This is a genomic window from uncultured Roseobacter sp., assembly GCF_947496515.1.
Classification (GTDB): Bacteria; Pseudomonadota; Alphaproteobacteria; order Rhodobacterales; family Rhodobacteraceae; genus Roseobacter.
Genome location: NZ_CANMDB010000012.1, coordinates 1 through 56,687 on the forward strand (window position 1 = coordinate 1; position 56,687 = coordinate 56,687).

The window sequence follows — 56,687 nt, forward strand, 5'->3', positions numbered from 1 at the left end:
TTTGGGACCTTCTTCGCACCGCTGCATGTGCCAAAACTCGTCCGCTCGACACGACGGCGGGTTTTTCACCAGTATCGACCGTTTTCGCCCGTGGCAGAAACGTATGGGTTTTGACCACTGAACGCCTTACATCAGACCTTCATCGGCGAGCGGATCTCTGGCCGTACTGCAGACTAAGCCGGATTGCTCCGTTGCAAACGGTGCGCCGGGTCGCGTGTTGCCGTGGTTTGAAGCGCGCCATCAACTATATGGGCTTCGCGCGTATTGTGGTAAAGTGCCGAAAACATCAGGGATGTCGGAGGCACTCATGAGAAAAACACTCTTAGTAACAGTAGCTGTATGTGTATCGATTGTTCCCTTCGAAGTGATGTCTCAAGCTGAGCCAGCGCCCGAAACTGAAGGCCCAGGTGATGGGGTTGTCGAAGCTATCTTAATAAACGAGGCTTTGCAAATAATGCTTCGAAACATAGAAGCTTCCGAGCGAGAAAGTGGCGAGATCGACAAGTTGATTCGGGCGCTTTCTGGCGTCAGCATAAAAGACATCAACGAGTATGGCATATGCGGCGGTCAAAACTCGGAAGTTCGAAAGCTATTTGGATCTCTTTGTGATGATATTTGAAAATACTGGAGGCGAAAATGAAATTACGATTTCTATATTCCGCTGCTATTCTTGTGGCCCTAGCTTTTCAAGTCGATGCCCAAGAAGGTGAGCTAGACTTCCTCGATCCCTGCAAGAAACAAGAAGCGAAGTTCGCGAACACAAGAGATGCGGTGAAGGAGCGGCAGGACTCGGCGAGCACGAGGCTTGCGGGGTGGCGGTCGGACCCCAGTACACTTCCCGCTGAAATAGAGGAGCAATATCGAGCCGCAGTTCGAGCTTATATCTTCTCGGTTTGGTCCAATAGCCCTACAGGAACCGGTGTTTTGGCGTCTTGGGGGGAGATAAGTGGCGAAGAAGCATACACAAAATTCTTTGATAACATATACCCGACATTGATAACCGACGACGATGAGCGCAAGACAGCACATGCTCTGTTCCAAAGAGACTACGATGAAAGAATCCGTCCCGATTTTGACAAAGAGATAGCGGAGCAAAATGTCAGGCTAGAAGAGGCTGGAGAAAAGGTGGGCGAAGCGTGCTCTCCGGATGTTTTTAGTACCATTGTTCGTTCTACCATTGGTCGAGCTGTTATGATCGTGGGCAACAATTTTGAAGCCGCCAAAGACGAGAAGGGTGATCTTGCCGCCGTTGTTCGCGCTGTGTCCGGTATTAGCGTAACGGACATATTAAAATACGGGATTGCTGGTGGCGAGAATAGTGAGTTCAACAAAATCAAGGAAACGTGGTCAGCTACGCTGGATTTTGCAGGGATCGGGGAAAATCACGCTGTTCGGGTGTTGCTCCGTGAACTGGATGTTACAAACGTGGACTTGCCCGATGAAGTGGAGGTGACCGTGGACGATGAAAGTGCGGAAAACCTAACTACAAACCTAACGGGCGGCCTTATCAAGGATGGCAAGCTCCAGATTCCCAAGGTCGAAGTTCCGGATATTCCGACTCCGAAGCTTCCGGACATTCAAACCCCGAAACTTCCGAAAATAAAGTGGTAGGTTGAGAGTCATAAACGGTCCGTTCTGTCCCCCTGCCCTACACCACACAAGATCAATGATTTACTTGGGTCAAAACTCACGGACAAAACCTCGTAGGTTTTGGCAGGTTTCTGCCCCGCGACCCTCACTCATCAACGCTGGTGATCACGCGACAATACTCGAAGAAAAAGTCTCGAACAGGCATCGTGATGACTGGTGCTAGCCCATGTTCAAGGTTGTCCCGAGCAAGTTCTTCAACGGCTGCTCTTGCACTATGAAGAAATTCATCGATTTCACCGTTTTGGATGCCTGCGGCATTTGCCCAATCTGATTGAGTTCGCTTGGAGTTGACGTGAGCGACCACGTTGTTCCGATACTTGGCGATCTTTTTTCTCAGAGAAAAGCAGACGGCACAATGGTTCCGAACACTGGAAGAAATCTGTAAGTCCTTGTCAGAGATTGCATGATGAAACGAATAGGCTTTCTGGTTGGTATCGATCAGTGCGTGACAGGCCGTCATAAGGCTTACGCTGAGCAGATTTCGCATGTTGCAATAACCTAGGTAGGCAGGGTGCTGACGATGCTCCTCTGGGAAAGCTGAGAAGCGCTCATGGCCTATAAGGTGTATCTGCCACGACGAGCGTGCCGTGGAGGCGACTTCATCCAACAGTAGTATTTTTTCTTCGACAGATAACATGATCAACCCCACCTGAGTGGTCCAGTTTGAGTGTTAGTGCGCCCTGTGCTAGTCCCGCTGATGTGGTCGAGACGGGGTGATGGCATGACACACGAACGAGAGCCGAACCTTGTGACATCAGGAATGTCGCAGAAGGTCGTTGAAGACGGTATCCTCTTCGATATCCAGATTTACAAGATCGAAGGGACGGAAGGCTGGTCCCTTGAGGTCGTTACAACAGATGGAACGTCGATTGTGTGGGACGACCTGTTCACGGACGACGCGGCGGCTTTTGATGAAGCGGTGAACACCATCCGATCTGAAGGTGCTTTGGCGTTCCAAAACGGCGGCGACAATGTGGTGCCATTCAAACACTGATCGTTTCAGCTTTTTTAGGCTATTCGTAGCCGCGCTTTGCCTTCTGCATATGCAGGTCGAACCGCGCATCTTTGGCGTCGGCCTCGCTATCAAACCAGTCCGTCCGCACCCGCCCTGAAGAGCCGATACGTCCCCACTCGCGGATCAAACCCCAGTCGCCAAAGAGACCTCGTACGATCTCCATGCGGTAGAACCGGAACATGTTTCCTTGTGGCTCTGTCTTGGTCAGATGCATGTCCCTCACCCCCACATTCTCGATGCGATATCCTGTTCTTCCTTGCCCATGGCATCCGCATAAATCTGCGTCGTGCTGAGCTGCGCATGACCCATCCATTTTTGCAGCATGTGCAGCGGTACGCCTGAGACCACGGCGTTGATCCCAAACCCGTGCCGCAAGCCCTTTGGGCTGCGATGCGGGGCGTCTGGAACGCCCGCCTCGGTCATGACGTCTTTGACGATCTGCCAAACCCGAACCCGCGACACGTCCCAGATCGGCGCATCGGCCCGTTTTTTCGATTTTTGGGCCTCTCTGATGCCATGGGCAGTGTTGAGGGTATCGAGATAGAGCGGCGGCACCGGAACCGCCCTGTAGACGATCTTGGCGCTGCCCTTGGCGTCTTTGCGCTTCTTCAAAGATCGGATCGTCACAGTCCCGCCAGAGAGATCAATCCGTGCAGGCGTGATCTCGATCAGCTCAGAGGGACGGCATCCGGTGAAATGCAGCGTCTCGATGAGCGTGCGATCCCGGGCAGACCGCTTGCGGGCTTCCCCCAAGACGGCATCGCGTTCTTCCGCGTTCAAATAGAGGCGGTGTCCACGCGTGTCATAAAGGGCCATATCGCTCATATTTAACAGTTTACCCGAAAACTGTTAAGCCACGAAGCGGAAATCACGCCCAAATGCACCTTATCCCCGTTGACGGAGGGCGGATCGCTTAACAGTATGGCGCAAAGTGTTAACTCGTAGAGCGCGTATTTCCGAGTAAAACGCCGATCATGCCGAGAGAAAGCTTTTTAATCATGTTCGGCCAGTGTTATTGCGGTGCATGGCAGACTAATTCAAGGCAGGACTTCAGAAATGGATCTAAAAATCAAAATTGTCTTCCTGACGCTAGCCTGCGCTCTAGCGGCATGTGCCTCAACATCGGTGACTCCTGTCTCGCGAAACGAAGTCCTGATATCGACTAGCGCCGCTCCGGCATGCGGACGTTCCGGCGCTACTCGGGTAGCCTCGCAGATGGCAGCTGTTGAAACTATACGAAGAGGATTTGAACGGTACGTCGTATTGGGCGCGCAAGCAGAGAACAACGTTCAAGCAATCACAACTGGTCCGACCTACGCAAACACAAGCGGAACCTTAAACACATTTGGAAATAGCACCTTTGGCAGCACAACAACGACCTTCGGGGGTTCTCAAACAGTTCTGACAGGCTCTAACGATGCCGATCTGCGCGTACTGATGTTGAACCGGGGCGACCAAGGTTATCAACAGGGTATTGATGCGCGACTTGTGCTAGGAGCAGATTGGGACCGGCTTGTGGCCGAAGGTGTCAATACGTGCTCATAGACCAATCTGGCTGAGTAAGATGATCCGCTTTGCGGAGCCTAGACCCGCAACGGACAAGCGATCCACATCTGTTACTTTGCTTGCAAGGGTCTGATCTGCGGTGCACAAATCATGCAGACCGTGTGAAAACTCGACGGCTCGGACGTCACCAACAAAAGTAGATGCTGCGCGACGCGAATTCTGCGGAATCCCGGAAAAATGAGCTCGGACACTGACCTGGTGGACGTGTGAAGCGTTTTGCGGAAAATTCGCTAAGGCGGAGGATGAAACGGCTTGTTTTCAGCCGCGCAAGGCGGCGATCAGGCCTGGAATGCCGATCAGTGTGATTGCGCGGCGCAGGTTATAGGCCAGAGCGGTAAGGCTGAATTCGGCGCGGACGTTTTCAAGGCGGCGCATGAGGAAAGCGCCTTGGTTCATCCATTGTTTGATGGTGCCGAATGGGTGTTCGACGGTTTGGCGGCGAATGTCTTGCAACTCGGGCCGTGCGGCGACACGCTTTGCCATGCGCTCAAGCTCGGCTTCATCGCCATAGCGTGTGAGCTGGCGAAATTTGGACTTCGTGCATTGAGGGCGCAATGCGCATCCGGGGCATACATTGTATCCGGTATAGGTGCGCCGTTTGACCCCCTCGCGCAGCTCGCCCGTTCCGCGCAACCGAAGAAACTTTCCGCCGGGACATTTGTATCGGTCGTTCTCCGCGTCAAACGTGAACGCCTCTTTTGGGAAAAGACCGTCGCGTTTGGCGGGACCTCGGTCCGGTTTGGGAACGTATGGCGTCATGCCCGCCTTCACACAGGCCTCGATGTCTTCGACCTGAAAGTACCCACGATCCGCCACAATATCTGGTGTTTCGGCTTTCAAAATTTCTTTGGCCGCCTTGGCGGTCTCCGTGAGATGGCCGTAATCCAAAACCTGATTGGTGACGTGTTGCTCGGCGATCAGACTGTGCTTGGCATCAACGGCAATCTGGATGTTGTAGCCCACGCCGACCTTGGTCATGCGCGCCATGGCGCGGGCATCTGGATCGGTCAAGGAGATTTGATCTTCGCCTGATGCCTTTAGCTCGGCCTGATAGCCGCGCAACTGATCCCGGCGCGCGCGGATATTGGCGATCTTTTCTTCCAGGTTGTCCGTTTGACTGGCCCCCGGCGCGCCCTGTTCATCGCCGTCCCCGGTATCGAGCTGACTGAGATATTTCTCCAGGCGCTCGTCGCTCTGGGCAATCAGCTTGTCGAGGGATGCTTTGGTGAAGTTCCGATCCTTGCTGTTCACAGCCTTGATCCGGGTGCCGTCGACCGCAATCAGTTCGCGCCCATAAAGATCGAGGTCCCGGCACAGAACGACAAACTCACGGAAGACCTGTTTGAACGCTTTGCGGTTCTGTCGCCGGAAGTCGGCAATAGTTTTGAAGTCGGGCCGGAGCTGACGCAGGAGCCAGATCACTTCGAGGTTCCGGTGCGTCTCAGCCTCCAACCGGCGGCTGGATCGGATGCGATTGAGATAGCCGTAGATGTAGAGTTTGAGCAGGTCGCCGGGGTGATATCCAGGTCGACCCGTCCATTCCGGACGGGCGCGGCCAAAGCCAAGCTCTGCAAGATCGAGATGATCTACGAAGGCGTCAATGAACCGGACCGTATTGTCTGGCCCGACATAGTCCTCGATGGCAGCGGGCAAAAGCAGGGTTTGGGAGCGGTCGGTGCCGGTAATTGTGCGCATGGCCGATCATAGCATCATGACTTTGGTCCGGGAATCCAGAAACGTATCTTGGGGGATACCCAAATCGTTCCACAGCGCGGACATTGGAAAGCCGATTTTCCTGTCCATTTTGGGTTATTCGTGAGAAACTGGACATAAATGAGTGCAGGCACACCCAAAATGAACATCCCCACCCGGATCGGCTATGCACGCACCTCGACGGTAGAGCAAAATCTCAACGCGCAGATCGCTACGCTTGAGGCGGCGGCCTGCACTATGGTCCGTACCGAACAGAAATCCGGCGAACGTCTCGATGATCGGCGTGAGCTGTCTACGATCCTGGATTTCATTCACGACGGCGAAACACTTGTAGTCACCCGCATCGACCGGCTCGCCCGCTCCATGCGTGATCTCCAGATCATTGTGGACCGGCTCAAGCAGAAAGGCGCACACCTCGTAGCCACTGAGCAGCCGGTGGACACCTCGACCGCAGCGGGCAAGGCTTTCTTTGATATGTTGGGTGTGTTCGCCGAGTTCGAAACCAACCTGCGCCGCGAGCGGCAGGCCGAAGGTATTGCCGCTGCGAATACGAAAGGCATCTACAAAGGCCGAACACCCAAGATCGACATGGACGATATCAAACGCCGCCTGTCAAAAGGCGAACGCCCCATCGATATCACCCGTGACATGGGCGTCGCCCGAAGCACCGTCTACAAAGCGAAATCGCAGATCACAGCGTAGCCTTGCCAAACTACTTTGGGGATGCACGGCACTTCGCTTTGATGGCGTGGAAACCATAAATCGAGGAGCGTGTTAGTAGTGCCAATTGCGAAGAGGAGCGCGTGAGATGCAGTGGATTTTGCAGCAGTTCGAAGACACCGAGAAGCTGGCACAGGCCTTGGATCGCCTTGATATCCCGTACACATGGCACAAGGTCGTTCCCTTCGTCGGTGACCTTCAGCCCGAACCGGTGATCGAAAACAAGGACGCCGTGGTCTTGTTCGGGTCTTACACCCTCTGGCGATACGCGCAGCGAGAAGCCCTAAGTCCCGGCGTGTTCAAGATCAGGCCGTTCGTCCACGAAGAACCATGGCATCCCTACCTCTTGAATGGCGCTGATGCCCTGTTTCTTTCGCTACGGGACATCCCTGACCGTCTCCCGAAAGAGGATCGTCAGTGGTTCATGCGTCCTGTTGATGACAGCAAAGAGGAACCTGGCAAGGTGCGCGGGACTGCCGAAATTGTCGCGTTGGCTGAACGCGTCTTGGCTCTTGAGGAGGATGAAATCCCAAGAGGGTCATTGCGGCATGACACCGAACTCATGCTGACCCAGCCCGCATATATTCTGAAGGAATGGCGGATTTGGATCGTGGGCGACGTCATCCGTACCTTCTCGCTGTACAAAGAAGAGTCGCGGGTTGTCTACCGGCCCGAGATCGACCAAGACGCCGCCGACTTTGCTGAGCACATGGTGCGATTGAACCCAGGATACGCCCGCGCTTACGTCATGGACATTTGCCGCACGGACTCTGGTCTATACATGCTCGAAACAAACTGCATCAATGCAGCAGGATTCTACGCCGCTGACCTCCTCAAACTCGCTGACTCGATTCACCACATCAACGGGTACAAGCCCTAAAGCGGGTTCGGCCCCTATCCACAACTGAACCGATAGTAACCTTTTTAGCCAAGCCCGGCGTTTTCACACAGTCTGCATGACTTACGCACCATTTTGCCGCGCTCAGAGCAAGCGCCAGTTGAGACAGCAATATAAGATGCGTGGACTGTTGATATGCTCACCTCCAAAAAGCCGTGAAGATACCTATGAGGCCGCCGAGTAATCCGATCATGGCAGAAGGCCATAGGAACGTTAGTTCAAGCCGCTCCCGCCGCTCTTGGCGCACTTCACGCCCTAACCGGGTCAATACATCAGGAGACAACGTCCATCTGCCACTATATTCAGAGTATATCCAATCAGATGACTTGGTATCAAATTTCGGGATGGGTAGCAGCAATCTGTCAGCCTGTTTGGTAATGTACCGATGCTGCAAGCTGAGTATTTCGCTTCGCACGCTATCCCGTTCAGAGAACATCATCGACGCAATCCCTTGCTCCTCATCCCAGTTCTTATCTGCGCGGGCCTTTTGAATGTCAGGATCATAAGCATCCATGACCGCCTGCTCTGCTGTCTGTAGTTTTTTGAGACGTTGGCGGAACTTCATATCCTCGAAAATCATGACTTCTGTTAAGAGTTTCATTTCATATCCTGCTGTCGGTATATGTACCGCTCACACCTCAAAGTAACTTTACCATCGCGCAAGTCGGGATCGGTCTGGGTGCACTCATCGGCGGCCGAGCTATCGACACCGCTGGCCTCCAGGCCCTTGGGTCCGCCAACGCGATCATTGGCGTCGTCGGGTTGGTTGTCGCGGCACTGATCCTAATCTCGATGCAAAAGCGACAGGCGATCAGTGTACCAGCCGAGTAAAATACCTAAACCAACACGCGGCTGCCATTGGGTGGCCGCGTCTCACTAAAGAGACCCGATATTGGCGCAGCCGCAGCGATAGCTCGCGACTGCCCGCAAAACGGCAATCCGCTTCTCTTCAAATCTGCAGTACGGTACGGAGGCTGCAAGCCCGCCCTGCCCTATCGAAGATATTCACATGGTAGTGCATTCTAACCTTGCGCGTCACCAAGTACTGACACAGCGCATTACTATGTTCGCTCCTTTCCGAAGTCACTCCGCTCTTCACACTGGCTGGTGCTCGTCGTTGCGACGGCCATTGGTCCCAATCCAAAAGTCGAAATTTCCGACTGGGTAAGTCACGCAAGATACTCATTCGCGGATACAGACTGGCTAATACTACTGTATTCGCCCACTCACCGAACCCACCGTCAGGACGGTGTCTGAATGACTCCAAATAGCTCGCTTATGGACTCTGGATCGGTGCGCGTGCACTACATGGTGGTTAAGGAGAGCTCTTGGCTACACATGCGATAGGTGAAATTTGCACGCGTGCAAATTTCCATAGGCAGGAGCTGTCATTCGCGTGGTGGCCTGCATTGTGCGTCAAAAATGGGTAGGCGTACAGTATATGTACAAATTCACGAAAACCGTGCTAGTTTGTCGCAATAGCGATTCCTGCAGAGAATCGATTGAGAGCGGTGAACATGAGCGGCAGTATAGAACAGTTTCTCCAGGAACTTGAACGGGGTCTTGATCGGACGCTCGTGTCGGTCAATAAAGAGCTCACTCTGCGAGAGCGTATCAAGCGCTCTTGGTCTATGCGGCAGTGCGCTCGATTTCTGAACATCAGTCATCAGCACCTGACCAAGTTTGCTAAGGATAGCGACGATTTTCCGGCAGGAAGGCATGTCGGACGCGAACGGGTCTTCACGCTCGGTGAGCTCATGCATATCCGAGCCCTGATGGCGGCGTCTGCGAAGCGGCCAGATCACTTCCTAGCTTGGCGGAAAGCAGATGATCCGCTCCCAGTGATCTCTTTCGCGAGCCAAAAAGGTGGCACGGCGAAGTCGCTGAGCGCGGCGCACTTCGCTCAGTACCTAAGTCTGCACTATGGGATGCGTGTAGGGGTGATGGACGCGGATCCCCAGAGCACGATCACACTCTACTTTGTTGGCGGCCATGAGATGCCTGCCCTCCCGGCCGATGACACGCCAACGATGGTGGACTTCGCAGGCCTCTTCCAGACCGATGAAAGCGTCCCCTACACCGAATATGATGCAAAAGCTCTCGATGGGTTCTTCAAGAAAACCTCTTGGCCCGGCATCAGACTGGTACCGGCACATGGCGAAACATCGGAAGGCGAAATTCAGATCGCTCGCCTGCTGCGTAATGAGACACCTGGTAAACGCTTTTATCGGTTTCTTCGGGATTCCATCGAACGTTGGAAAGACGGAAACGTGCCAACGACACGGCCCTACGAGCTCGTTAGGGACGGTAAGGTCGACAAAGAGAAGCTGGACGCGGCTCTCCACGAAACGCTCGACTGCATCATCATCGACTATCAGCCTGCCCTGACTTTGTTTCAGCTCAACAACGTTATGGCTTCTACGTCTTTGATTATTCCGCAGACAATGAAGGGATTTGATATCGCGACGTTGTCGACCTTTGTGACTGGTTTGTTGACGATGCTGCGCCACATATTCGCGACCGACCGGATCGATATGGGCGGTGCAGCACACATGCTTCTTCCGACAATCGTACAGCGGACCAATGAACAGGATCTCACGCAGGTGGGAAATCTATTGGAGAACTGCCCAGATGAAGTTTTGCCGGTCTTCTATCTCCGCTCGGATTCGATCGCCAATGCATCGGATGTCTACCAATCGGTATATGAGTACGAGCCCGACACCCCCGGTAAGAAGAAGGGGATAAACCGCTTCATCGAAAACGCTGATGCCGTCAACGATGCGATCGTAGAACGGCTTTGGCCTGGCCGTGAGCGCGGTTATGCGAAGGCGTGGGTGGAGGATTTCTACAGCTTTGAGGAGGAAGACGCATGAAGCGAACACTCAGTGGCTCTATCCTCAAAAAGAAGTCGAAAACCGAAGACGCCGTGGCATCAGATGATGTAGCTGCGGACGTGCCTTCGGAGCAGCAAGAGCCGCCGGTGGCATCTGGGCTCAAGCCGAGGCTGGGTGGATCAGGCAGCGCATGGAAGGCAGGCGCGCTAACAGACGCAGAGAAGCTTCTCAAAGAGGAGCGAGCGCTGTCTGTGGAAATGGTTTTGGCGGGCCAGCAAGAGCTGCGTCTCTCTCCAGACCAGATCGTAGACGTGATCGGCACCGACAGACGCGACGATTGGCAAGATCAGGAGGCCTACGCGAAACTAAAGGCCAGCATAGCAGCTAATGGTCAGGATACGCCCATCGCTGTCTGGCCTGTCGATCCGAACTGGCGCCCTGACGAGCGTGAGCCAAGCAATGCTGAAGGTATCCAGTTTCATCTTATCGTTGGCAGGCGACGTCATGCCATCTTAAAGGAGCTAGGACGGCCGATCCGGGCCCTTCTAGTTTCTCAGGATCGGCGCGGGACGGACGAAGAAGAGTTCGAAGCGTTGTTCATGCGGTTCAGGGAGAATGAAGAGCGCGAGAACCTGAGCGCCTTTGAGCAACTCGCTGCCATTGGAGAAATGTTTAAGAGGCTTCAGGAGGCCAACCCTGAGCAAAAAATCAAGGCGATCGACTTTGCTCAAAGAGTAGGGATCCACAACAGTGCAGTCTCTCGCGGTAGAACTGTGTATGCCGCTCGAGAGCAGATTTTGCACGCGTGCAAAAATGCATACGCGCTAAGCCACCGAGAGTTGGAAAACCTGCTCAAAGAGCTCTCAGTTAAACCGAAACAGAATCCTCTGAAGAAACCCGAGAAGCCGAAGGCAATCAGGGTAGAGCGCAGGGTCGGAGACAAGAAGCTATCTGTATCAGGGCAGGGGGGGCGCTTGTCTGTGTCCGCCTCTGGCCTGGCGCTGAACAAAGAGGTGCTAACCGGTCTGAGTGACTTGATCGCAGAGTACTTAAAGAAACACGGGTCGAATTAAGAGGCAGGAGGTCGCCGACAAGAGTGACCGTGACCCGAACAGGAACCGCAACGAGCAGAAGGGAACATCAAGTGATCTAGCGGCAAAAGAAAAGCCCTCCACCTCGCGGTAGGAGAGCTCATCTACGATGTTTTGCAACTCTATAGATAGCTCCTCCGCGAATCGTTGTCAAACTAGAACACCGATTTGGTGAACGGATTTCTTTTGCCTTCATTCAACTGATGGAGGTGGAAAAACTCTCATGAAACATAACGGTTGGCGCAAGCCAACACCGGGCCTTGTGGTCGCTGAAAAGCACGCACAAGCCGGTGAACGGCTATCTGTACCCAAATCACAGGCAACGAGTGCTGCAAAGCGTGTGGCCGCAGCCATCGGCCTGCAAGCGCAGGACCTGCTCCTGCTCGACACGTTTGCCGCGTTCACGCAGCCCCAGGACTGGGAGGCGGGCAGGCGGCCGATCGTGTGGGCCTCCAACAACTTCTTGATGGAGCAAACGGGGTTCTCCCTGTCCACGCTCAGGCGGCATGTGCGCCGGCTGGCGGAACTGGGGCTTATCTGGATCAATGACAGCCCCAATGGCAAACGCTTCGGCCGCAGAGACGAGGATGGGGTGATCATAGAGGCCTATGGCTTCGATCTGGCGCCGCTTGCAGCGCGCGCGGAGGAGTTCGAGGCGCTCTATGCCCAGCTTAAGGAAGAGCGCGCGCTCTGTGCGTCGCTCAGGAACGTCGTGACGATCACGCGGCGTGTTATCCGCGCCAAGATCGAAAAGGCGCTCGAGAGCGGCCTCAGGGGCCCGTGGCGGCAGTTAGAGGAAGAGTTCGCCGTCCTGCTTCAGCACCTTCCCAAGCGCACCACGACGGCCGAGAAGCTCCTGGACATCGTTGACTGGCTCAAAGCCTTCAAGAAGCGTGTAGAGGAAGCATTCGAATCTGCCTTTGATTGGCCCGCAGAGTCCGACGAAAAAGCACCCAATCCGGAGGCTCGTGCGACAGACAATGTCGTTTCAATAAGTACTAATATGACACCCACAGGTGTCTCTGATGGCACCCATATACTAACTACAAACCAACCTGATCCTGTATCCAGTAATCGCTTTGAAACAAAGCACGCGGCGGGCGTTGAGCTACAAAAGCCAAAACCTGGGCGGGTTGAAAGACCAGAAGAACTGGATACTGAGATCGAGTGGAGTACCCATACGGGCAAGCGCACGTCAGAGGTGGATATCCCGATGCTGATGGCCACCTGTCCACATTTTGCGGAGATCGCAAGGGATCTGGGGGGCGGATATATCCGGAATTGGAACGAAATGCACCGCGCCGCCGGTCAAATCAGGGGCATGGCGGGGATTTCAGAGGATGCCTGGAACCTATCGCAGAAAGCACTTGGACCAGCCGTGGCGGCCGCGGCGATCGCGCTCATTTTCGACAAACTCACGACCGGAGAGGTCAAATCGCCCGGCGGATACCTCCGCGGCATGGTCGAGAAGGCGAGGGCAGGGGAGTTGCACCTTGATCGCAGCTTCTACGGCCGTTTGAGCGAGCGCCAACGTGCCTAGACACCGCAAAGCTTGAAAATCCCAGCCATAAGTAATACCTTCTGAAAATAGTTCCTTACCGAGGTGAGCCATGCCAGCAACAGTAACGACAAAGGGCCAAGTGACTATTCCTAAGCCGGTGCGCGACCTTCTGGGGCTCAAACCGGGCAGCAAGGTCGACTTCCGGCGCAATGCCGAGGGAGACGTGGTGCTCAAACCTGCTGAGAAGAAACCCGGGAAAAGCCGATTTGCGGTGTTTCGCGGCCATGCGGGGGAGGGGATGGATACGGACGCCATCATGGCGCTGACACGGGATCCAGCCGTAGGGCGTGATGCTTGACCCTCGTCGATACCAATGTGCTGCTGGATCTGGTCACGGATGATCCGAACTTTGCCAATTGGTCAATTGCGCAACTGGAGGCCTCTTCCCTCAAAGGCCCTTTGCTAATCAACGAGGTGGTCTATGCAGAATTGTCTGTGCGGTACCAAAAGAAGGAAAGGCTGGACGAGTTCGTCGACGGCGTCGGTCTGAAGCTGGAGCCAATCCCAACGTCGGCACTCTTTCTGGCCGGCAAGGTGTTTCAGCAGTATCGCGGGGCAGGGGGGACCAAGACGGGTGTTTTGCCGGATTTCTTCATCGGTGCGCATGCCGCGGTGCTGGAATTACCGCTGCTGACACGGGACGTCCGGCGCTACCGGACGTATTTTCCGACGCTGACCCTGATAACGCCGTGAGTTTCCAAAGCGCGGAGATAGTGTTGAAAAAGACCGTTGCTTGGTTGGTCTGCCGCTGATTCACTCTGTTTGAGAGTGGAGGTGCGGCGATGATGGGACGGACCAAGGCAGGTAGCGCAAGGCGCGCTGTTTTACGAGTTCTCGATTGAGGAGTTTGTGCCTGCTGATCATCCCTTGCGCGGCATAGATCGGTTTCTCGATTTATCTGACGTTCGCCCACTGCTGGCTTCGTCCTATAGCTCTCATGGACGTCCTTCGATTGACCCAGAGTTGATGATCCGGATGCTGTTGCCAAGGCATTCGATCTGAACGGCGGCTCTGTGAAGAGGTGCACGTCAACCTGGCGTACAGGTGGTTTTGCAAGCTCGACCTGACTGATCCGGTGCCTGACCATTCTACCTTTTCGAAGAACCGGCACGGCCGTTTCCGGCAGAGCGGCTTGTTCCGCCACCTGTTTGAAACGGTGCTACAGCGATGCATCGATGAGGGCCTGGTCGGTGGCGAAAGCTTTGGCGTCGATGCAAGCCTGATCCCAGCGAAGGCGCGGATTTCACCGGGCTGATGAGCACGCTCATCCGCAGCTTGCCGCTTAGGCGTGAAAGCGACATCGACGACAAGGCGCTCATGCGCATTCTCAAGGTGACCGGCGGGATCACCTCCGGCATCTTTTCCATCATGTCGCAGTTGGCGATCGCCGCCATCGAGAGCGGCGAGGAACGGATCATGTCCCGCGATGTGCTAAGCGGCGGCCGGTTACAAGCTGTCCTCGGAGAATCGGTATGACAGGGCATGGGCGCCTGCCTGTTGTGTTCCCGCCCGAGCCCGACGAACGCCTGTCCTCCTGGATCGCGCGTCTGGTGCCCATTTACGCGATGACCGTGCCGGAGTTTCTCAGCGCACTCGGGCTGCCCGGTCGCGATATCTTTGATTTAGAATGGCGTCTCATGGAAGGGGAGGGGCCTCTGGTTGGCGCCCGGACCGGGCTTTCATCCGAGGCGTTGCAGGCGATGACGTTCCGGGATCTGATGCCTGACGCACGCATGTTGATCGCGCGCCGGCATGGCCGCCGATGCCCGGCGTGCGCATCAGACATTCACTTGAAAACCACGGCGCTGCCCTGGGTCTTTCGCTGTCAGGTTCATGGGACGGACCTGCAGGATGCCGCAGGCGGCACGCTCGCGGACACATTAGGTGTCGAAGTCATGGCGACGCTCGAAGCACCTGCGAAGGTAGGTGCATCGCTCCTCGAGGCTTGGTCAAGTGGGGAAGAACAGAACGGCTTCGGTCCGGTCGAGATGTTGGCCCTGCTGACGGCACTGCACCGACGCGCGTCGCCGCCATCCGTGACCGAGCAGCCGCGCATGCCGCTAGGTGCGCGGAGACACTATCACGAATTCCTCACGGCACCGATTACGCGCCAGGCACTGCCGGTCGTCGTCCCCGAATACGATCGGGTGGCCCCGGTGCTGACGAAGCCGGTTTTGCCCGGGCTGCACGGCCTCGCCCAGGGCTCGCTGTTGAAGTCCTTTGCGCTTACCGTCGGCATCGGTCGGATCGCTGAAGACCCCGTGGCACGAGCGATAGACGTGCTACTCGCTGGCGATACGGACGGCCAGGTCAGGGTCCGGGCGGCGCTCAGCTTATGGCCTCTCTCGTTGAGGAGACGTATCTCGGCCCGGTTCTGGCGTGCTGAGCGCGACGAGAGAGATCGCCAGGTCGCAGAAAAGGCCGCGAAACGACGCCAGTCTCACAAATACCGGCGCGTCCAGTCTCATCAATACCGCTCGAGAATCTCATGAACCCCGGTTCGTTTCTCAGGGAAGTGCTTGAATCTCAAGAATTCCGGTTATCCGACACAAAAAATCGCTGAATTTTCTGACCGTGTTTCACCGTACCGCCAAAAGTCCGATAAGGCAACCTTATTGGACATAGCGAGGAACTGCAGGGTGGGGCGGTTTATACAGTATATGGTAGCGGAAAGCGCTGCCGTGGGATAGTCTTGTGGCGTGACCTATGTCTGACACCGCCTGATCGAAGATCGCGAGACCGTACCCCAGATGCCGTCCTGGGTCACCTCAGGACGGCCCGAAACCCTGAATATGTGGCCTTTTTGTCGGGCGCGGCGCTGAGCCATCTGCAACTTGTGTTGCACCGAGAGGACGTCCCCCAGTACTTGCTGCGCGAGTGCCTGGCGCTGCGCGCCGCACAGGTCTGCGTGCGGCATCAGGGGCGCATCGGACGGGCTCCAGAGCTACGCGACGTGGCGGGGCTTCCGTAGCCCGACGAACGGCGACCCTCAGGCGAGATCTATCTTTCCTGGAAGCGCGCGGTCGTTCGAGACAGTCGAGGTCGTGGGGTGGTGGATACGGCGGACAGAGCCCGTCTATGCGCCTGCCATTCGGGAGGCAGTGGATGTCGTCGTTCAGGACCTCGATCTGCGTTAGTACGACCTCGCCGTTCTCGCCGCCATTGCCTATCACCGGCCGGTCATCCGGGACCTGATTGGACAGTTGCGCGCGCGCGGGGTAATCAGGACTGGACCGCGGTCGCCGGGGCGTGGTGCGCCGTACACATTCGGGACGACGGAGAAGTGCCTCGTGGGGTTTGACCTTGAGGCGCTGCAAGACTTGCCGGATCGGGAGCAACTGGACGATGCCGGGACTAACGGAGGAGGCGACAGAATGAGTGTAAGCCGACGTTGGGTGGTGCAGGCACTGGGCGCGTGCGCGCTCGGTGCCTGTGGTAACGCACCAGTCGGCGGCTCCAGCGTGTCCGGGTTGCCCGCCGACCTGCGACCTCAGCCCAATGCCGCCTATGACGCCTGGGTCCAGGTGTTTCGGCAGCGGGCCCTGCGGCGTGGTGTGTCGCAGGACACGCTTGCGCGCGGATTTCGGGGCACGGGTTATCTGCCCGGTGTGGTCACGCGGGACCGGAACCAGCCCGAGACGCGTCGCACGCTGGAGGATTATCTGAGCATTGCCGTTTCGGATGAGCGTGTGGCGCTTGGTCGAGAGGCCCTCAGGCAGAACGCCGCCCTGCTGGCTCGGATCGAGGCGCGGTATGGCGTGCCGGCGCCGGTTGTGACGGCGATCTGGGGGCTAGAGAGCTTTTATGGCGCGCGGCGTGGTGATGTGCCGGTGGTGTCCGCGACCTCGACCCTGGCGTTTGATGGGCGGCGTGGCGCGTTTTTCGAAGAACAGCTGACGACTGCATTGAAGATTTTGCAGGCGGGCGAGGTCAGCGCGGACCGTCTGCGCGGCTCCTGGGCCGGTGCGATGGGTCATACACAGTTCATCCCGACGTCCTACACGGCTTTTGCGGTGGACTTCGATGGGGACGGTCGGCGCGATGTCTGGTCGGATGATCCGACGGATGCGTTGGCCTCTGCCGCTGCGTATCTGTCGCGCAACGGGTGGCGGCGGGGACTGAGCTGGGGGCGCGAAGGCACATCGGGCGGGCGCGTGATCCAGCCGCAGGCCGGGGGTCCGCGCTTTGCGGTGACGGCGAATTTTGCGGTCATCAAGCGCTACAACAACTCCGATAGCTATGCGATTGGCGTCGGTCATTTGGCCGACCGCATCGCGGGGGGTGGCCCGTTGCGTGGAGGGTTTCCGCCAGACGCCTATGGTCTGACGAAGGAGGACCGTATCGCGTTGCAGCGCGGGCTGACGGCGCGCGGCTTTGACACGGGTGGCGCGGACGGCGTGATCGGATCGAAGACTCGGGCGGCGATCACGGCCTATCAGCGGCAGGCCGGCCTTGCCCCGACAGGAGATCCGTCGCTTGGGCTTTTGACGCAGGTGCGGGGGTAGGGGTATATTGCGCTGCGGATGTGTTGCCGTTCAGGACGCAATGGGTTGAGCCCATTGATCTTCAGATGGCCAAGCTCTTGCGCTACGGTGGTAAGTTGTCGTGGTCGTAACCGCGCACGGTATCGGGCGTTGCAAGTCTGGTAATACTGGCGGGTGTTTCGTGCGGTATCTAACGGACAAATTGTGTGGCTCCTAACGGACATTTGGTGACACTTCTCTTAGGCATCTCGTGAGATGACTGACCTCGATGATTTTCTGCCGCGCCACCTGACGTCAGAGTTGCGCGATGCCCTGGCCTCCTCGCGGGTGTTTATACAAGGCCGAAGTGGGTGTGCGTGGCCTCGCCAGTCAGCCGCGACTACCCGGCGCGCGTGGTGGGGCAGGGGGCGTCGGTCGAGATTCTGATCGACGACATCCAGACAGAGTTGATTGGCCGTCCCTATAAGCTGGCCCAAGTTGTGGGTGGCTCGATGTTTCGGACAAAAACCTAGCTCGCCGATGCCATCAAGGCGGCGGCCGATCTTGGCGAGCAGTTACTCGCCTTCACGGAGATGGAGATGGGGGTGCTCTGCGCCATCGCGTATCACCAGCCCATCGACCGGGCGGGCCATAAGGACATCTTCGGCAAGGAGGTCAGCCGCGATCTGCTCGCCCGGCTGCGCTACAAGGATCTGATCGCCTCTGGGCCACGGTCGCCGCGACCCGGGGCACCACATACTTTCGTAACGATGGAAACGTTCCTCGTGCCCTTCGATCTACAGAGCTTGCAGGACCTGCCCGAGTTGGAGTTGGACTCTCGTGATATTGGGTGATTCCTACCCTTGAAATCTTGACAAATTAACTGCCTCTTGTTATCTATCCCCTCGAAGGGATAGATTATGCCGACGCAAGTATCAGCAGACCTCACAATCAAAGAAGCCGCACATCTTGCTGGAGTTGCTCCAAGGCGGATCGAGAAGGATTGCGAAGAAGGTATTGTTCCAAGGCGTAAGACAAAGCTTTGGATGCGCAAGACCGTGGCTGCACATGTGCCGATGCATGCGGTTGCTTATGCACGCGCCATGCAGTCTCTCGATGGTATCAAGATGGAAAAGAAATCGAAGCGTCTGGTTTGGAAGTTCCTGCGAAACTCGAAGACTGACAAGTTTGGGGCTTTGGAGCTCTCGCCGGGCCTGACACTTCACCTTGAACCGCTCGTCACTGAGGTTTGGGATCGAACACGTGTCTATCTTGAAACCAGGCATGAGCACTTGGCCGTAGATCCAGATATCTTGGGCGGTGAGCCGATCCTGAAAGGGACGCGCATTACCTGCCAATCCGTTCTCGGGCGCATCGAAGGTGGCGAAACCTTGGACGATCTCGTCGAGGACTATCCCGGGATCAGTAAGGAGGCGTTCGAGGCGGCACTCGTCTATGCGAAGGCGCATCCGCCGCGGGGAAGACCCAGTGCTGGCAAACCTTGGCGTAAGGCCTCATAAGCCTCATCGATGCGGCTGTTTCTGGACGAATGCCTGTCACCGCGCGTGGCGAACGAGCTCATGGCGGAGGAAGGCTACTATGTCGTCCATCCGCGCAATCAGGGTGGGCTCGGTGAAGCAGATCATACCGTGCTCGCCCGTTGCATCGAACATGACCTCATCATTGTCACAGAGAACGCGCGCGACTTCCGTGCACTGGCGTCGCGCACCGACATACACCCGGGCATGATCATCTTACCCTGCCTCGGTAGGGTTCAGGCGAAGGCGCTCATCAAAGTTGCCATTGATTATCTGGAGGAACTCGGCGAACCGGCCAACGTGATGGTGAATAAGGTTTTGGAGGCGGAGGCCGACGGGACAATGATGCTCTACGATCTGCCAGAAGGGTAGAATGGGGGTGCAGTCTGCAGGTCACTTTATCTCGGGCGACCTGTCAGAGAGGGCGGGAAGCAGAAGTTCGCTGCGGAAACAGTATGAACACAGCGTTCCTCGAAAAAGCGGACATTCATTGAGTCTTTCACTTGGGTGATGTGGCTGCTCCTCGCACCACGCTGGCAAACTTCCATAAAATGCAGATGCTGGGTTGGCGCTCCACTATATGTTGTGCAAAAGTAAGGAAAACAATCGAGATTGATTTTCCAGTGCCAGAAGAAGTTTCATTCAAGATTGTTCATTGCCCCGAACAAGCGTTGCTCGATGTGGTTTTCGTACACGGGCTGACTGGAGATCCCGAAAAAACCTGGACTTCGAAAGAAGGCTATTGGCCTGCCTGGGTGGCAGAAGACCACCCTGACATTCGTGTGTGCACGTTTGGGTATCCGTCCAGCAAACTCAAGAAATGGATCAATAAAGAACTCGACATCTTTGAACTGGCCAAACTGGCAACAGAATTTCTTTGCGGAAACGAAGTTTGCCAACGCCCCGTGATCTTTGTCGCCCACAGCCTTGGTGGGATCATCACAAAGTTGCTACTGAACCATTGCCACGGATCCAGCGACGAACAAGCCGCCGCTCTTGCAGCTCGGACGGTGCGTGTATTGTTCCTGGCAACACCGCATTCCGCTCCACCGCTGCCGAGCGTTGTTAAGAAAGAACTTCCAGGTTGGTCTTCGTCTCACATCACTGCATTGTCCGGCGAGACCACCGTCCTAGAGAACATCCGCGAGGCTTACGGAAAGTATGTGGCGAGCAACGAAAACCTTAAGAACGTTGCATATTACGAGTCGCAGAAGCTGTCGGGGGTCGTTCAGGTAGTTCCTATGAACTGCGCCAACCCAGGGATCAGTGGTACCGACCCAATTCCGATTGAGGCTGACCACATCAACATTTGTAAGCCGCAGTCCAAGGAAAGCGCCATTTACACCAGCGTGAACAGGCACATCGGACAGGCAAAAAAGCTCGCTGCTGACAAGCCGGAGCTGAGCGATCATCAGACCCAGATCGCAGCGGAAGGATATTCTGACAAAGCGGAATATGACCGCAGAGACTTGTGGGAAAAAATGAACGCCGCCGATCGCGAAAATAGATACACCTATGCAAACAGCCGTCAAAATGGTTTTGCACGAAAGTATATGAGCCTTGGTTTGCAGCCAGGCACGCGTGCTGACTACGACCTCCTCCTAAGCGAAGTTGAGCAGCGCTTTCAGTCGCAAGTTTACTTTCCATTGGTCTGCAAAGGAGCGACAGAAGAGGAAATTGACAGCGCCGTTCAAGATAAGGTCATCGAACCCCTCGCCAACAAACAGATCGGAAGTACGACTTTTGGTGCGACGAACATACAAAGCGCCATCTTTTTCCTCACGGAACAGTGCCACATACGTTGGGACGCCGAACAATGAAGTCCCGACTTTGGTACCCTCAATTGGATGTTGCATCAGCGGCAAGAAGGTTCCTTAGAATTCTTGATCACTGGCAGGGTGCAGCACTGTCCGTCGAACGGCTATTTGTGTTTGACTATTTTATTGCAACGCCTGCTTTGATCGGCGACATAAAGATGACAAATGCGTATCGCAAAAGGTATGGCGAGCTTGGCCTTCCCAGGAAGAAGGATGAATTTGTCATCTTCCCCCCAGCAACTTTACTTTTTCATTCGATGACGCCCATACAGAAACGCGCGCTTGTTTCTCTCGTCGCGAAGAAAGTTCTGAGCAAGGAAAGTTATGATGCTGGCTCTGTTGCCTTGACAGCAATTGGTCAACAGACTGCGAGCGAATTGTCAGATGTCCACAAAGGAGAAGCCGAAACTCTCGCATTGGATTTTATGGCTAGCCTAATGGCCACGGATGAATTCGCTTCAAAATCTGATCTTAGAAGCAGAACAGGGCTCCGATACTATGACTGACCTTGATCATAGTTTCTTGAGGTTGGAGAGGCTTCGCGTAATGGCGCGTGGCAAGCCCGTTTACGACCAAGAATTTCATGCCGGGGTTAATATCATCCGAGGAGAGAATAGTGTTGGGAAATCCACCATCGCTGATTTCATCTTCTTTATTCTTGGTGGTGAGTTTAAGGAGTGGAAGCCTGCGACAGCACGTGTCGAGGAAGTTCAAGCACAGATTGCGACTCCACGTGGAAAGCTTTCATTGCGGCGAGAAAAGGTCGAAGGGCGCCCTCCAATCTGGGTGTACTTTGGAGACATTGAAACTGGAGGAGAGCACGGTATTGAAGGTTGGGAGAAGTACCCAATTTACCGCGGGCAAAGCAACTTGAGCTTCACAGAGGTCCTTTTCCGCTCAATGCTTTTGCCTGAAGCTCAAAGCGACGGCGCTTCAAACATCACAAGCCATCAACTTCTACGCCTTCTATATTCCGATCAACGAACACCAGCGCCCCGACTTTTTCGCTTTGAGAGTTTCGACAAAGCCACCATCAGAACTGCTGTTGGAGACCTAGTCTGCGGCATTCGAAGTTTTGAGTTGTTCGAAGTTGAGCTTCGAATTCGGGAACTCGAGACTCGGTTCGCGGCAGTTGATAGCAAGTGGTCCGCGTTGCTTAACTCGTTCCCCGATCAGATCGGCGTTACCGTGGCGGCGATCCAGAACGAGATTGACAGCCTAGAGAAAGAGAAAAGCAAGCTTACTTCCGAAATCGAAAGCGTGGATGACGCGGTCGATAGTGACCGGAATGCGAGTTTTCTCAACGACAGAAAGCAGGCAGTAGCCAACCTACAGAAGCTTCGCCAAAACTTGGCCACCACTTCGCGCAAAGTGGAGAGTAGCAAGCTAGAACAGATGGAGTTGAACAGGTTCATAGATCATCTCAACCATTCACTCTCGATACTTGAAAGCGCCGAACGCACCGCGCAGGTGCTTGGCAGTATAGAGTTTTCACATTGTCCTTCGTGCCTACAATCCCTTCCAACTGAAGTAGTCGACGACACTTGCCATTTATGTGGGCAAGAGATTGATCAAGAGGAATCGGCTAGCAGGTATAACTACATACGTGTTGATATTGAGCTTCAGATCAAGGAGTCGCGCCAATTGCTGGCGCAAGAGCTTCAAGGTTTTGGCGACGCCAAACGGCACTACAACAAGTTGCAAAGAAACTACGAGCAGCAAACTACAGAATTTGCATTGAAGTTCGAGATGAGCAACTCGCCCCGAGAAGCATTTTTGGCGGAACGGTACAGTGCGATTGGCCGGATTGACAAAGAGCTCGAACAGCTTCGGCGAAGCATTCAGCGAGCGGCAGAGCTAGACGAGCTTTCAGCAGAAAAAGAACGCCTGAATTCAGATCTTACGCGCGCGAAAGATCAAAGAACGACGTTGCAGAAAGCGGCGGCGAGGCGTCGGAGTAGCGCTCTCCGCCTCGTGTCTTCCAAGGCTGCAGGAATTCTCCGTATGGATGACAGTGGCGCACAGGAAGAGTTTAAGGTCGCAGACCACGTCGATCTGAGCTTTGAAGATGATGCGATTTTGCTCGACGGCTTGGCAAATTTCTCTGAGAGCAGCAACGTCTTCCTCAAGAACGCTGCAATACTTGGCCTCCACCTCGCGGCCTGTGCGGATACAGATTTCTTCCATCCGAGGTTCGCTCTATTCGACAACATTGAAGACAAGGGTATGACGCCATCGCGGAGCCACCGTTTTCAAGAGCTCATTGTAAAGCTCACGACGGAAACCACCTTGCCCAACCAGGTCATATTCACGACTTCAATGATGAATCCAGAGCTTGAACTGGAAGACTACGTAATTGGCCCCCACTACACTGAGGACAATAAGACTCTCGATTTCAGCTGAATGACTTTGATGTTGCACTTGGCATGGGTCGCTTCAAGAATCTAATTCGCAAGCGGTATTCTACGCGTTGGCATAGAGCTATCGTACTTGACCTTCCCCAGCGACTTGGACCCGTTTGATCCAAAGTCGACCCGCTGGGTTTAGGGACCAACTACCGAGGGGCAATGGGAATGGCAGTTTCGCTCTACAGGGTGATGATCGACACCAGTGTTTGGTTGGACATGGCTGGGAGCTATCGGGCAGCACCACTGGTTCGTGCTCTACACGAGATGTGTGATAACGCTCAGCTGGAAATAATTGTGCCGGACATCGTCCGTGAAGAGTTCTCCCGAAACAAGGATAGGGTGGCTACACAATCCACGAAGGCACTGCAGTCGCATCTAAAATCGCTCCGTTACGCCCTGAGAGGACATGCGGACCAAGGCACGGCTAAGAAGGCACAGGATGTCCTACAGGATTTAGATTTTTCAAACGCAACCCAAGAAAGCAGCATAGTGGATCAGGTGCAGGAGTTGATGGATCACGGCGAGAATATCAATGTTGAGACTTCCGTTTTCCACCGTGCAAGGGCGGCAAATCGCTCCTTGTATGGTGAAGCACCTTGCCATCGTAACAAAGGCAGCATCGCCGATGCCATCCTCTTCGAGCTGTATGATGAAATGCGACAGGAACTTGTAAGAGATCACATGGCATTCGGTTTCGCGACGACCAATCATACCGATTTCAGTGATCCCCGAGGCGACAACCGAACGCCGCATCCAGAGCTGGCTCACGCTTTTAGTGAGCGGTCTCATTACATCTTGGACATAGGCAAATTCGTCGAAAAGATAGACCCCGGCGCACTTGAGTTGGGGGATCTCGAACTAGGCTATAGCCCTGAATTCAGAACGCTGGGGGAGCTGACCGAGGCGGAGAACCTTCTTTTCCGAAAAGTTTGGTATAACCGACAAATGGACCTTCGCTACCGCGTGGAGCAGGGAATTACGAAGGTAGTGCCGGAGGCTGACTACTCTCGAAGCCCGTACAGATCGGACCAGATACTTGATTCTGTCTGGGAAGGGGCACTTGCTGCTGGCGAACGAACTCGTCAGGAGGTAGGGGTCGAAAATCTTGGGCCGTGGGATGATTTCGATTGGGGTATGCTGAATGGCAAGCTCTCCGCTCTGCGTTGGGTATTGGGTGACGAATGGGACATGCTAGACACTTAACGCCACGGGGTCCTTTTCCTACTCGTGTCAGTGGTCGACTGCGAGCGCTAGTATGCGGCAGCAGCCTCGGACACTTTTGAACGTTTTGTTGAGTTTTTACGCTAACTGGAAGAGTGTCAGAGGGTGAATAATGGCGAAAGACAAGTATTCTAGTTTTGGCGAACTTTATCTTTTCGAGAAAGATGGGGACGATTTTCAAAAGCAAGCCGTGAAGAGAGCTTCGGATTGCTTAATCATGGCGCCTCATGGAGGCAAAATTGAGCCTGGAACGTCTGAGTTAGCTAAAGCCGTGGCACGCGAAGACCATTCGCTATACCTGTTTGAGGGCATTCGCAAAAGGCCTCACAGTGATTTGCACATAACGTCTCATAAGTACGACGATCAGGAAGCGATCCAGATTGTTAGTGAGCACGCGGTCGTAGTCGCTTTCCATGGTCGCAGAGACCGCGAAGATCCCACGACCGTTCATGTTGGAGGGCTGGATGCGGCGACCAGAGACGCCATAATCGAAGAGCTTAGATTGGAAGGTTTTGATGCTGCCGTTGGGTACGGTGAGCTTGCTGGAGAGCATAAGAATAACATCTGCAATAGAGGCAGCCGATCACTAGGTGTGCAACTTGAAATTCCGAAGTCCCTCCGCGTTGATCTGCTTTCGGAGCCCAAGCTTTTCAACAAATTCTCCAGCGCCGTGCGGAAAGCCATCGTCTAGCGACTAGGAATGGACTGCATGCGCTACTCGTTCGAAATTATCCACAAGCTGTTTTTCGCATTTGCAGCGAACGGCCGGAGTGCCGGGGCGGAGCGGAATGCGGTATGAGCAGTGAATAAACGGTTTGGACCGGGGGAGCTTAACAGTATGTCTGAACCGAGCATTGCACAGGCAAACACCACAGCATTTAAGACGTTCAGCAACACGCACGAAGAGTTTGGAAATGCCCTAAAAGTTGTAAGTGTAGGGCTTTCACTGGTCACCGAAGAAATCCAAGCTGGAACGTCGCCAGAAGCGCTTTGGTCGCGAGTAGGATTGCTAACTGAAAAATGGGGCACGGTGCCACTATTGTCTGGTACGATCACAGAGACAGCCTATTTTGAAATCGCAAATCTTGGACTCGCCAGGAGCTTTTCGGCTTTTGACAGGTTCTTAGTTGATGCCGACGCGGAGCTGACGAGTCTTGAGTCTCACAGCTTCCTTTCACCTTCACAGTTCTCGACTCAGGAGACTTCTGGGATCGAGACGGTCGATGAACCGGGTTTGTCGCTCGAACGCTTTTACGTCCGCCGCGGGTTCGACAGGTCTAGAGTTGCCTTTGTCGCTCCTGTGTTCGATTATTACAGGTCCGCGCGGAACTGCATAATCCATCGGAGCGGTGTTGCGAGTTCGGAAATGGAGTCCTTAGCAAAATCTTCAAGGCTAGCCGAAGCACTTCATAGCTGGGTAGAACACACCAGCGAACATGGTCCCCTAAAACTCAAAGAGTTTGAAGAAGGGGAGATCATCAAATTCGACTACTTCGATGCGATACTGTGTTCGTCAATCCTGCGGCGTTTGGCTCTTGATATTAACGAGCAAGCAGTGCCACTGATGGGGATCAAGGGGTTAACCTTTCTCGCTGCAAAGCACTGTATGAGCTTGTGGAATGCTGGCACTTACGCATCCGAGCATCTAACTGCATCAAAGGCAATCGCCTCACATCTCTCACAGGTCAACCGAGTTGTTGGCGTTGGGTGGAAAGCAGTTGAACCACAGCTGAATCGATTGGGAATTCTGGGAGATTGCAACAGATCTTTCGAACGCCGACTTAAGAGTGACCAAGAGTCCCGATAGATTGCAGGTATGCCAAGGTCCGGTTTGAAGTGCTGCGTTGCAGCAAATTGTCGTAGGCGCGAAGGTCCTGTGTGGATGGCTCCTGCATTGCAAGAGTTTTTTGTGATTGCGACGGTCTGTCAGTACAGTCGTGTGTCCGGCCTATTTGCGCGGCGATTGCCGCTGGCCATGATGAGTTCCGCGAGCAAGGTTCCTATCGGCTAAACGACCTCGAAGGCCGCGACATTCGTCGGAGTGTCCTTACTCTTGGTTGACTTCGTTTCGCATCATCACATCAAGCGTCTTGCATCTCTTGGCAGTTTGATCCGATCAGGCAATCGGCTGCCGGTATTCCTCGCGTTTCGTCAATAGCGCCCAAATGATGCGGGCAGACTTGTTGGCCATGGCGACCGTCGCCAGCCGGAAGGGTTTCTGGTCGAGTAGCTTCGCAGTCCAAATGTCCGCTTTCTCGGGTTTGTTCTTCGCCATCAGCGCACGGGACGTCATACCGACGATCAGCAGCTTTCGAACGTACCTGTCACCCTTCTTTGTAATGCGTCCGAGGCGCTCTCTCCCGCCACTTGATTTGTTCAATGGTGTGAGGCCCAGCCAAGCCGCCAAATCGCGTCCGGTCTCGAACTGTTTTGCATCACCAATGGTGGCGACAATTGCCGAAGCTGTGATCGGACCGATCCCCGGCATGCGCATCAACCGCCGTGCATCGGCATCCATCCAGGCGTGCTGCTCGATCAGCTTAGTCAGCCCATCGACCCGTGCATTGAGGCCGTTCAACTGGTTGCACATGACGCCGAGAATGCCGTCCGCGATCTCGGGCATTTCCAATTGCTCTTCGGTACCGTGCTCTTTGGCGAACTTGGACACAGCCTCGATGCCCGTGGGCAGGATGTGACCAAACTCACGCAGAATGCTGCGGATCATGTTCACCACTTGGGTGCGTTGTCGGACGACCAGATCTCGCGCTCTATGGATAGCAAGAACGGCCTGCTGGTCTTCCGTTTTGATCTCGACGAAGCGCATGGTGGGGCGACGCACAGCTTCGCAGATCGCTTCGGCATCGGCTGCATCGGTCTTGCCGCGCTTCACATAGGGTTTGACATAGGCGGCCGGCATCAACCGCACATCATGCCCGAGCTTGCTCAGCTCACGGCCCCAGTGATGCGCTGATCCACATGCCTCCATGCCCACAACGCATCGCGGCAATGTCTCGAAGAAGGCAAGCAGCTTCGCGCGTTTGATCTTCTTATTGATAATCTTGCGTCCGGTGGCCGAAACGCAGTGCACTTGAAAAACGTCCTTGGCCAAATCCAGGCCCACGGTCTTTACTGTCATTGGGTGGCTCCTTTCCTAACAGTCGATAACAACTGCACTTTGGCACGTTCGATGCCGGTGGAGCAGGAGCCATCCACCTCATCCGGATTGGGCCGCCCTCGACGTTGGGGGCCACGTCATTCGCTGAGATGCTGTATAACGTCCGCTGACCGTAGGGAACCCAAAGTGTCGAATGCTGCAAGTAAAAGGAAATGACAGCTTTTTTTAAGCCCTCGCTAAAAAGGCCGAACGGATAGCTGCTTTCATTGCGTCACGTGGCCCGGTCTCCTGTGACCGGCTTGTCGCCATCACCAAGTTCGAGGCTGGTGTGTTTCTCCCTTGTTCACAGACATCCTGTGATCATATCGGGAGCTCGACCTCAGTTCAGGGGTCAGCCCAATTACGCATGCTTTGGGCCGACCCCGAAGTTGCAACCTGCAACGCCGCAACATTTTGCTGTTAAAAGGGATGCTGTGGACATCCAACCGCAAGTCGCGACGCCGCACTACTCGACATAGATGCCCGCGGATGGTGGCCAGAAAGTGTCGTTGTCGACCATAATGCCACCATGCTTGAATTTCCCCCAGAAGGCTTGCCCGTCGACCGCGCCGAAGGTGAAATTGAGGCTTAGCGCCTCGCCCGGCGATAGAGCAGGGAGCTTAGCGAGCTCAAAGCTCACGCTCAAATTCCCACAAGCGTCTGGGCGGGTCTCTATCTCGGCCACCTGCTCATCGCCGTACTCTATGTCGTCCACGAGCGCTTCGAGGTCTCCGTCCACTTCGCGGAAGCGAACATTGACGCGAACGACATCTCCAATCGATGCATAAGGGCACCCGCCTTCGGAAGCGAAGAGTTCCAGGCTGGCCGGTTGAGTTCGCGTTGTCCTTGGATTGAAGAACTTCAGCCTAAGGGCGCGACCTCCATCGGTGAGCGTGACGAGTTCCAGTCGCTCAATCGAGACCCAATCAGGATCGGCGGCGGGATCAAGCTCAATAACCTGAGGTTCGCGAAGGACAACATAATGGTTGGGGTTGTTCGCCAGCGCGTCGCGCGCCGCGTCGAGTTGCTCCTGGAGCCCAATTAAAGACAACGACCTTTCTCTAGGACCGAAGGTGACTGTTATGCTTTTTGGAGCGCGACCAAGTCGCTCCAGCTCGCCCAAGTAGACGCAGTGACGGGTGTAGAGCTTGCCCTCTTCAACCACGGATCGCCCTATTTGGCCGTAACTCGTGTGTGTTTCGTTTCCGTCGTTCCAAGACTCGGCGCTCGAGCTTAGGCTTAAAAGGAAATTCTGTTGGTTAAAGGTCGCGTCGGCGAAGCCGTAGGCGGTAGTGACCTCAAGTACCGCACTACCCTGTCTCGGTTCGCAGGCGGGCAAGTTTTGCGCATAGCTCGGCGTCAGATAGAAAAGCTGGACGATTAGAAGGACGGACAATGTCACAAAATGGAACTTAAGCATATAAACACCATTAGTCTAAGTCGGTTTTCATTGAACTTCCGTCGGTGCAGGTCGCCTTAATTTTTTGTGGCCGGTAATGACGCCAGCGGTCCAGATCGATAGTCACCACACCGCCAGAGTCGACGGCGAGACAGCTTTCTACGGTTTGTCGCCCAAATGCGTCGATCAAGGTGGGACATTTCCGGCACGCAGAGGGCAGACGTGTTTGCTGAACCGCAATCGTGTAGGGCGGCTTCAAATGGCCGGCGAGCGCCTGCATTGGGGTCGCGACAGCCACTGCTACGGTCATCAGAACCAGCACAGTGATAAGAAAGGCGCCCCATGTATTCCTAAGAGCGTATAGCCAGGGATTGGCCCTCAGCTTTTTGCGGGCGTGTTCAAAGCTCGGGCGGGCAGTTTGTACATAGAGCCGGATTAGCAACACGACTGAGACGGCACATAAAATAAAAACAAATACATCACGCAAGACCGGGCTCGCGATTCTTTGCATGATCCCAGTGGCTAAGGTGACAAACGTCAAGATTGATCCAGTTGTAATCAGAACCGGGTTGTCCGTAATCAAACCTAGCAATTGCTCTAAAAAAGCTCTCAACTAAAACCGCCTCAATAAAACTCACTTTTCAGTAAGAATGCGACATTTTGTGAATATCTTCCAGCCTGAAATCTGTTCAACTTTCGGATCACCGTGCAGCTGGAGCGAAAGATCGCTAAGTCCGCACCTCGATGGTCTATCTCGGTTACAGCAAAAAACGGTTTTAATTTAGCACCTTAGACTGGCTATCAATGGCCGGTCTGGCGAGCCACACCGCAGCATGGCGAGCTCATGACGAGTGACCGCAATGGGCCGCTCCCGAAGGTACCCTGCGCCGAACACGTTGGTCAGTTTGCAAGCTGTGTTACGCTTTGCGCAAACTTCATGGTATGGATCAAATTGGACCTACATGGGTGTGATACGTGTATTGGCCTCGCCTATTTATCGCCGCCTTTGTCGCATATTGCCTGTGTGCGCCCGCCTCGGTGGGTGTCGCCGGAGCGGGAAATCAATCGCAAAAAGCCGGACTGATGTGGAACCGAACCGGTCTGCCCGCTCCAAGTCAAATCCCCCTCCGGTCACGATTACTATATGAAACTGGTCGATGTTGAGACCAATGAGGATGCGCTTGCGGCTTACATTGAAGCCGGACGGTTCTTCAAAGTGCTGGTCCCTCCAGGAACCTTTCATTTGAAATTCGCTTCAGGAACACGCTGGTACGGTGACCAAAAACTTTTCGGATCTGGGCAAAGGACTGCATTTTTTAAGCTGGATAAACCTCTGACCTTTGAGGTTCGCGGTATCGGAACCAAGGTGGGTCACCTGGTTGACTTGAGTGTTGGATCGGTGGGCGACACTGTGAAAGTTGATGTTCAAGAAGAAAGGATTTGTCAGACGCTTCGTCTACAAATCGAACGGCGCGATGAAGACCAAGAGGAGTTCCTCAACCATACCAGATCGCGCCACGGCAGAACCTATCACGATCCACGATTTCCTGAAAACGCAGAGGTGCGATTGGGACCGAAACGAAAACGAGGGTATGAACTGTCCTACAATGTACGCCAAAGGCGAGCTTGCTGATGATAGTAATGGCTCCCGATCAGGGTTGCTGAAAAGATGCTCATCCTCCATAGGCTGAGAGTATGCGGCGGTGAAGAGCTTTCTCAATCGCGCGAATGACACGTCGCAGTGTAGCATAGATCGGTGCAGTCCGGTGCGACCAACGGGGTACGAAGAAGCGTTGCATCAAAATGCTTGTCCGACACGCGAACTCACTGCGATCATGACCCGGCGAGGGAGGCCTAGAACGATTGTCAGCGACAACGGGACGGAACTGACCAGTATGGCAGTCCTCAGATGGTGCCAGGAAACGCAGATCGACTGGCACTATATCGCGCCTGGAAAGCCCATGCAGAACGCGTTCGTGGAAAGCTTCAACGGCAGCTTCCGCGACGAGCTTTTGAACGAAACCCTGTTCTCATCGCTGGCCGAGGCCCGTGAGAAGATCACACATTGGAAAGAGGACTATAACCGAAACAGACCACATTCATCCCTCGGCAAGCTGGGCGCGGCTTCTCGGTCGTCGCTTCTGAAGTGCGTGCTTTGGCACAGCTGTCGCAGGAGGCCGTGCACGAAATCAGCGAGGTCATCAATCAGAACACTCAAAGCGTCGAAGTCGGTGTTGAACAGGTCTCTTTGTCTCGAGAAGCAATTGAGGAGATCACGACTGGCGTCGAGGTTGCGGCGGAGCAGATATCTGAGATTGCGCTGGCGGTCGACCAATAATCGGTTGGTGTTGAAGAGGCTAATAGTGCCGTCAGATCCATCGACAAAACGGTCCAAATCAATGCGGCCTCGCTTGAGGAAATGACCGCTGCAAGTGTTGCGATGAGTTCGGAAGCTTCCACACTGACAAAAATACGTCATTCGTTCTTGGGGCTTTGCTATCGCAGCAACTATTCGCATTTACTGTTTCTTTGTCGCTGAGCTGAATGATCGGTCATTCGATTGCGCTGTTTAGCTTGTATCCAGAGCGAGACTGGGGCGACGCAACTTCTACGCCGCCCCGATCTTGGTCTCATCCAAACAAGAAGTTGGTGAACTCCGTTACATGTCGGTTTGCAGGGAATTGAGCGGTTCTGACGAGTTGCGCTGACGGCACCAAATGCGCACTTAGACCGCCGTAGCTTTCAGTTGGCCGATGTGCGCAGACTTACCGGATCGGGGCCGGCTTCAGTACGCGGGCACATAGTCCGGCCGCGACGAAGGTTGGATCGCAGGCCACAGCATGTGGCCTGGGTGCAACAGTGGCCGTCGCCGTCGTTAACCATGTTTTAGGTCAAAAAGGATTCTCGTTTCGCGGGAAGGATTTTGCCGTTAACTATTTCGTGATTGTGTTAACGAAGTGCCCTGCCCATGACGTCAGATACCTCCTTCCAACCGTCCGATATGGATGCTCAGACCTTCGGCTCTCCCATTGGTCAGATCTTTTGGCAGATGACGATTTCTGAGGCGCATAGCCATCTGCCGATCTGCGAGTTTGAGCAGCGCGTGTCTACCCTGCTGTTGCGTACAATGGTGTGAGAGTGAGATCGTTACTGACGAAGGAGATTTGCCGTGCCAGCCCGAAATCCTTTTGAAGACTATCGTCTCACGACAGATGTGATCGCGTTGGCTGTGCGGCGGTATGGGCGGTTCCCGCGATGGCATCTCAACTTGGATGATCGCATGGTGGGGTGCGAGATCGCCGTCGATACCCTGACGGCTTGTCGATCGTTGGATAAGTTCAGTCGCGGAGTCCAAAAGCGAAATATTGTAGGCATAACTGCTGGCTCGCTCCACAATGCCATGTTTATCAGGTCTGTGTGCAAGGCGGCTGCGGTAACATGAATGACCTAGAGGGCGTGACTATGGAACCACTCGTCGCTGTGGGCAGCGAACTTCCAAAATCAGTAAGTGAGCCAACTCCTCTGGTCGTAGAAAGCTATTCGCCAATGATCGATCGCTCGGCTGATCAACCTACTCCTGGCACTGCTGGGCTTAGGACTTTCCAAGTTTCAGAGTGTCATCGCACGCAAGTGAAAAAGCTGACCCGACGAGTGCATGAGGCGAGCCTGTTTGGCGACATCCTGTTTTCGAATGTAAAGTTCGATCGGTTCTTTGACCTGGCGATAGACCGGAACTCTAGACAGCACCTTGGTTTGGCCGTCAGTCTGGACGAGCGGGTGCTGGGGTGCTGCTATTGCTCAATTGGTGCATACTTCATTGGTGACGGCGGGCGCATCGTATCGGTCAACACGATATGCGTTGATCCGGATGTCTCGAAGAGATTGCTCGGCGGGAAGGTGGCGCTGCGGCTGGCAAAGGGCATCGAGACCTGGGCCGAGGCGCAACAGGCGACGCATATACTATATCATGTAACTGCTGGAATAGATGGCAGACGTGCAGATCGGTTCTTTCGACAAATCGGAATAGTAGCTGTGGGCGGAAACTATTGCCTAACGCTATAACAGGTAGGAAAAGAAAAACGAACGAACTTTGTGCTCCTTAGAAGTACCCTATTTTGCGTCTCATTAAAGAAGGAGAAGCGTCTAATTGCTATGAATAAGATGCACACCTCCCAAAATTGGTCAAGTTATTCCTCTTCTAAATGGATACTAAGACCCCTGGAGTGCTTGCTGCTCGCGCTTTCGTTAGCGATCTATGCGCCCAGAGAAGTATCAGCTGACCACGCAGCAGACATAGAGCGTATGTTCTCTTGGAATGAGAGAGGTGGTATGAATCTTGAAGGATTGAAAACTGTTACGGCGATCCTTGAGGCATGTAAACTTCAGATTGAGACGACGTTCAGTTTTCCAAATCCAGTATCGCACGGCTTAAAACGCAAAGTTGTCACAATCGACCTTGCCCGAGTTGAGACAGTAGAACAAAGCGAATATCTTGGTCGCTACTTGATTGAGCTTTACCCGCACGGATATGGAAGTATTTTCCGCGCACGTCGAGACCTGAACGTCCAAACCACTAGAGAAAATTGGGGTGGAGAGAGATCCAAGTCCGTTGAAGACGTTTCGCTTAATCTGTTTGTCCCCACACCCGGTCGCGATCGTGCCGCAGAAGTGTTGCAAAACTACACACGTACAAATTGTCCAGAAAGAGAATAACGATGGATTCCCAGACTTTTAGCAGACTTACGATCAGGGACCTGGGGGAAATGACCGACGAGGAACTCGGCATAGTCAAGGACTTTGGCAAAGGAGTTCAAGCGAGTATCGATGGCAATAGGTTGAAAGGTGGAATTGATGCTGGCGTGCCCCCATCGGGTGGTCCGGTTTGATTGTTAGTGCATCGTTGGTCTCTGGTCCATTGGAACGATGCTTTCCGGCGCTGGCGGTCGATAGCCCAGTGCGCTATGCGGCCTGACGGTGTTGTAGTGGATGCGCCATTGCTCGATCAGGATTTGGGCTTCTCGTATGCTATAGAATAGCTCTCCGTTGAGGAGCTCATCCCTGAACCGGGCGTTGAAGCTTTCGCAGTATCCATTTTCCCAGGGTGATCCTGGCTCGATGTAAGCGGTCTTGGCACCGACGGCAGCGATCCAATCCCTTACCTTCTGCGCAACAAACTCGGGGCCGTTGTCGGACCTGATGTACTCAGGCGGGCCTCGCAGGATGAACAGGTCTGTCAGAGCATCCAGCACATCGGTTGAGTTGAGTTTGCGATCGACGCGGATCATGAGCGCCTCCCTAGTGTATTCGTCGATGATGTTCAGTGTTCGATAGACCCGCCCGTCAGCAGTTCGATCCTGGACGAAGTCGTAGCTCCAGACATGGTTCGGACGTTCCGGCCTGAGGCGGACGCATGACCCGTCGTTCAGCCAGAGCCGTCCTTTCTTCTTCTGTTTTTGCGGCACCTTAAGCCCTTCACTCCGCCAGATGCGTTCGACCCGCTTGTGGTTCACACACCAACCCGCGTTGTTCAGCAAACCCGTCACCATACGGTACCCGTAGCGCCCATACTGATCAGCCAGTTCGATGATGTCGTCGGTGAGGCGCTTCTCATCGGCCCGACCTCGCGGCACCTTGCGCTGTGTGGAGCGATGCTGCCCAAGCGTGCGGCAGGCGCGGCGTTCAGATACGCCAAGCTCCTGCCGCACATGGTCGATGCATTTCCGGCGACGTGAAGGGCTCAGAAGTTTCCCTTCGCCGCTTCCGTCAAGATCAGCTTGTCCAGCGTCAGGTCTGACACCGCCCGCCGCAGCCGCTGGTTCTCCTTCTCCAGCTCTTTCAGTCGCGCGAGCTGAGATCGCTGCATCCCGCCATAGAGCTTGCGCCATCGATAAAATGTCTGCTGCGTCACGCCGATCTGGCGCACCGCCTCAGCTATCGTCGCCCCTTGTCCTTGCAGAACTTCAACTTGCCGAAGCTTCGATACAATATCTTCGGGCTTCTCTCGTTTTCCAGCCATCGCTGATCCTCCAATTTGAGGGATAACCTATCCCAGTTGGTGGACCACTTTCAGGGGGCTACTCCATTTTGCCAGTAGCAATCGCAGCGCAACAAGATCTTATCACAGGCAGGATTACGGCTGAGACTTGGGGAGTGACAAGCAACAACAGAACAATCAATTCGCTACGGTCGGTTGCCGGATTGTCGTTGGACTTGGCCGCCGTGCAGAAGTCAATTACGGCGATGAGCGTTGTTGAAGCGCTTATTGAAGACCCCAATACTGAGCTTACGCCTCACAGCTTCGCACTAGTCGAAAGCGAGCCGGGATCTTGCACACCTTGAGAAGCTTTTTTTGACGGGCTTGTCACCGTTTGCGTCGACACAGTTCTTCACCTCCCAGAGTCTGTCGATTTACTGGCAGGGAGGATGCAACGGAGGGCGGCCTTAGCCAACTGAGCCGACGCGGTGTTATACACCGCATATCTTGCGCGTAGCGTAACGTCGGAACGGTTGAAGCTTTGTCATACCAGCTGAACTGTTTATTGATTTCGAAACTAGCCATTCTTCCTGCGGAAACCGTCATTATGTTAGTGAAGTCCTGCGCATTTCTTTGCATCGGATGAGTGCATTGCTTCGCAAACTCTGTTCGCCTGTGGTCAAAATTGGTTCAGAAGAACGGACATGAAAACTCAACGCACTCTTGAGAAGATTTCGGATATGGGTGACCGAAAGGTGATCCCTCAAGGTATCATCGACGAAGGCCGTATCTTCGTTTTGAACCGCGCCGGGTTTGCCTAAGGCTCCAACTCATGAGTAGGATGGAGCATCATGACCAAGACAACAAACAAGTATTCCCCAGAAGTTCGCGAACGCGCTGTGCGGATGGTATTGGATGGCGCAGGGCAGCATGAGAGCCGATGGGCGGCGATTGTGTCGATTTCCTCGAAGATTGGCTGTGCACCGCAAACGCTGAACGAATGGGTCAAGAAGGTTGAGGTTGATGCCGGTCAACGCGGCGGCATCACGACCGAACAGGCCGATAAGATGAAGGCCTTGGAGCGCGAAGTCCGCGAACTGAAGCAGGCCAATGAGATGCTTCGCAAGGCGTCGGCATATTTTGCCCCCGCTCTCGGCAGATTTGCTTTGCAAATCGCCTGCCGCGCAATGGGACGGAGCTCGACCGCCCACTGAAACGATGATCCAGTTCATAGAAGATCACCGGGATGATCATGGGGTCGAGCCAATCTGCCGCGTCCTGCCGATTGCCCCAGCCACGTTCTATGACCATTTGGCCAAGCGCGCCTACCCCTCACGCCTTGCGGATCGGACCAAGCGTGACGAGGAGCTGAAGCCGGAGATCGAGCGTGTCTTTGAGGAAAACCTCAGCGTCTATGGTGTTCGGAAGGTCTGGCATCAAATGCGTCGAGAAGGCTTTGATATTGCTCGCTGCACCGTTGCACGCTTGATGAAGGATTTGGGCCTTGAGGGTGTCGTGCGCGGCAAGAAACCGAAGACAACGATCCCGGACAAGGCGCTGCAGTGCCCACTGGACAAGGTGAACCGCCAATTCCATGCGCCCGCGCCAAACGTACTCTGGGTCAGCGACTTCACATATATCGCGACCTGGCAGGGGTTTGTGTATGTTGCCTTCGTCATTGACGTCTTTGCCCGACGCATTGTCAGGTGGCGCGTTAGTCGCACGGCTTCTGCCGGATTTGTTCTAGATGCTTTGGAGCAAGCCATTCATCAACGCAGACCGGCCTAGGATCAACTGGTGCACCACTCGGATCGCGGGTCGCAATATCCATCGATCAAATACACCGAACGGCTCGCAGAGGCGAAGATTGCCCCGTCAGTCGGCAGCGTTGGGGACTCTTATGACAACGCCCTCGCAGAAACGATCAATGGCCTGTTCAAAGCCCAGGTCATCCGCCGGCGTGGGCCATGGCGCAGCTTCGATGCCGTCGAATACGCAACATTGGAATGGGTCGATTGGTTCAACAACCGCCGCCTGCTGGAACCCATCGGGAATATCCCGCCAGCCGAAGCAGAAGCAAACTTCTACGCAGCTCTGGAAAGATCAGACATCGCCGTGTAACTAAGACAAATCAGCCTCCGGCAAACCCGGCGCGGTTCATTTTCTGGTCCTACGCTTTTCAATAGATGTTCTAGATTGACAGGTTGGAGTGGCAGCGGGCAACTTGTATTCACATATTTCTTGGGGACTAGCAGATGCATCAACTGACGCCGATCCGAACTTACTCCGCGATACTTACCGCATTTTTTGTAGGCCTTGGCGCTTATGCGTCTGCGAATAACCAAGATGGCCTTGCTCGATCAGTTATACAAGTTGATCTCAAGTCGCTCAAAAAAGGAGCGTGGGACAAACTCTATGGCGGGGAGTGGAGTCAAGCCATAGATGATTTTACTGAGGCCATACGTTACGATCCGGACGATTGGGGATCATACCGTGGTCGTTACACTACCTATGGGATTGTCGGGGAATGGGAGAAAGCACTACACGACGCAAACAAAGCAATCGAGCTCAATCCGGACCACATGAATTCTTTTACGGAGCGAGCACATATTCTCCAAAAGTTGGGCGAGTTCGATCGCGCGCTTTCCGATCTCAACGAGGCCGTAAGTCGCTTCCCAGAGTGGTCTGACGTATATTCGCAAAGGGCCAGGGTATTAATTGAATTAGAAAAATGTACCTTAGCTTTGGAGAACGCCAAAGAAGCAAGCCGTCTTGACCCACGTGATGACCACAGTAACCGACTTGTTGCGGAATTGGTAGCCGCGGGCCCAAAGTGTGGGGCATTAGCGGAAGGCGAGGGAACTGCTCGTAACAAAAATGACTTCAAGCCATAGACTTGATCTGTTTTTGCTGAAAGCGTTTGGGCTCTAAAGCAGAGTACTATTCTGATCATTCAAGCTTAAGGCCATAGCCTTGGACACTCACGCTCTTATTCATTGGGTCAAATATGTACATGGGAAGCCTGATTTTCTGCCCATTGCTGCCAACAAATTCAATTAAATGGAAAATCCGTGTTTCCGACTCATTTGGCTCCAAAACAATGCAGCCCGGTTCTTGGTCCGAAACACATACGGAGCTTGGCAATTTTCCGAGGTTGAAGCTAGGATTTACGCTTGCTAGATCATTATCCAAAAGTTTCCTTGCGGATGCCAGGTTCCCTTTCAAGCGATCCTTATTCCGCGTCACTGGCATCAAAAAATCTAATAATACCGCGCGAACCGCTACAGCAGATGCCGCTGTCATTGCACTAGTTCGGGCGTCGAGTGCCATCTTCAAGTTAAGGGCCCGGTCGACCTCAGTGATTCTTGAGACAGCGACTCTATTTTTCTTTATTTCATATTGGGCAGTTAGGTAGTGAAGCCGAAGTTGAAAGTTAGCGATTTCGCTCCGAAGCATCCTGATTTTCTCAATTAGATTAGGATTTTGTAAATTGGCTGCAGAGTCGGCTTCCAAAGTGTTGAAGCTATCCTGAAGATTGAGAGTACTCTGCCCGAGTGCACCGGCAGACGCTAAATTTAATCCGCCCGAACCGTACAACGACGTAATCGATCCGATAAGGCTTGCCGCATTTTCTATTACCTTTCCGGCGTTCTTTATCCAATTTTCAGTCGACGCTAATTCATTGTTTTGTTCTATCTGTGAGTAGATTTCTGCAATTAGGTCTTCTAATTTTTTCGTATCTAAAAGAATTTTGGCTTCCGAAATATCAAAATTCTCCCGCTCGATCTCCTGCTGTATGCCGGTTGCTACATCCTTGATGTTCTTCAATTCAACCAGGTTTCCAATACTTAACTCTTGTATTCTATCTAATCTATTTATGATATCCCAATCTGACCTCATATCCCGCAAGGCTCCTCCGACATTGTAGAAGTAATTGCGAAGCAATAGGGCATTTATTCCACCAGGTCGTCCCAACCCGTCAGTGAGTGAAGTTCCTGGAGGTAGCTGATGCGGTTCTAACATCTTCAATGAAGCTTGCAGATTGGGACTGCTCGCACGATCATGTGCAGATTGGATATCAAGGTCATCAAGGTAGTAAGGAAGCGCAACTTCTCCCCCAACAGGTTCACCGGAGACAAGAGCTCCTTCGATTGCATCTAGAATTCCGAGCTCAGCCTGTCGAACGAAGTCGAGAAGCGTTGAGGCAACAGCATCCTGAAAAAGCAGATAGCCGGGGTCCGAGCGCAGCTCAGGATGTCTTAGAAAGAAATCATAGTCTAACAGTCGTTTATTGTCCAAATTGATGACTTTAAGAAGGAAATCAAAAAACTCGGATGTTCCAAAAGATTTGAGTTCCACTGGGTGCTCAAACATTGTTGCCGTCTCAGTCTTATTGCCCAACAGAGTTCTCACTTCTTTGAGCGACTTATCCGCTAAGGGCGGGAAAAAGTCACAAATAGATCCGGTCGCTTTGTTTGGAATATTGTTGGGAGCATATCCAGCGGGTCGGGGTGTTCGAAACACTTGGTGTGAAAAAGCTGTTCCCGTCCAAATAGTCTTGAACGCTGGCAGCCCTTGTTGAGCCGAATAGTAGAGCTGATCAGGTACAAATTTATTGGCTGGCGCGAACCCATCTGCCTTCGTAAACACGCGAATCTCGCCTGGACTGCCTCCCAGGCTTCCTGATCCGGGAAAACCCGTACTTTCCCAGTGACGTTTGTGAAGATAGCAACTTGCGCTAAACTTTGCACCTGTTGGAGGCCCTGGCATACAACGCGCGGACGCACCTGGTCCGCCCCTGCCTCCCGTGAGGCCGTTTGCATTAAGTAAATAGGGATATTGCGGTTCTGCAAGATGGGTGCGGCAACTTGTGTTTTCGTCGTATTCGAATCCGAGCGGCAGAGTTTCTCTTATTCCCGCGGCATAAACTGTAATGTTGCCAGAACTTAGTACTTGAGAAATAGGCAAGTTGTCCTGATTTAGTATTGGAGCATCTTTTCCATTAGTTGATGGTATGTACTCTTTTGATAGGGAAAATGTTACATTCGATGGAACTTGACCATCAGGCATTCGAGGGACCAGGAGATTTAGGTTGTCCGACGACAAGATAGTGTTGTCGGGCCCGTGCGCGTAATATTGATGGAATGATTGGGCAAGCATCTCCTGGCCATAAGTTCCGCCGTCGCACATCACTGAATGCTTTGACAAACCGTGCTGATCGCGGGCACCTTGAATGTGTCCTCCGCCAGCTTGGAGAGCATCGAACTGTGCTATGTTAGTGTAAATCCTCGTGTCTATTGGGGACTCTAAGTGTAACTCCCCTGCAAAAATCAAGACGTCTCCACCGTTCGTGTATATTGGCTTGTCGACCTTGATTGTGTCGCCAAAGCAAACGAAATCTCTCTTTCTAATGTGCGAGTATTGATAGTGCTTCGAAGAAATACGCGCATCAGTCGGCTTGCGATACAGGAAAGTGCACCCCCGAGGAGCATCAGAGGGTAAGTAGAACTCGGAAAACTTGTGTATTTCGCTATTTTTGTAGTCACACAGTGCATTTGCGGAAGAGTTGTAACCTATTATTCCGAGCGAGATAAGAATGGGAAGCGCTCGCCGTTTCGAACTTAACATCAGAATTTCACCCTTTGCCGTCGACGGATAGTTGGCCGGCAGGTGTTTAATATGATCTAATTCCCCACCCGCTTCTTACATAAATGCCACGTGATCCGCGCCCAAGCAAGGCGGCATCCAAAACTACTTCGTATGCATTCTCATCATTGCTAAATTTCGTAACATTGAATAAACTATGCTCGGCGCGACCTCATGCTAGCGCAGCAACACTCACGCAGAAGGCTAACGAGGACCGGCCACCCTCAATAGCTTGGCACCTATGAGGTTGCCCGTGATCAGTCCCACCTGAGTGGTCCTGTTTTATTATTAGTGCAAGATTGTCTGTGCATCTACATCGATGACGTCCCGGTCAATCAGAACCGGACATGCCTGGACAAGCAATAAAGGTTTGCAAAGTCCCGCGTCTCGGCGGTCAGATCAGGTTGCCGTGATAAAGCGAGTCCAGGTTGGGTCATCTTGACGCCGCTGAACGTCCTCTGTGGATGTATATGGACCCCGCCTTATTGCAACGGTTTGTTTGGTCTGGTTCAGGATCACGGTTGCTGACGTATATCCGGCTTCTGTGAGCGGCCCAACATATTGTCACCGCGAGCCCCGATGGATTTCCGCTTGCTTCCCCCTCCTTGGCTCCAAGGCATCAGCGTAGCTGCGCCGATCCACAGACCAGGTTCAAGAAGCAACGGTTCGTGTCGTTGTCACCATCCCATGCCAAGTTGCTGCAATACTCCGGTATCCTTCAGTTTTTGTGTTACTGTATCACCTTAACCGGACAAGGCCGGTTGGTAATTGGTGCGACCGGACAGAACCGCCAAAACGATCCTGGCATTTTTATTGGCGAGCGCGACGGCCACTACATTGGGGTGTCGCCTATCGCGCATCCGTTCGATCCACAAGCTTCTCGCATCTGTTTTGCCAGCTGTTTTCCGAAGAACAGCACGAGCACCATGGATCAACAGGGTACGCAGGTATCGGTCTCCGCGTTTGCTGATCCCGAACAGGCGGGATCTACCACCACTGGAGCGCTGTTTGGGAACGAGCCCAAGCCAGGCCGCAAATTGCCGTCCGTTCTTGAAGCAGGTACGGTCACCGACCGCGGCTATAAGCGCCGTCGCCGTGATTGGCCCGATCCCTTCGATTTTGCCAATACGCTGGCACAACTCGTTGGACCGAAAAAGGTCTCGGATACGCTTTGTGTAAGCTGCAATGCGCTGATCCAATTCATTGAGTTCTTCACGCACGTCGCGGACCAGTTCGACGAGCAGCGCGCCCAGCATGTGATCAACGCCGTCGGTAATCTGCGACAATGCACGCCGGATCCTTGAGATGTCTCGGGCGACGACCAGGCCGTGCTCAGCCAACAGCCCCCGGATTTGCTTCACCAACCTGGTCCGATCCGACACCAATCTTTGACGGATTCTATGAACGGCCTGGATCTCAAGCTGTTCCACAGACGGTGTTGTCACGTTAACTGCGCCGGGCCGCACGAAGACGATATCGTTTGTCGTTCAGGCGATGCCCGCAGCCACTTTCCATGCGTCGAGAGCTTCCATGCGGTGATATCTGATCTGAAGTGCGCAACGGCGGCGGGCGGGAACGGAGCAGCGGTTTCGAACGGCTGAATGGCAAGACACATAGCGTTGCAAGCTTCCCGGAGATCGAAATCCCTGCATGCACCGCTCTCGCTTTCGGAACGGCAAGTGGCTGTTTTCTGCGCGGTTGTTCAGTCCTTTGTGTGACCGGTGTTTGAGGCTGGGCACCAGCTGGCGTTTCGCTGCACCGTACGATCTCAGTTTGTCCGTCACGATCCGCCGGGGAAGTCCGTGGCGCTTGATCAGTGACTTCAAAAGCTGTTTCGCGGCACGTTTGTCACGCCTCGATTGCAGGATTTCATCCAGAACCATCCCATCCTGATCCACAGCCCGCCAGAGCCAGAACGCGCGACCAGAAATCTCTACCCGGACTTCCTCCAGATGCCAAATGTCGCTGGGTTTCGCCTGGCGGCGGCGCAGATTTCGGGCGATGTCGGGACCAAACTTCACCATCCAGCGTCTGACGGTCTCGTATGAGAAGTCGATCCCGCGCTCCAACAAAATTTCCTCGATCTCGCGCAGGCTCAGATTGAAACGGACGTAGAGCCAGACCGCGTGTGTCACTTGGCACTTAAACATAAGAATGCGGGAGTTTTGGCGCAGATTGGCAGTTAAAAGTGAGACTACTGTGATAACATATCATTTAAAATCAATAGTTTGAGTAGTATTAGGGAGAGTTGGCAATCTCAAATAATGTGGCAAAATACAGGGTCAATTCTCAAATTAACTGCCCAGTCTCAAATTTAGTGTCGGCGTAAGCCAATGAAATAATTGAACGGACAGTCTCAGGTTTAAGTGCCAAGTGACACTTCAGGGAAGCGGCCATTCGCTGCAGGTGCAAAAAAGCGGGATCAAAATTGAAAGCGGACATTCTGGCCCCACTATTTTATATCCGAACCGCTTATCGATCAGGTCGATACCTCACAATCAAACACGCAAAATACCTTCGATACAGGATGAAAATGGCTCGTAACCAAGAGGTAATTGCGCATGCACGTGTCGCATGAACTGAGATGACCTACTCTGCTGCACACCGGTCGGGACCCCTTGAAAGTCCATTGTTTCAGTCTGGCAAACCCAATGCTTTCTTGCGCTCGGTTGCCCACTTCATGATCGTCAGATCGAAGGTGAGCGCCATCAGGGACACACAGATGCCCAACACGAAATTCTTGCCCAGATCGGTGCCTGCGAGTGTGCGCTGCAACTCCTGACCCAAATCCTGCGTGCCGATGAAGGCGGCGATGATGACCATGAAGAAGGCGAACATGATGGCCTGGTTGAACCCGACCGCCATCGTCGGCAACGCCAGCGGAAGCTGCACTTTCATCAGCTTTTGCATCCGGGTTGCTCCGGCCATGTCGGCGGCTTCGGTCATTTCAGGCGGCACCGTGCGCAACCCTTCGATTGTGTAGCGCGTCAGGGGCACCATCGCGAAAATCAGGATCGACATGACCACCGACGTCGCCGTGATGCCGAACAACATGATTGCGGGGATTAGGTAAATGAAGCTGGGGAATGTCTGTGCCGTATCGCAGGCCAGCAAGACCCTTTGCGACCACTTTTCGGACCGTGCCGCCGTGATGCCGAGGGGCACGCCGATCAACAAGGCCAGCGTCACTGCAGAGATCACCGAATAGAGCGTGATCACCGACCGGTCCCACCATCCCGACAGCGCCACGAGACCAAAGAAGATCGCAGCGTAGATCGCAGGGCGTCCGCCCCCCAGTGACAGCGCAAAGGCCACGACGAGCAAGATAAACGCGGGGGTCGGGATTGACAGCAGAAAGTCGCGGAAGGGGTTCAGGATCCACACATTCAGCACATAGCGGATGGCCTGCGTCGTGTTCTGCACCGGATCGAGGGCGAGAAATCCCTTGATCAGCGTGTCGATTTCCTTGCCTTGGCTGAAATTCTGCTTGCGCCCGATCTCGGCAAAAACCTGCACGAACTGTGCGGCAATACAGAAGAAGACAAAGACACCGATGCACATCAGTAGCACGATATGCTTGCGCCACCACGGCGTGCCGCGCTCGAAATGGACAGGTTGTCTGACAACCCACGCTTTCGACATCCGGTCGAGCGTCACGGCGAGCAACACGATGGTGACGCCGATTTCGAAGGAGCGGCCCAGTTTGAAACTGCCCATCATCGCCAGCAGTTTCGCCCCGAGGCCGGGCATACCGATAAAGGCGGTCAGAACCACCATCGCCAGACACAGCATGATGACCTGGTTCACACCGACTAGGATCTCGGTTCGCGCCGACGGCAGATAGACATGGCGCAACAGCTGCCATTTGGTGCAGCCGCTCATGTTGCCCGCTTCGACCACTTCGGACGGCACCTTTTGCAGGCCCAGTGTCGTCATCAGGATCATCGGCGGGATGGCATAGATGGTTGTTGCCACGGCCCCGGCAGTGGGGCCGACCTTGAAGAAGATGACGGCGGGTAGCAGGTAGGTGAAAAACGGCAGCGTCTGCAACACGGACAGGATCGGTTTGATGGCCCGGTTCACGGCCGCGTATTTCCACGCAAGGATGCCCAAGCCCAAGCCGATAAAGAATGCTAGCGGGGCGGCGACCATAAGCACGGACATAGTTTCCATGGCGATGGTCCACTGGCCAATCAGCGCCGTCCAGATGAACGTGCCCGCCCCCAACAGCGCCATACGCCAGCCGCCAAGGTGATACCCGACCACCGCAGCAACCCCGGCAACGGCTGTCCACGGGATCGGGCCGATAAAGGGCCAGCGTCGTTTGCCGAACATCAGGTTGGCGGTGATATCAAGCAGCCATTCAAGCCCTTCAGTCAGGGTGCGCGTCAGCGTCAACAACCCCAGATCGTCCTTCACGAAGTTAAAGAACACATCCAGCCATGCCGCGAAGGGCGGAATCATGGCCTCGGGGATGCGGTGAAGGCTGTCGGGCAACAGCCCACCATAGCGCAACGTGGTCAGCACCACCGCAACGAGCAAAAGCACGGACGCCCATTTGCTACGCGACCACTGCGCGGGGCTGGTTGTGTCAGCTTTGAGATCGCTGGTGATATCGGCCATTAGCTGGCCTCCAGCAGAATTTCCAGTGCGGCAGCACGGTCCATGCCACCAATCACCTTGCTGCTTTGGGCAACGGGAATGACGGCGCGCGCGTCCTGTACCAGCAATCGGGCCAGGTCCTGCACAGAGGCCGACGCCTCGACCGGTTCGCCTTCGCCCATGACCTGCCCTTGCGCGAGCACACCGGCACGCACGACGCGGGCCTTGTCAATTTCTTCGGTGAACTTGCGCACATATTCGGTGGCCGGGTTCAACACGATCTGGTCAGGCGTGTCGCATTGTTCGACCGCGCCGTCCTTCATGATGGCGATCCGGTCGGCAAGGCGCAGGGCCTCGTCAAAATCGTGGGTGATGAAAACGATGGTTTTGCCAAGCATGCCCTGAAGGCGCAGGAACTCGTCCTGCATCTCGCGCCGGATCAGCGGGTCAAGCGCCGAAAACGGCTCGTCCAGAAACCAGATGTCAGGCTCGATGGCGAGGCTGCGGGCGATGCCGACGCGTTGCTGTTGCCCGCCGGACAACTCTCGGGGGAAGTACTCTTCGCGCCCTTCAAGCCCGACAAGTTTGACCACCTCAAGCGCGCGTTCGCGCCGAGCGTGTTTGTCCTGCCCCCGCATTTCCAGCGGGAAGGCGACGTTTTCCAGCACCGTGCGGTGGGGCAGCAGACCAAAGGACTGGAACACCATGCCCATCTTGTTGCGGCGCAGCTCGATCAGTTCTTTTTCGGACAAGGACATCAGGTCCTGCCCCTCGACCGTGATCGTCCCGCCGGTGATGTCATGCAACCGAGAGAAACAGCGCACCAGCGTCGACTTGCCGGAGCCGGACAGGCCCATGATCACCAGCATCTCGCCGCGGGTCACATCAATGGACACATCCTTGACGCCCGCGATATAGCCGTCTGCTCGAATGTCATCAAAGCTGAGCCCGGCGGGCATCGATCTGAGGTACTTCTTGGGATCAGCGCCAAAGATTTTCCACGCGTTCTTGCAGGAAATCACGGTCTCGGCTGTCATGGTATGCTCTCTCCTCACCGGTGCGGTCCCGGTGTTTAAAATGCCCGCCCGAAGTGTAACCCCGGACGGGCGAAAGTCTTAACAGATTTTGGGCGTCGTCAGGACGTCCAGCCCTGCCAGACATCTGGGTTCGCTTCGAGCCATTCGGCAGCCGCTTCTTCGGGCTCCAGTTCTTCGACATCAACCAGACGGGCCATTTCGGCGATCTGCGGGTTGGTGAAAGAGATTTTGGTCAGTACGTCATAGGCGCCGGGCCACTTGTCCTTCATCCCGTCCCACGCGGCCTTCTTGAGGTAGCCGTCAGCCGGGTTGCCACAGTCATAAAGCGCGTCGGGGTTGGGCCCAACGGCCGGGTCCTTGTCGCAGCCATCGACCCACTCGGGGAATTCGACGAACTCACCGGGCCAGACGGCTTCGGCAAAGTTGGGTGTCCAGTTGAACACGACGACCGGGCGCTTGTCGGCTTCGGCAGCACCGATTTCAGCCCAGAGTGCGGCGGCGGAGCCTGCGTTCACGACGACAAAGTCCATGCCAAGCGCTTCGACGCGTTCCTGACCATGCTTGAGCCAGTCGACAGGCCCATCCAGATAGCGGCCCTTGTCACCGGTTTCGGCGGTGGCGAACACGGCAGCGCATTCGTTCAGCGCTTCCCAGCTTGGCAGGCCGGGGCAGGCATCCTTGGTCCACATCGGATACCACCAGTCCTCGCGCGTGACCGCATCGTGGTCACCCGCATCGTGCAAGCCACCCTTTTCGAGGGCCGCGCGGAACGATGCGCCAAACGCACCTTCCCAGACTTCCATTTCCAGCGTCACATCGCCCAGACGGACCGATTCATACACGGCCTGACTATCGGTGGTGACGAATTCGACGTTGTTGCCCATCGATTCAAAGATCTGGCCGACCACGTGGCTCATCACGATCTGCGATGACCAGTTGTGGACCGGGATCACGATCGGATCACTGCTGTCTTCGGCGAGAAGTGTCATTGGCGCAAAGGCCAGAACACCCGCCGTCAGCGCTGTTGTAAACTTGTTCATTCATAGTCTCCCTAGTGGCGCGCGACTGTTTCGTCGCTTTTTGGATCACTGTTGGCCCCTGTTCTTGAACGGGATATCGAATCCCGGCCGGGTGCCTGTTTTTGGTGTCCCACACTCTTGCATCATTTTCCTATCAAGCAAGTTTTTTTCTTGTTGAGACGTGTTTGTGATCCACAGGGCGTGTCAAATTTCGACCATCATGTCCGATTTCAAAGCGGCAATGTCGGATATCAGTGGGATTCCAAACCAAAAATCCGCTTAAAATGGCACTCGGAGGTCCGATTTCATGCGATATTCTGGTTTCAAAGTCATAAAAGAGGCGTTGACTGGCCACAAAGGCTGGAAACCGGCGTGGCGTGATCCCGACCCGCAGCCCCATTATGACATCGTGATCATTGGCGGGGGCGGGCATGGCTTGGCCACCGCGCACTACCTTGCCTCGGTCTATGGCCAGCACAAGGTCGCGGTGATCGAAAAGGGATGGATCGGTGGCGGCAATGTCGGGCGCAACACCACGATCATTCGCTCGAACTATCTGTTGGACGGAAATGAACCGTTTTACGAATTCTCCCTCAAACTGTGGGAGGGGCTCGAGCAGGACCTGAACTACAACGCCATGGTGTCTCAGCGCGGCATCATGAACCTGATCCATTCCGATGCGCAGCGCGATGCCTTCATCCGGCGTGGCAACGCCATGATCCTGAACGGCGCGGATGCCGAATATCTGGATCTTGCGCAGATCAAAAAAGAATACCCCTTCCTCAATTTCGACGACGCACGTTTTCCCATCAAGGGCGGGCTGGCGCAGCGGCGCGGCGGCACCGTGCGCCATGATGCAGTCGCTTGGGGCTATGCCCGTGCTGCCGACAGTCGCGGCGTCGACATCATCCAGAATTGCCAGGTCACAGGCATTCGGATCGAGGACGGCAAGTGCCGTGGTGTCGAGACGTCGAAAGGGTTCATCGGGGCGGGCCGTGTGGGCTGCGCTGTCGCCGGCAACTCGAGCCGATTGATGGCTAAGGCCGGGATGCGCCTGCCCATTGAATCCCATGTTCTACAGGCCTTCGTCTCCGAAGGTCTTAAACCCGTGCTGCCGGGTGTCATCACCTTCGGTGCGGGCCATTTCTATGTCTCGCAATCCGACAAGGGCGGGTTGGTCTTTGGTGGTGATATCGACGGCTACAACTCCTACGCCCAACGCGGCAACCTGCCAGTGGTCGAGGACGTCTGCGAGGGCGGCATGGCCATCATGCCGATGATCGGGCGCGCGCGCCTGCTGCGGATGTGGGGCGGGATCATGGACATGAGCATGGACGGCTCGCCCATCATCGACCGCACCCATATTGATGGGCTCTATTTCAACGGCGGCTGGTGCTATGGCGGGTTCAAGGCCACGCCTGCCTCGGGCTATGCGTTTGCGCATCTGCTGGCGCGTGATGAACCGCACGAGACCGCAACCGCCTACCGTTTTGATCGGTTCCGCACCGGACACATGATTGACGAAAAAGGGATGGGCAATCAGCCCAATCTGCACTGAGGGGCCGCACATGATTATCAACCACCCCCTGCTTGGCCCCCGCGACAGCGCCGAATTCGTCTATCTTGGCGCGGCGGCGCTGATGGACCGGCCTGACCCCGAAACCGCAAGTGCCGAGGACTGGCACGACTATGCCTACCTGCGCGACAATCCTGCCGGGCCGCACCGCGAGTTGTGGTTTCACGAAGGCGGCGATCGATCGATCCTGATCGTGACGCGCGACACCACAACGCACGAGATCACAGGCGTCGAACTGGCCCGCGAGGTGGCATCGAAATGACCCAGAAGAATCGCCTGAATGGTGGTCAGATCGACCGCGACACGACCCTCAGCTTTACATTTGATGGCAAGCATTACAAAGGCCACCCGGGTGACACTCTCGCATCGGCCCTGCTGGCCAACAACGTCCGCCTCATGGGCCGGTCCTTCAAATACCACCGCCCGCGCGGCCCCCTTACCGCCGGGTCGGAAGAGCCCAATGCCATCGTGGAATTGCGCAGCGGCGCGCGGCAGGAACCCAACACGCGCGCCACCACAGCCGAGCTGTTTGACGGTCTGTCTGCGACGTCCCAGAACCGCTGGCCAAGCCTTACCTTTGACGCCATGGCCATCAATGACCGGCTGTCGAATTTCCTGACGGCGGGCTTTTACTACAAGACATTCATGTGGCCCGCCGCCTTCTGGGAAAAGATATACGAGCCGATCATTCGCAAGGCCGCTGGCCTCGGGTCATTGTCGATGCGCGCCGACCCTGACACCTATGACAAGGGGTTTCGCCACTGCGATCTGCTGATCATCGGCGCGGGGCCTGCGGGCCTGAATGCGGCGCTGACGGCGGGCCGGGCGGGCGCGCAGGTGATCCTTGCGGATGAGGATTTCCGCATGGGCGGGCGGCTCAATGCCGAGACTTATTCGGTCGCCGACATGAGCGGGGCGGATTGGGCCAGACAGACCGTGGCCGAACTTGCCACCCTGTCCAATGTCCGCCTGATGCCCCGCACCACGGTAATCGGCGCGTTTGATCATGGCATTTATGGCGCTGTCAAACGTGTCAGCGACCACCTTGCGACACCCGCCGCAGGCAAACCGCGCCAGATCCTGTGGCGCATCTATGCCAAACAGACGCTGCTCTGTGCCGGGGCGACCGAGCGTCCCATCGCCTTTGACAACAACGACCGGCCCGGCATCATGCTGGCCGCATCACTGCGCGCCTATGCCACCCGGTGGGCGGCAACCCCGGCGCAGCGTGTTGCGATTTTTACCAACAATGATGACGGCCACCGCACGGCGCGTGACTTGCAGGCCAAAGGGGTCAAGATCGCTGCGGTGATCGACACCCGGCAAGACGCGGCGCGCAGCTATGACTACGAGGTTTTGCAAGGAGCGCAAGTGGTGGACACTAAGGGCCGCCTGGGCCTCACGTTCGTGGAAGTAAAGCAAGCCGATGGCAGCATCCGCACAGTCGAATGCGGCGCGCTTGGCGTGTCGGGCGGGTGGAACCCGAACGTGCACCTGACCTGCCACCAGCGCGGGCGGCCCACTTGGAACGACAGCCTAGCCGCCTTTGTTCCGGGCGGCACGTTGCCCCCCGGTATGAGCGTTGCGGGCGCCGCAAATGGCGACTTGTCGACCCACGGCGCCCTCAAATCCGGCGCGGAGGCCGCGCGCAAGGCGCTTGGCCTCAAGGGGCGCGCCCCCGCTGTGCCGCAAGCCGAAGATGCGCCCGGCACCCAGACCCCGTTCTGGTATGTCGAGGGGTGTTCGCGCGCCTGGCTCGATCAGCAGAACGATGTGACGGTCAAGGATGTGAAGCTAAGTCATCAGGAAGGGTTCCGCTCGGTCGAGCATCTCAAACGCTACACAACGCTTGGCATGGCAACCGATCAGGGCAAGACGTCCAATATCGGCGGGCTTGCGATCATGGCCGAACTTGCGGGCAAGTCGATCCCCGAAGTCGGCACCACCATCTTTCGTCCGCCCTATACGCCGACGGCCATCGGAGTGCTGGCGGGCCGGATGCGCGGCAAGGAATTTCACCCGACCCGCCTGACGCCCTCGCATGTCTGGGCCAAGGAACGCGGCGCGGTCTTTGTCGAGGTCGGCAACTGGCTGCGCGCCCAATGGTTCCCGCTGCCGGGCGAAACGCACTGGCGCCAATCGGTCGACCGCGAGGTCACGGCGACGCGCGCGTCCGTGGGCGTGTGCGACTGCACGACCCTTGGCAAGATCGACGTGCAAGGTAGCGATGCGGCCACCTTCCTCAATACGGTCTATTGCAACGGCTTTGCCAAACTGGCGGTGGGCAAGACCCGCTATGGGCTAATGCTGCGCGAGGATGGGATTGCGATGGATGACGGCACCGCCGCGCGGCTGGCAGAAGATCAGTTCGTGGTGACAACGACCACCGCCAATGCCGGGCGCGTTTATCAACACATGGAATTTGTGCGCCAATGCCTGATGCCCGAGGCGGATGTGCAACTGATCTCGACCACCGAGGCATGGGCGCAATATGCGGTTGCGGGTCCCAATTCGCGCCGCCTGCTGCAAAAGATCGTGGACCCGGACCACGACATCTCGAACGAGGGTTTCCCCTTCATGGCGTGCGCCAACATCACCGTGTGCGGGGGACTGCGTGCGCGCCTGTTCCGCATCTCTTTCTCGGGCGAGCTGGCGTTTGAAATCGCAGTGCCGTCGCGCTATGGCGACGCACTGATGCGCAGGCTGATGACCGAGGGGGAGGAATTCGACGTCACCCCATACGGCACCGAAGCCTTGGGTGTTATGCGCATCGAGAAAGGCCACGCGGCGGGCAATGAACTTAACGGCACGACCACCGCGCTGAACCTCGGCATGGGGCGCATGGTGTCCAAGTCCAAGGACAGCATCGGATCAAAACTGTCCGAACGGCCCGGCCTGAACGAAGCGGACGCGTTGATGCAGGTGGGCCTTCGCCCTCTGAGTGCCGAGGACAAGGTGACGGCGGGCGGCCATCTGATGAAGGCCAGCGGGCTCGTCGATGCCGCACACGATCAGGGCTATGTCACCTCGGCGGCCTATTCGCCGACGCTTGGGCGTATGATCGGCTTGGGCTTTCTCAAGGACGGGGGCAACCGGATGGGCGAAACCCTGCGCCTTGTGTCACCTGTGACCGATCTGACGGTCGAGGTCGAAGTCGTGTCGGCCCATTTCGTCGACCCGGAAGGAGAACGTGTTCGTGCATGATCTGACCCCCATCACGGCCCTTGGCGGCAGCGCTGCGCGCGTCGACAGCGTAGGCGACGTGACATTGACCGAGGTGCCAGACGTTGCACTTGCATCCGTCGCGGCGCGGCGCCGGCAGGAGGCCGCCTGTGCGCAGACCCTTGAAAGACTGCTTGGCACCGCTGTGCCGCTACCGGGGTATGCCGCAGAGGGCGCTGAGTATGCCGCGTTCTGGACGGGACCGGACCAATGGATGCTGAGTGCGGATTTCAACGGCTACGAAGACGTCGCCGCGCGGATCAAAGCCGAGGTGGGCGATAGGGCCTCGGTGACGGAACAGACCGATGCGTGGGTCTGCTTTGACCTTGTTGGCGGGCGTATCAACGCGGTGCTTGAACTGCTGTGCAATGTCGACCTTACGCGGTTCGAAACCGGGCGGGCGACCCGCACCTCAATCCATCATCTGGGCTGCTACGTGATCTCGACGAACGCCGGGCAATCGGTGCGGATCCTTGGCCCGCGCGCCTCTGCCGACTCTTTGCACCACGCGATCACCACCGCGATGGCATCCGCGCTTTAGGCAGGCGGCAGCGGCACATTTCCCTGCACCCGAAAGGAATTGATCCGCTTGCGGTCCTCTTGCGGGCTGACACCAAATGCATCGTGGTAATGCGCAACTAGTGGCGTGGGCGATGTGTATCCAACGGCCTGCGCGATGCTTTGCATGTTCTGCTTGGAATAAAGCACCAGCTGCCGCGCCGCTTTCATCCGCATCCCACGGTAATAGTGGGTCGGGCTTTGCCCCGTCGCCTTTTTAAAGGCGCGTTCCACCTGGCGCGGGGTCACATCCACGATGCGCGCCACCTCCGCCACAGAAATCGGATCTTCGATATGGTCGGCGAACAGGGCGGCGGCCTGTGCCACCAGATCGGGCAGGTCGGGCCCGGCACCGGGGGACATGGGAATGCGCTGGCGCACCCCGTCACCGCGCATGGTGGGATGCTGGAACCAGCAGGCCACCTCGTGCGCTAAATCGGGGCCAAGCCGGTCCTCGATCAATTGCAGCGCAAGATCGAAGGCCGACGCCGCCCCGGACACGGTATAGCGGCGGCGATCGCGGGTGATCACATCATCGGTCATGCGGACATCGGGAAAGGCGGTGCGAAATGCCGCCTCATAGCACCAGTGGACCGAACAGCTGTGACCCTCCATGACGCCCGCGCGCACCAGAGGAAAGACACCGCCGCTGATCGCGCCAAGGATGACGCCGTGGCGATCCAGACGGCGCAGCGCCCCATTGCCGTGGTGTGGGTCCTCAAAGGCGCTGGTGGGCGCACCCAGCACGAACAGCATGTCCAACCCGTCGGCGTCGGCCAGCGAACCGTCCGGTTCGAACACGACACGGGCGCTCGAGACGATGCGCGCCCCCGTTTCCGACAGCACGTGCCAGTCAAAGACCGCGCGGTCCGCGATCTCATTGGCTGCGCGCAACGGCTCGATGATCGAGGTCAGACAGGCCATCGGAAAGCCCGGAAAGATCAGAAACCCGATCTGGGTGATTTTACTGTCGTTCAATTTTTGCGTTCTTTCGGGAAATTTTTCATCTATAATAGCCACGTACAGCCCCGAAACGAAATTGTTTAGGGGCACAAAGCGACCTAGAAAGCGGACGTCGTGAACTTAGAAAAACTTGACGCGGACATGGTCAGCAAACTCACTCAGGACCCGCACAGCACACGGGACGGCGAGCGCGAAAAGGTGCTTGAGGTGGCGATCGGGCGCGAAGTGCGCGCCTTTCGTCGCCAGCAGGAAATCACCGTGGCCGAGCTGTCGCAGATCACCGGCCTGTCCATCGGGATGCTGTCCAAGATCGAGAACGGCAATACCTCGCCTTCGCTGACAACCCTGCAATTGCTGGCCAACGCACTGTCCGTCCCGCTGACCAGCTTTTTCCGCCGGTTCGAAGAAAGCCGACAGGCAGTGCACACTAAATCGGGCGAAGGCGTGTCCATCGACCGCGAAGGCACGCGTGCCCATCAACAATACAACCTTCTCGGTCATATCGGATCGAATGCGTCCGGCGTGATTGTCGAACCCTACCTGATCACCCTGACGGCTGAGTCAGATGTATTCCCGACCTTCCAGCATGGCGGGATTGAGACGATCTATATGCTTGAGGGCGAGGTGGATTACCGCCACGGCGACGATGTCTATGCGCTCAAGGCCGGGGATACGCTGTTCTTTGACGCGGACGCGCCGCACGGACCCGAAAAGCTGGTGTCGCTGCCCGCGCGCTATTTGTCCGTCATCAGCTATCCGCAGAACACCTGATCACTTCGCTAGCGGGGGCTCGGTGTCCAGATCCGGCCAGACGCCAGGCGATGTGGGCAGGCCATCATCAAATTCCGACAGGTAGTCGAGCATCATCGGCCGGTTGTCGATAAACCCCTTGTAGGTCGCCAGTTCGTCCGGCAGGTCGCGCACCACGCGGTGCAGGCGGCGGCCCCATTTGGGCATCGTCATCAGATCCTGAAAGCTGCACAGGTAGCAGCGGATCGGGAACACCAGCCCGTTCGAGCGGGGCAGGCGGAAGAAGGTCTGCAATTCGACCCGCAGATGCTGTTTCGCGCCAATGTTCTCGGGTGTCAGCGTGGTCTTCTGGATGCCCCATTTGTGGTAGTTTTCCGGGCTCGTATCCAGCAGTGGATTGACTGTCATCGTCCAGTTGAGCCGTCGCGCGGGCGCTCCTTGCTGGATGTTCAGCAGGAATTTCAGAGCGCGGACAAAGATGCCCTTTTCATGGGCCAACGGCACCGGCGCGTGCCATTCGAAAAAGTTCATGCCGATGTCGAAATCAAGGCTCCAGTCGGCTTGGGTCGTCACCATGCCTGCGTCCATCCACAGGTTGTTGTCCCGTTGATCCAGAACACAGAAATCGCCTTGGGTCTGGCGCGTGATGTATTCCATCGGACTATAGGGCAGGGTGGTGTCGTCCAGAAAGGTGAACGTGTCGTCAATGCCAAGGGGCTTGTTCACCCACCGCCATTTATCGCCATCGCGGTGCAGTTCGAACAGGTCCGGGTAGTCCTCGGATTTGCTGACCATGATCAACTCCAGCAGGTCCCACCCCGCCAGCGTCATGTGGGGCAGCGACTGGCAGCGCAGCGGATCATCCGCCAGCACCATCGCCCGGTCCCGCATTTCGGACACGTAATGTTCATCCACATCGAACCGCTTTTCATAGACCGACCCCTCGGGCCCGCCGCGATGCTGTTCCATGTTGACCGCATACATGTAGCTGTCTTCGTGAAACGGGAAGGGAAAACGTTTGATCGCCCAATCGGAGTTGCGGAACGAATAGTCGTCGCGAAAGGTCTCGTCGTTGAATTGAATGGTCATCGTTCAAGCTCCAGTGTCCCGATAAAGCGGCTGACGCAGGGCATGATCTTGGTGCCTGCCGCGTGCTGGTCATCCTCCAGCCAGTGATCGCAGTGGATGAAGGTGCCGTCGGCGCGCGCCACATCCGTCTCGCATTGTCCGCACGATCCGCCACGGCACAGGAAGGGGGCCTCGACCCCGGCCCGCTCAATCGCTTCCAGCAGGCTTTCGTGTTCGCCCACGGTGATGGTTTTGTCCGACTTGCACAGGCGCACCTCGAACGGCACGCCGGGGGCGGGGGCCAGAAATTCCTCGGAATGGACATGGGCGTCGGGCCAGCCTGCCGCGTCTGCGGTGGCATGCACCCAGTCAATCATGCCTTTGGGACCACACACATAGGCGTGCGTGCCAAGGCGTTGGCCGTCCAGCAGCCCCTCAAGGTCGATCAACTGGTTCTGGTCGTCGTAATAGACATGCACCTTGTTGGGATGTTTGTAGGTCAGCTGGTCCACATAAGTCCCGAGGCTGTCGGTCCGGCACGCATAGTGCAATTCCCACGCCCCGCCCATCCGCTCAAGCTGCGCAATCATCGACATGAATGGCGTAATCCCGATGCCGCCCGCGAAAAACAGATGTTTGCGGGCGCGCAGATCAAGCGAGAAGAGGTTGACGGGATAGGTGATCGTTATCTCGTCGCCCACCGCCACATTGCGGTGCATAAACAGCGACCCGCCCCGGCCTTCGTCATCGCGGCGTACGGAAATGGCATAGGTCGACAGGTCGGCAGGGTCCGACATCAGCGAATAGGGGTTGAGGCGCGAGCGGTCCCCATCCTGCATCGTCACGACGGTGTGGGCGCCCCCTGAAAAGGGTGGGAACAGCGCACCATCGCGGCGCTGAAATTCGAACCGGGTGACTAAGTCGTTCAGCGGCACGACGGCGGATACGACCACTTCGATCTTCTCGGCACCGGGTTTGGCTTTTTGCGGGGCGGCACTCATTCGTAGATCCCCTTTGGTGCGGGCACATTCCCTGGGTCCTCGGCGTCAATGCACACGCCCTGATAGGCGGCCAGACGACGCGAATAGTGATCGCGCACAAACAGGTTCAGCCCGCAATGGCTGCATTGAAACGGGTCGGTTTCCACGTCTTCGGTGATGCCCTTGCAATGCACGCATTGCATCCGGCGCGCGACCGATCCGCGATGTTCGGTCTGGATCGCGG

The 56,687-nt window shown here is 55.6% G+C and carries 54 protein-coding genes, 4 pseudogenes and 1 other annotated feature (1 of these 59 running past the window's edge); of the genes and pseudogenes, 39 read left to right on the top strand and 19 right to left on the bottom strand.

From position 1 onward, the window contains the following. The first annotated feature begins 307 nt into the window (after positions 1–307). A complete protein-coding gene (locus Q1A53_RS18205; RefSeq protein ID WP_299969168.1) occupies positions 308–619 on the top strand; it encodes a hypothetical protein in 312 nt (103 codons plus the stop codon). Positions 620–636: 17 nt separating this feature from the next. Next, positions 637–1,611 carry a hypothetical protein gene (locus tag Q1A53_RS18210; RefSeq protein ID WP_299969170.1) on the top strand — a complete coding sequence of 325 codons (975 nt, stop codon included), beginning with the start codon at positions 637–639 and terminating at the stop codon, positions 1,609–1,611. Between the two features lie 124 nt (positions 1,612–1,735). Here the strand turns inward: Q1A53_RS18210 and Q1A53_RS18215 are convergent, their stop codons facing one another. Beyond that, on the bottom strand, positions 1,736–2,287 hold the full coding sequence (locus Q1A53_RS18215; protein WP_299969172.1) for a hypothetical protein: 552 nt from the start codon (positions 2,285–2,287) through the stop codon (positions 1,736–1,738). 84 nt (positions 2,288–2,371) lie between these two features. On the opposite strand from Q1A53_RS18215, the gene Q1A53_RS18220 reads away from it, so the two are divergent. After that, positions 2,372–2,644 carry a hypothetical protein gene (locus tag Q1A53_RS18220; RefSeq protein WP_299969174.1) on the top strand — a complete coding sequence of 91 codons (273 nt, stop codon included), beginning with the start codon at positions 2,372–2,374 and terminating at the stop codon, positions 2,642–2,644. 19 nt (positions 2,645–2,663) lie between these two features. Here the strand turns inward: Q1A53_RS18220 and Q1A53_RS18225 are convergent, their stop codons facing one another. The 3 genes from Q1A53_RS18225 to Q1A53_RS18235 all read right to left on the bottom strand — a co-directional run bounded on the left by Q1A53_RS18225 (position 2,664) and on the right by Q1A53_RS18235 (position 5,926). Next, positions 2,664–2,879, bottom strand: a complete 216-nt coding sequence (locus Q1A53_RS18225; protein ID WP_299969176.1) for a WGR domain-containing protein — start codon at positions 2,877–2,879, stop codon at positions 2,664–2,666. A 5-nt stretch (positions 2,880–2,884) separates the two neighbouring features. After that, on the bottom strand, positions 2,885–3,490 hold the full coding sequence (locus Q1A53_RS18230; RefSeq protein WP_299969178.1) for a site-specific integrase: 606 nt from the start codon (positions 3,488–3,490) through the stop codon (positions 2,885–2,887). 999 nt (positions 3,491–4,489) lie between these two features. Continuing rightward, positions 4,490–5,926, bottom strand: coding sequence for an IS1182 family transposase (locus tag Q1A53_RS18235; RefSeq protein ID WP_299969180.1), 1,437 nt, complete (start codon positions 5,924–5,926; stop codon positions 4,490–4,492). Between the two features lie 159 nt (positions 5,927–6,085). Between Q1A53_RS18235 and Q1A53_RS18240 the strand changes: the two genes are divergently transcribed. Both Q1A53_RS18240 and Q1A53_RS18245 read left to right on the top strand, forming a co-directional pair. Further along, entirely contained in the window at positions 6,086–6,646 is a 561-nt protein-coding gene (locus Q1A53_RS18240; protein WP_299969182.1) for a recombinase family protein, read from the top strand. A gap of 106 nt (positions 6,647–6,752) precedes the next feature. Then, the gene (locus Q1A53_RS18245; protein WP_299969184.1) at positions 6,753–7,544 is read left to right on the top strand and encodes an ATP-grasp domain-containing protein; all 792 of its coding nucleotides are present in this window, start codon (positions 6,753–6,755) and stop codon (positions 7,542–7,544) included. A 157-nt stretch (positions 7,545–7,701) separates the two neighbouring features. On the opposite strand, the gene Q1A53_RS18250 is transcribed toward Q1A53_RS18245, so the two are convergent. Then, the gene (locus tag Q1A53_RS18250) at positions 7,702–8,163 is read right to left on the bottom strand and encodes a hypothetical protein (RefSeq protein ID WP_299969186.1); all 462 of its coding nucleotides are present in this window, start codon (positions 8,161–8,163) and stop codon (positions 7,702–7,704) included. A 916-nt stretch (positions 8,164–9,079) separates the two neighbouring features. On the opposite strand from Q1A53_RS18250, the gene Q1A53_RS18255 reads away from it, so the two are divergent. From Q1A53_RS18255 to Q1A53_RS18350, 21 genes and pseudogenes are all read left to right on the top strand, one after another. Continuing rightward, the gene (locus Q1A53_RS18255) at positions 9,080–10,435 is read left to right on the top strand and encodes an AAA family ATPase (RefSeq protein WP_299969188.1); all 1,356 of its coding nucleotides are present in this window, start codon (positions 9,080–9,082) and stop codon (positions 10,433–10,435) included. Further along, entirely contained in the window at positions 10,432–11,469 is a 1,038-nt protein-coding gene (locus Q1A53_RS18260) for a ParB N-terminal domain-containing protein (RefSeq protein ID WP_299969190.1), read from the top strand. Before Q1A53_RS18255 ends, Q1A53_RS18260 begins: the two co-directional genes overlap by 4 nt. Positions 11,470–11,710: 241 nt before the next feature. After that, the gene (gene repC / locus Q1A53_RS18265) at positions 11,711–13,027 is read left to right on the top strand and encodes a plasmid replication protein RepC (RefSeq protein WP_299969192.1); all 1,317 of its coding nucleotides are present in this window, start codon (positions 11,711–11,713) and stop codon (positions 13,025–13,027) included. Positions 13,028–13,097: 70 nt separating this feature from the next. Continuing rightward, positions 13,098–13,346: an AbrB/MazE/SpoVT family DNA-binding domain-containing protein gene (locus Q1A53_RS18270; protein WP_299969194.1), complete on the top strand. Its 249-nt coding sequence runs from the start codon at positions 13,098–13,100 to the stop codon at positions 13,344–13,346. After that, on the top strand, positions 13,343–13,741 hold the full coding sequence (locus tag Q1A53_RS18275) for a type II toxin-antitoxin system VapC family toxin (RefSeq protein ID WP_299969196.1): 399 nt from the start codon (positions 13,343–13,345) through the stop codon (positions 13,739–13,741). Before Q1A53_RS18270 ends, Q1A53_RS18275 begins: the two co-directional genes overlap by 4 nt. A 126-nt stretch (positions 13,742–13,867) precedes the next feature. Next, positions 13,868–14,285, top strand: a pseudogene (locus Q1A53_RS18280) (transposase); the annotation flags it as partial. 17 nt (positions 14,286–14,302) lie between these two features. Beyond that, positions 14,303–14,524: a hypothetical protein gene (locus tag Q1A53_RS18285; RefSeq protein ID WP_299969198.1), complete on the top strand. Its 222-nt coding sequence runs from the start codon at positions 14,303–14,305 to the stop codon at positions 14,522–14,524. Next, positions 14,521–15,540 carry a TniQ family protein gene (locus tag Q1A53_RS18290; RefSeq protein WP_299969200.1) on the top strand — a complete coding sequence of 340 codons (1,020 nt, stop codon included), beginning with the start codon at positions 14,521–14,523 and terminating at the stop codon, positions 15,538–15,540. Before Q1A53_RS18285 ends, Q1A53_RS18290 begins: the two co-directional genes overlap by 4 nt. 344 nt (positions 15,541–15,884) lie before the next feature. Further along, entirely contained in the window at positions 15,885–16,019 is a 135-nt protein-coding gene (locus Q1A53_RS18295) for a hypothetical protein (protein WP_299969441.1), read from the top strand. Between the two features lie 49 nt (positions 16,020–16,068). Further along, a pseudogene (locus tag Q1A53_RS18300) lies at positions 16,069–16,401 on the top strand (SMC-Scp complex subunit ScpB); the annotation flags it as partial. A gap of 21 nt (positions 16,402–16,422) precedes the next feature. Beyond that, positions 16,423–17,553 (top strand): lytic murein transglycosylase, encoded by a 1,131-nt coding sequence (locus Q1A53_RS18305; protein ID WP_299969443.1) that lies wholly within the window; start codon positions 16,423–16,425, stop codon positions 17,551–17,553. A gap of 335 nt (positions 17,554–17,888) precedes the next feature. Then, complete coding sequence (locus Q1A53_RS23430) at positions 17,889–18,044, top strand: hypothetical protein (protein WP_366872899.1); 156 nt, start codon at positions 17,889–17,891, stop codon at positions 18,042–18,044. Positions 18,045–18,110: 66 nt separating this feature from the next. Next, positions 18,111–18,365: an SMC-Scp complex subunit ScpB gene (locus tag Q1A53_RS23435; RefSeq protein ID WP_366872901.1), complete on the top strand. Its 255-nt coding sequence runs from the start codon at positions 18,111–18,113 to the stop codon at positions 18,363–18,365. Between the two features lie 66 nt (positions 18,366–18,431). Then, complete coding sequence (locus Q1A53_RS18315) at positions 18,432–19,031, top strand: DUF433 domain-containing protein (protein ID WP_299969202.1); 600 nt, start codon at positions 18,432–18,434, stop codon at positions 19,029–19,031. Positions 19,032–19,040: 9 nt separating this feature from the next. Further along, positions 19,041–19,421 (top strand): DUF5615 family PIN-like protein, encoded by a 381-nt coding sequence (locus Q1A53_RS18320; RefSeq protein WP_299969204.1) that lies wholly within the window; start codon positions 19,041–19,043, stop codon positions 19,419–19,421. A gap of 140 nt (positions 19,422–19,561) precedes the next feature. Continuing rightward, on the top strand, positions 19,562–20,869 hold the full coding sequence (locus Q1A53_RS18325) for an ABC-three component system protein (RefSeq protein ID WP_299969445.1): 1,308 nt from the start codon (positions 19,562–19,564) through the stop codon (positions 20,867–20,869). Next, entirely contained in the window at positions 20,866–21,372 is a 507-nt protein-coding gene (locus tag Q1A53_RS18330; protein WP_299969208.1) for an ABC-three component system middle component 5, read from the top strand. The genes Q1A53_RS18325 and Q1A53_RS18330 overlap by 4 nt, the downstream gene beginning before the upstream one ends. After that, positions 21,314–23,269 (top strand): AAA family ATPase, encoded by a 1,956-nt coding sequence (locus Q1A53_RS18335; protein ID WP_299969210.1) that lies wholly within the window; start codon positions 21,314–21,316, stop codon positions 23,267–23,269. The genes Q1A53_RS18330 and Q1A53_RS18335 overlap by 59 nt, the downstream gene beginning before the upstream one ends. A 170-nt stretch (positions 23,270–23,439) precedes the next feature. Continuing rightward, a complete protein-coding gene (locus Q1A53_RS18340) occupies positions 23,440–24,477 on the top strand; it encodes a PIN domain-containing protein (RefSeq protein ID WP_299969212.1) in 1,038 nt (345 codons plus the stop codon). 130 nt (positions 24,478–24,607) lie between these two features. After that, entirely contained in the window at positions 24,608–25,186 is a 579-nt protein-coding gene (locus Q1A53_RS18345) for a poly-gamma-glutamate hydrolase family protein (protein ID WP_299969214.1), read from the top strand. Between the two features lie 147 nt (positions 25,187–25,333). Further along, the gene (locus tag Q1A53_RS18350; protein WP_299969216.1) at positions 25,334–26,302 is read left to right on the top strand and encodes a hypothetical protein; all 969 of its coding nucleotides are present in this window, start codon (positions 25,334–25,336) and stop codon (positions 26,300–26,302) included. A gap of 309 nt (positions 26,303–26,611) precedes the next feature. On the opposite strand, the gene Q1A53_RS18355 is transcribed toward Q1A53_RS18350, so the two are convergent. From Q1A53_RS18355 to Q1A53_RS18365, 3 genes are all read right to left on the bottom strand, one after another. After that, positions 26,612–27,631: an IS110 family transposase gene (locus Q1A53_RS18355; protein WP_299969218.1), complete on the bottom strand. Its 1,020-nt coding sequence runs from the start codon at positions 27,629–27,631 to the stop codon at positions 26,612–26,614. A gap of 484 nt (positions 27,632–28,115) precedes the next feature. Further along, positions 28,116–29,069, bottom strand: a complete 954-nt coding sequence (locus Q1A53_RS18360) for a hypothetical protein (protein WP_299969220.1) — start codon at positions 29,067–29,069, stop codon at positions 28,116–28,118. Between the two features lie 10 nt (positions 29,070–29,079). Further along, on the bottom strand, positions 29,080–29,661 hold the full coding sequence (locus tag Q1A53_RS18365) for a hypothetical protein (RefSeq protein WP_299969222.1): 582 nt from the start codon (positions 29,659–29,661) through the stop codon (positions 29,080–29,082). 531 nt (positions 29,662–30,192) lie between these two features. On the opposite strand from Q1A53_RS18365, the gene Q1A53_RS18370 reads away from it, so the two are divergent. The 6 genes and pseudogenes from Q1A53_RS18370 (at position 30,193) to Q1A53_RS18395 (ending at position 33,761) form a co-directional block, all read left to right on the top strand. Next, positions 30,193–30,681 carry a hypothetical protein gene (locus Q1A53_RS18370; RefSeq protein ID WP_299969224.1) on the top strand — a complete coding sequence of 163 codons (489 nt, stop codon included), beginning with the start codon at positions 30,193–30,195 and terminating at the stop codon, positions 30,679–30,681. 184 nt (positions 30,682–30,865) lie between these two features. Then, a pseudogene (locus Q1A53_RS18375) lies at positions 30,866–31,159 on the top strand (integrase core domain-containing protein); the annotation flags it as partial. Between the two features lie 44 nt (positions 31,160–31,203). After that, positions 31,204–31,386, top strand: a complete 183-nt coding sequence (locus Q1A53_RS18380; protein WP_299969226.1) for a hypothetical protein — start codon at positions 31,204–31,206, stop codon at positions 31,384–31,386. Between the two features lie 630 nt (positions 31,387–32,016). Next, positions 32,017–32,184, top strand: coding sequence for a hypothetical protein (locus Q1A53_RS18385; RefSeq protein ID WP_299969228.1), 168 nt, complete (start codon positions 32,017–32,019; stop codon positions 32,182–32,184). Between the two features lie 326 nt (positions 32,185–32,510). Next, positions 32,511–33,110 (top strand): hypothetical protein, encoded by a 600-nt coding sequence (locus Q1A53_RS18390; RefSeq protein WP_299969230.1) that lies wholly within the window; start codon positions 32,511–32,513, stop codon positions 33,108–33,110. Positions 33,111–33,200: 90 nt separating this feature from the next. Next, entirely contained in the window at positions 33,201–33,761 is a 561-nt protein-coding gene (locus Q1A53_RS18395) for a hypothetical protein (protein ID WP_299969232.1), read from the top strand. 176 nt (positions 33,762–33,937) lie between these two features. Here Q1A53_RS18395 and Q1A53_RS18400 read toward each other — a convergent pair. Then, positions 33,938–35,064 (bottom strand): IS3 family transposase gene (locus Q1A53_RS18400; protein WP_299969234.1). Its coding sequence is split into 2 segments (ribosomal slippage): positions 33,938–34,800 and positions 34,800–35,064, totalling 1,128 coding nucleotides; the frame shifts between segments, so codons are not numbered across the junction. A gap of 809 nt (positions 35,065–35,873) precedes the next feature. Here Q1A53_RS18400 and Q1A53_RS18405 point away from each other — a divergent pair. Together Q1A53_RS18405 and Q1A53_RS18410 are read left to right on the top strand one after the other, a co-directional pair. After that, positions 35,874–37,143, top strand: a pseudogene (locus tag Q1A53_RS18405) (IS3 family transposase). Further along, positions 36,197–36,315, top strand: a sequence feature (AL1L pseudoknot). Its footprint overlaps the pseudogene before it by 119 nt. Before the next feature lie 134 nt (positions 37,144–37,277). After that, entirely contained in the window at positions 37,278–37,916 is a 639-nt protein-coding gene (locus Q1A53_RS18410; RefSeq protein WP_299969236.1) for a tetratricopeptide repeat protein, read from the top strand. A 55-nt stretch (positions 37,917–37,971) separates the two neighbouring features. On the opposite strand, the gene Q1A53_RS18415 is transcribed toward Q1A53_RS18410, so the two are convergent. From Q1A53_RS18415 to Q1A53_RS18440, 6 genes are all read right to left on the bottom strand, one after another. Continuing rightward, complete coding sequence (locus Q1A53_RS18415; RefSeq protein WP_299969238.1) at positions 37,972–40,650, bottom strand: hypothetical protein; 2,679 nt, start codon at positions 40,648–40,650, stop codon at positions 37,972–37,974. Positions 40,651–41,411: 761 nt separating this feature from the next. Further along, positions 41,412–42,134, bottom strand: coding sequence for an IS110 family transposase (locus Q1A53_RS23440; RefSeq protein ID WP_366872905.1), 723 nt, complete (start codon positions 42,132–42,134; stop codon positions 41,412–41,414). A gap of 21 nt (positions 42,135–42,155) precedes the next feature. Continuing rightward, positions 42,156–42,818, bottom strand: coding sequence for an IS6 family transposase (locus tag Q1A53_RS18425; RefSeq protein ID WP_299969242.1), 663 nt, complete (start codon positions 42,816–42,818; stop codon positions 42,156–42,158). 484 nt (positions 42,819–43,302) lie between these two features. Next, a complete protein-coding gene (locus tag Q1A53_RS18430; protein ID WP_299969244.1) occupies positions 43,303–45,291 on the bottom strand; it encodes an ABC transporter permease subunit in 1,989 nt (662 codons plus the stop codon). After that, positions 45,291–46,307 carry a betaine/proline/choline family ABC transporter ATP-binding protein gene (locus Q1A53_RS18435; RefSeq protein WP_299969246.1) on the bottom strand — a complete coding sequence of 339 codons (1,017 nt, stop codon included), beginning with the start codon at positions 46,305–46,307 and terminating at the stop codon, positions 45,291–45,293. Before Q1A53_RS18435 ends, Q1A53_RS18430 begins: the two co-directional genes overlap by 1 nt. Positions 46,308–46,405: 98 nt before the next feature. Next, positions 46,406–47,347, bottom strand: a complete 942-nt coding sequence (locus Q1A53_RS18440) for an ABC transporter substrate-binding protein (protein ID WP_299969248.1) — start codon at positions 47,345–47,347, stop codon at positions 46,406–46,408. A 286-nt stretch (positions 47,348–47,633) separates the two neighbouring features. Between Q1A53_RS18440 and Q1A53_RS18445 the strand changes: the two genes are divergently transcribed. The 4 genes from Q1A53_RS18445 to Q1A53_RS18460 are packed head-to-tail and all read left to right on the top strand — an operon-like array spanning position 47,634 to position 52,665. After that, complete coding sequence (locus Q1A53_RS18445) at positions 47,634–48,884, top strand: sarcosine oxidase subunit beta family protein (RefSeq protein ID WP_299969250.1); 1,251 nt, start codon at positions 47,634–47,636, stop codon at positions 48,882–48,884. Positions 48,885–48,894: 10 nt separating this feature from the next. Continuing rightward, positions 48,895–49,164, top strand: coding sequence for a sarcosine oxidase subunit delta (locus Q1A53_RS18450; RefSeq protein ID WP_299288711.1), 270 nt, complete (start codon positions 48,895–48,897; stop codon positions 49,162–49,164). Beyond that, positions 49,161–52,106, top strand: coding sequence for a sarcosine oxidase subunit alpha family protein (locus Q1A53_RS18455; protein ID WP_299969252.1), 2,946 nt, complete (start codon positions 49,161–49,163; stop codon positions 52,104–52,106). Before Q1A53_RS18450 ends, Q1A53_RS18455 begins: the two co-directional genes overlap by 4 nt. Further along, positions 52,099–52,665 carry a sarcosine oxidase subunit gamma gene (locus Q1A53_RS18460; RefSeq protein WP_299969255.1) on the top strand — a complete coding sequence of 189 codons (567 nt, stop codon included), beginning with the start codon at positions 52,099–52,101 and terminating at the stop codon, positions 52,663–52,665. Before Q1A53_RS18455 ends, Q1A53_RS18460 begins: the two co-directional genes overlap by 8 nt. Here the strand turns inward: Q1A53_RS18460 and Q1A53_RS18465 are convergent. Continuing rightward, a complete protein-coding gene (locus Q1A53_RS18465) occupies positions 52,662–53,660 on the bottom strand; it encodes a GlxA family transcriptional regulator (RefSeq protein WP_366872908.1) in 999 nt (332 codons plus the stop codon). The genes Q1A53_RS18460 and Q1A53_RS18465 overlap by 4 nt on opposite strands. Positions 53,661–53,786: 126 nt before the next feature. On the opposite strand from Q1A53_RS18465, the gene Q1A53_RS18470 reads away from it, so the two are divergent. After that, on the top strand, positions 53,787–54,416 hold the full coding sequence (locus tag Q1A53_RS18470) for a helix-turn-helix domain-containing protein (RefSeq protein WP_299969257.1): 630 nt from the start codon (positions 53,787–53,789) through the stop codon (positions 54,414–54,416). Here Q1A53_RS18470 and Q1A53_RS18475 read toward each other — a convergent pair whose 3' ends face one another. The 3 genes in view from Q1A53_RS18475 to dmmA are tightly spaced (each overlapping or abutting the next) and all read right to left on the bottom strand, a layout consistent with a single transcriptional unit that may run on beyond the window. Beyond that, the gene (locus Q1A53_RS18475) at positions 54,417–55,484 is read right to left on the bottom strand and encodes a DUF3445 domain-containing protein (RefSeq protein ID WP_299969259.1); all 1,068 of its coding nucleotides are present in this window, start codon (positions 55,482–55,484) and stop codon (positions 54,417–54,419) included. It lies immediately after the preceding gene. Next, positions 55,481–56,464: a PDR/VanB family oxidoreductase gene (locus Q1A53_RS18480; protein ID WP_299969261.1), complete on the bottom strand. Its 984-nt coding sequence runs from the start codon at positions 56,462–56,464 to the stop codon at positions 55,481–55,483. The genes Q1A53_RS18475 and Q1A53_RS18480 overlap by 4 nt, the downstream gene beginning before the upstream one ends. Then, positions 56,461–56,687, bottom strand: partial view of a dimethylamine monooxygenase subunit DmmA gene (gene dmmA / locus Q1A53_RS18485; protein WP_299969263.1) — the 3' portion only. Its footprint extends 370 nt past the window's final position; only the last 227 of its 597 coding nucleotides appear in the window; its start codon lies off the right edge, out of view; its stop codon occupies positions 56,461–56,463. Before dmmA ends, Q1A53_RS18480 begins: the two co-directional genes overlap by 4 nt.

Excerpts from the sequence above, each read along its gene's own strand:
- Q1A53_RS18205 (WP_299969168.1), top strand. The coding sequence starts at position 308 with ATGAGAAAAACACTCTTAGTAACAGTAGCTGTATGTGTATCGATTGTT.
- Q1A53_RS18210 (WP_299969170.1), top strand. The coding sequence starts at position 637 with ATGAAATTACGATTTCTATATTCCGCTGCTATTCTTGTGGCCCTAGCT.
- Q1A53_RS18215 (WP_299969172.1), bottom strand. The coding sequence starts at position 2,287 with ATGTTATCTGTCGAAGAAAAAATACTACTGTTGGATGAAGTCGCCTCC.
- Q1A53_RS18220 (WP_299969174.1), top strand. The coding sequence starts at position 2,372 with ATGACACACGAACGAGAGCCGAACCTTGTGACATCAGGAATGTCGCAG.
- Q1A53_RS18225 (WP_299969176.1), bottom strand. The coding sequence starts at position 2,879 with ATGCATCTGACCAAGACAGAGCCACAAGGAAACATGTTCCGGTTCTAC.
- Q1A53_RS18230 (WP_299969178.1), bottom strand. The coding sequence starts at position 3,490 with ATGAGCGATATGGCCCTTTATGACACGCGTGGACACCGCCTCTATTTG.
- Q1A53_RS18235 (WP_299969180.1), bottom strand. The coding sequence starts at position 5,926 with ATGCGCACAATTACCGGCACCGACCGCTCCCAAACCCTGCTTTTGCCC.
- Q1A53_RS18240 (WP_299969182.1), top strand. The coding sequence starts at position 6,086 with ATGAACATCCCCACCCGGATCGGCTATGCACGCACCTCGACGGTAGAG.
- Q1A53_RS18245 (WP_299969184.1), top strand. The coding sequence starts at position 6,753 with ATGCAGTGGATTTTGCAGCAGTTCGAAGACACCGAGAAGCTGGCACAG.
- Q1A53_RS18250 (WP_299969186.1), bottom strand. The coding sequence starts at position 8,163 with ATGAAACTCTTAACAGAAGTCATGATTTTCGAGGATATGAAGTTCCGC.
- Q1A53_RS18255 (WP_299969188.1), top strand. The coding sequence starts at position 9,080 with ATGAGCGGCAGTATAGAACAGTTTCTCCAGGAACTTGAACGGGGTCTT.
- Q1A53_RS18260 (WP_299969190.1), top strand. The coding sequence starts at position 10,432 with ATGAAGCGAACACTCAGTGGCTCTATCCTCAAAAAGAAGTCGAAAACC.
- repC (WP_299969192.1), top strand. The coding sequence starts at position 11,711 with ATGAAACATAACGGTTGGCGCAAGCCAACACCGGGCCTTGTGGTCGCT.
- Q1A53_RS18270 (WP_299969194.1), top strand. The coding sequence starts at position 13,098 with ATGCCAGCAACAGTAACGACAAAGGGCCAAGTGACTATTCCTAAGCCG.
- Q1A53_RS18285 (WP_299969198.1), top strand. The coding sequence starts at position 14,303 with ATGAGCACGCTCATCCGCAGCTTGCCGCTTAGGCGTGAAAGCGACATC.
- Q1A53_RS18290 (WP_299969200.1), top strand. The coding sequence starts at position 14,521 with ATGACAGGGCATGGGCGCCTGCCTGTTGTGTTCCCGCCCGAGCCCGAC.
- Q1A53_RS18305 (WP_299969443.1), top strand. The coding sequence starts at position 16,423 with ATGAGTGTAAGCCGACGTTGGGTGGTGCAGGCACTGGGCGCGTGCGCG.
- Q1A53_RS23435 (WP_366872901.1), top strand. The coding sequence starts at position 18,111 with ATGGGGGTGCTCTGCGCCATCGCGTATCACCAGCCCATCGACCGGGCG.
- Q1A53_RS18315 (WP_299969202.1), top strand. The coding sequence starts at position 18,432 with ATGCCGACGCAAGTATCAGCAGACCTCACAATCAAAGAAGCCGCACAT.
- Q1A53_RS18320 (WP_299969204.1), top strand. The coding sequence starts at position 19,041 with ATGCGGCTGTTTCTGGACGAATGCCTGTCACCGCGCGTGGCGAACGAG.
- Q1A53_RS18330 (WP_299969208.1), top strand. The coding sequence starts at position 20,866 with ATGAAGTCCCGACTTTGGTACCCTCAATTGGATGTTGCATCAGCGGCA.
- Q1A53_RS18335 (WP_299969210.1), top strand. The coding sequence starts at position 21,314 with ATGAATTCGCTTCAAAATCTGATCTTAGAAGCAGAACAGGGCTCCGAT.
- Q1A53_RS18340 (WP_299969212.1), top strand. The coding sequence starts at position 23,440 with ATGGCAGTTTCGCTCTACAGGGTGATGATCGACACCAGTGTTTGGTTG.
- Q1A53_RS18345 (WP_299969214.1), top strand. The coding sequence starts at position 24,608 with ATGGCGAAAGACAAGTATTCTAGTTTTGGCGAACTTTATCTTTTCGAG.
- Q1A53_RS18350 (WP_299969216.1), top strand. The coding sequence starts at position 25,334 with ATGTCTGAACCGAGCATTGCACAGGCAAACACCACAGCATTTAAGACG.
- Q1A53_RS18355 (WP_299969218.1), bottom strand. The coding sequence starts at position 27,631 with ATGACAGTAAAGACCGTGGGCCTGGATTTGGCCAAGGACGTTTTTCAA.
- Q1A53_RS18360 (WP_299969220.1), bottom strand. The coding sequence starts at position 29,069 with ATGCTTAAGTTCCATTTTGTGACATTGTCCGTCCTTCTAATCGTCCAG.
- Q1A53_RS18370 (WP_299969224.1), top strand. The coding sequence starts at position 30,193 with ATGAAACTGGTCGATGTTGAGACCAATGAGGATGCGCTTGCGGCTTAC.
- Q1A53_RS18385 (WP_299969228.1), top strand. The coding sequence starts at position 32,017 with ATGACGTCAGATACCTCCTTCCAACCGTCCGATATGGATGCTCAGACC.
- Q1A53_RS18390 (WP_299969230.1), top strand. The coding sequence starts at position 32,511 with ATGGAACCACTCGTCGCTGTGGGCAGCGAACTTCCAAAATCAGTAAGT.
- Q1A53_RS18395 (WP_299969232.1), top strand. The coding sequence starts at position 33,201 with ATGAATAAGATGCACACCTCCCAAAATTGGTCAAGTTATTCCTCTTCT.
- Q1A53_RS18410 (WP_299969236.1), top strand. The coding sequence starts at position 37,278 with ATGCATCAACTGACGCCGATCCGAACTTACTCCGCGATACTTACCGCA.
- Q1A53_RS18415 (WP_299969238.1), bottom strand. The coding sequence starts at position 40,650 with ATGTTAAGTTCGAAACGGCGAGCGCTTCCCATTCTTATCTCGCTCGGA.
- Q1A53_RS18425 (WP_299969242.1), bottom strand. The coding sequence starts at position 42,818 with ATGTTTAAGTGCCAAGTGACACACGCGGTCTGGCTCTACGTCCGTTTC.
- Q1A53_RS18430 (WP_299969244.1), bottom strand. The coding sequence starts at position 45,291 with ATGGCCGATATCACCAGCGATCTCAAAGCTGACACAACCAGCCCCGCG.
- Q1A53_RS18435 (WP_299969246.1), bottom strand. The coding sequence starts at position 46,307 with ATGACAGCCGAGACCGTGATTTCCTGCAAGAACGCGTGGAAAATCTTT.
- Q1A53_RS18440 (WP_299969248.1), bottom strand. The coding sequence starts at position 47,347 with ATGAACAAGTTTACAACAGCGCTGACGGCGGGTGTTCTGGCCTTTGCG.
- Q1A53_RS18445 (WP_299969250.1), top strand. The coding sequence starts at position 47,634 with ATGCGATATTCTGGTTTCAAAGTCATAAAAGAGGCGTTGACTGGCCAC.
- Q1A53_RS18450 (WP_299288711.1), top strand. The coding sequence starts at position 48,895 with ATGATTATCAACCACCCCCTGCTTGGCCCCCGCGACAGCGCCGAATTC.
- Q1A53_RS18455 (WP_299969252.1), top strand. The coding sequence starts at position 49,161 with ATGACCCAGAAGAATCGCCTGAATGGTGGTCAGATCGACCGCGACACG.
- Q1A53_RS18470 (WP_299969257.1), top strand. The coding sequence starts at position 53,787 with ATGGTCAGCAAACTCACTCAGGACCCGCACAGCACACGGGACGGCGAG.
- Q1A53_RS18475 (WP_299969259.1), bottom strand. The coding sequence starts at position 55,484 with ATGACCATTCAATTCAACGACGAGACCTTTCGCGACGACTATTCGTTC.
- Q1A53_RS18480 (WP_299969261.1), bottom strand. The coding sequence starts at position 56,464 with ATGAGTGCCGCCCCGCAAAAAGCCAAACCCGGTGCCGAGAAGATCGAA.